This is a genomic window from Micromonospora sp. NPDC049529, from assembly GCF_055586685.1.
In genome coordinates this window covers 55,944-104,749 of record NZ_JBVJHT010000028.1, presented here as the reverse complement: position 1 = coordinate 104,749, position 48,806 = coordinate 55,944, and the positions used below count along the sequence as shown (strand labels likewise).

Below are 48,806 nucleotides of genomic sequence, written 5' to 3'. Positions count from 1 at the left end.
TCCTCCCCCCCCCCCCCCCCCCCCCCCCCCCCCCCCCCCCCCCCCCCCCCCCCCCCCCCCCCCCCCCCCCCTCCCCCCCCCCCCCCCCGCGACGTGCGCCGCGGGTACGGGCGGTACCGCGCGACCGGGAATGAGTGCGACCGGGAATGAGTGCGGTACGGGCGGGCGGTACCGCGCCGCCGGAGGTGAGCGTACGCACGCCGACCGCGTACGTTCTCTCTCCGGCACTCGGCGGGGCGGTGCACTCGCCCCGGGGCGGCGACCGCCCGCCCGTGACCGGTGTGCGGCTCCGACCGGGCAGGATGAAGGACCCGGTTCACGGTCGTTTCCGCGCACCACAATGACCGTAAGCGTGCGCTGTGCGTTACGCGGCCACCCGTCCGGCTGTGGTACGGCGGCCAGCCGGTCGGTGTTGGCGGCCGCCTCGGTGGCCGGTAAGGCCCCGGACGGGTCGCGCGGGGGGAAAGCCGCCCGTGCGCGGCGGGCGGGACACGACGGCCCCTTGCGGGCCGTTCGCTATGGTCATCGGCATGCCTGACAGTTACCAGGACCCCAGTGGCAACACCGAGGCGTTCCGTGCCTTCGCGCACCCGTCCGCCGAACCACCACCGCCCGCCGCCGCCAAACCGTCGGCGAACCTCCCGTTGATCGTCGGCGCCGTCATCGCCGCAGCGGTCGTCATCGCCCTCCTCGCCTGGCTCGCCCTCTCCTGACCTAGTTGATCATGAAGTTGGCGCGACGACACGTCGGTGCCGGGCGCGCCAACTTCATGATCAACCGGAGGGTTGGCGGGTGAGCAGGGTGGCGGTTTGGTGGGCGATCTCGAATTCCTCGTTGGTGGCTATGACGGCTACGGCCACGGGGGAATCGGGGGACGAGATCAGGCGGTCGGTGGGGGTGTCGGTGTTGTTGCGGGTCGGATCGACGGTGATACCGAGGCCGGACAGGTCGGTCAGGGCGGTGGCGCGAACGGGTGCGGCGTGCTCACCGACACCGGCGGTGAAGGTGACCGCGTCGAGCCGGCCGAGCAGGGCGAAATACCCGCCCACGTAGAACCTGATCCGCTGGCAGTAGACCTGGAACGCCAGCTCAGCGGCCGGGTCACCGGCGGCCCGGCGACGCAACACCTCGCGCATGTCGTTCGCGCCGGTCAGCCCGAGCAGCCCACCTCGGTGGTTGAGCAGGTCGTCGATCTCGTCCACCGACATCCCGGCCACCCGCCGGAGCTGGAAGACGACCGTCGGATCCAGGTCACCACTGCGGGTCCCCATCACCAGGCCCGCCAGCGGCGACATCCCCATCGAGGTGGCGACGCTCCGGCCACCGGCGACCGCACACGCGCTCGCCCCGTTGCCCAGATGCAGCGTGATCGTGTTGACCTGCTCGTACGGCCGCCCGAGCAGCGCCGCCGTACGCCGGGAGACGTACGCGTGCGAGGTGCCGTGGAAGCCGTAACGGCGGATGCCGTACCGATGCGCGGTCTGCGTGTCGATGGCGTACACGGCGGCGGCCTCGGGCATGGTGCGATGGAACGCGGTGTCGAAGACCGCGACCTGCGGTACGCCGGGCAGCAGTTGCCGGGTCACCGCGATCCCGGTCAGGTTCGCCGGATTGTGCAGCGGGGCGAGCGGCACCAGATCGGTGATCGCCCCGAACACCTCGTCGTCGACCAGGGTCGGCTCGGCGAACCGCTGCCCACCGTGCACCACCCGGTGCCCGACCCCGGTCAGTCCGGTCAGGTCGATCCGGTCCAGCACCCCCCGGATCGCACTCTCGTGGTTCGCCGGCCCGCCGCCGGGCTCGCCGATCCGCTCGACCACACCCTGCGCGAGCACCGCCGGCCCGCCGTCGCCGCCGGCCACGGACGAGTCGACACCGCCGGCCACCGGTGTGTCGGTACCGACGTCGACACCGTCGTAGAGGCGGTACTTCAGCGACGACGAACCGCAGTTCAGCACCAGGATCCGGCTCATGACACCACCCCGTCCGGGCGGTCGGGCCGGTCGCGTAGCGGTCGGGAGAGGGTGGGCCGGTGGCCGTCCGACGCACCGGTCGCCGCAGCTTGGATCGCGGTGATCGCGACCGTGTTCACGATGTCCTTCACCGTCGCCCCCCGGGACAGGTCGTTGACCGGGCGGCGCAGCCCCTGCATCACCGGGCCGACCGCCACCGCCCCGGCCGAGCGCTGCACCGCCTTGTACGTGTTGTTACCGGTGTTCAGGTCGGGGAAGACGAAGACCGTGGCTCGGCCGGCGACCGTACTGCCGGGCAGTTTGGCCGCCGCGACGGCCGGGTCGATCGCGGCGTCGTACTGAATCGGTCCCTCGACCAGCAGGTCCGGCCGGCGGGCCCGGACCAGTTCGGTGGCAGCGGCCACCTTCTCCACGTCGGCACCGGCCCCGGACGCCCCGGTCGAGTACGACAGCATCGCCAGCCGGGGCTCGACACCGAACCGGGCGGCGGTGTCGGCCGAGGAGAGCGCGATGTCGGCGAGCTGGGCGGCGTCCGGATCCGGGTTGACCGCGCAGTCGCCGTAGACCAGTACCCGGTCACTGAGCAGCATGAAGAAGACGCTCGACGCCACCGACACGTCCGGCACGGTACGGATGATCTCGAAGGCGGGGCGGATGGTGGCGGCGGTGGTGTGGGTGGCACCGGAGACCATGCCGTCGGCGTGGCCGAGGTGCACCATCATGGTGCCGAAGTAGTTGGGACTGGCCACCACGTCCTGCGCCAGGTCCAGGGTGGCGCCCCGGTGGGCGCGCAGCCGGGCGTACTCGGCGGCGAACTCGTCCCGCCACGGGCTGGCGACCGGGTCGACCAGGTCCGCCTGCTCGATGTCAACACCCAGCTCGCGGGCCTTGCGGCGGATCTCGCCCGGATCACCGAGCAGGGTCAGGTCGGCCACCCGGCGGCGGAGCAGGATCTCGGTCGCCCGCAGGATCCGCTCGTCGGTCCCCTCCGGCAGCACCAACCGGCGGCGGGCGGCGCGGGCCCGGTCGATCAGGTCGTACTCGAACATCAGCGGGGTGACCCGCGCGGACCGGGCGACCCGCAGCCGCCGGGCCAACTCCGGGGTGTCGACTGCGGCCTCGAAGGCGCCGAGCGCGGCCTCGACCTTGCGTGGGTGGGCGGCGCTCGGCCGGCCCTCGATCCGACTGGAGGCGGCCACCGTGTGGTAACTGTCGCCGGGCACCGAGAGCACCGCCAGGCCGGTGCGCAGCCGTTCCACCAGCCGCATCACCCGAGGGTCGGGTTGCTCGCCGAGGGTGAGTACCAGCCCGGCGACCGAGACCTGACCGGCGACGTGTGCCGCGGCGGCGGCCACCAGCAGGTCCGCCCGGTCGCCCGGGGTGATCATCAGGGCGCCGTCGGTCAGGTGGTCGAGCAGGGTCGGCACGTGCGCCGCCCCGACCACGAAGTCGAGCACGTCCCGGTCGAGCGCGGCCCGGTCACCGGAGAGCAGGGTGGCGCCGAGCGCCGCCGCCACCTCGGCCACCGTCGGTGCCGACACGGCCGGCACCTCGGGAATCGCGTACGCCGGCACCGGCAGTTCCGGCAGTCTCATCGGCCCCGGCACCCGGTTGGCCACCACCGCCAGTACGGTCGTACCCAGGTCCTCAAGGTCGTGGTAGGCGCTGCGTGCCGCCGCCGCGATCGTCTCCGGCTCCTGGCCGAACCCGTCCACGACCGGAACCACCACGCTGCCGAACTCGGTCGCCAGCCGGGCGTTGAAGGCGAGTTCGCGGGAGAGCCCACCGGTGCCGGCCTCGACCGCGTCGTCGAAGTCGCTGCCGACCACGACCACCGCCGGACAGCCCCGCTCGACCGTCCGGTAGCGCTCCACGATCCGGGAGATCAGTTCTTCCCGTTGTCCGTCGGCGACCAGGGCGGACGCCTCGGCGTAGGTGGTGCCGTAGAGGTCGTCGGCCGGGGTGTCGATCCGGTACCGGTCGCGCAGCAGGGCCAGGATCGCGTCCTCGTCGGTGCCGCCGACCAGCGGCCGGAACACGCCGATCCGCTCGACCTGCCGGGAGAGGAGTTCGGCCAGCCCGAGTGCGATCGTCGACTTGCCGCCGCCGTGCCCCAGCCCGGCGATATAGACACTGCGTGCCACGCCCTCAACCTACAAGATCGGGCAGCCCGCCGGTCCGGTCCGGCGGACGTCGATCCGGCGACGGTTGGCCCTACTCGTCGTCCTCGTCGTCGAGGCGGGCCAGCCAGGTGGCGAAACGTTCGATCGGGGTTTCGAACTCGGGGTTGAGGTCGACGAAGTCACGCAGGCGCTCGCCGAGCCACTCCAGGGTGACGCTCTCGTCGCCCCGGCGCTCGACCAACTCCTCGATGCCCCGGTCGGTGAAGTACATGCTGGTCCCTTCAGACGCCGGGGCGGACCGAGGAGTGAACCTCGATCCGCCCCGGTCTCACGACAACTGCGGCGGTACGGCGATCAGGGGCGGGGCAGTGCCGCCTCGATCAGTGCGGTCTGCTCGACCTCGTGCATCTTGGCCGAACCCACGGCGGGGGCGGCGGCGGCCGGGCGGGAGATCCGCCGAAGCCGTACGCCCTCCAGGTGCTCCAGCAGGTTGAGCGCCACGAACGACCAGGCACCCTGGTTGGCCGGCTCCTCCTGGACCCAGGCGAAGTCCTCGGCGTTCGGGTATTCGGCCAGGGCCGCCTTGATCTCCTCCACCGGCAGCGGGTAGAGCTGCTCCATCCGGACGATCGCGGTGTCGGTGATCTTGCGCTCGTCACGGGCCTGGAGCAGGTCGTAGTAGATCTTGCCGGTGCAGAGCAGCACCCGCTTGACCGACTCCGGCTCGGCGATGGTCCGGTCGCCGAGCACCGGCTGGAAACTCCCGGTGGTGAAGTCCTCGACACTGGAGACACAGAGCTTGTGCCGCAGCAGCGACTTCGGCGTGAAGACCACCAGCGGCTTGCGCTTCTCCGACAGCGCCTGACGGCGCAGCAGGTGGAAGTGGTTCGCCGGGGTGGTCGGGATCGCCACCCGCATGTTGTCCTCGGCGCACATCTGCAGGAAGCGCTCCGGCCGCCCGGAGGTGTGGTCCGGTCCCTGACCCTCGTGGCCGTGCGGCAGCAGCAGCGTCACCGCCGACTGCTGGCCCCACTTCACCTCGCTGGAGGAGATGAACTCGTCCACCACCGACTGGGCGCCGTTGGCGAAGTCACCGAACTGCGCCTCCCAGAGCACCAGCGCCTCGGTGTTCTCCACCGAGTAGCCGTACTCGAAGCCCATCGCGGCGTACTCGCTGAGCAGCGAGTCGTGCACGAAGAACCGGGACCGGTCGTTGGTCAGCGCGGAGAGCGGCAGGTGCTCCCGGCCGGTCTTGGAGTCGACCACGACCGCGTGCCGCTGGACGAACGTGCCCCGGCGCGAGTCCTGGCCGGCGAGCCGGACGGTCACCCCGTCGTGCAGCAGCGAACCGAACGCGATGATCTCGCCGAAGCCCCAGTCGATGTTGCCGTCGGTGGCCATCTTCGCCCGCCGGTCGAGCAACTGCTGGATCCGCTTGTGCGGGGTGAAGCCCTCGGGCAGCGTGGTGTGCGCCGTACCGATGGCGTGCACCACGTCCGCGCTGATCGCGGTCGCTACCTGCGGCTCCGGCTCGGACTGGCGGCGCGGGCGGGCCGGCTGCCGGCCCGGCGTCGCGGCGTCACGGGTGGCCTTGAAGACCCGTTCGAGCTGGGCCTGGAAGTCGCGCAGCAACTCCTCGGCGTCCTCGACGGTGATGTCCCCGCGCCCGATCAGCTCCTCGGTGTAGAGCTTGCGGACCGACCGCTTCGAATCGATGATCTGGTACATCTGCGGATTGGACATCGAGGGGTCGTCGCCCTCGTTGTGGCCGCGCCGCCGGTAGCAGACCAGGTCGATCACGACGTCCTTGTTGAACGCCTGGCGGTACTCGAACGCCAGCCGGCCGACCCGGACCACGGCCTCCGGGTCGTCCCCGTTGACGTGGAAGATCGGCGCCTGGATCATCCGGGCGACGTCGGTGCTGTAGAGGCTGGAGCGGGAGTATTCCGGGGCGGTGGTGAAGCCGACCTGGTTGTTGACCACCACGTGCACGGTGCCACCGGTGCGGTAGCCGCGCAGCTGGGAGAGGTTGAGCGTCTCGGCCACCACGCCCTGACCGGCGAAGGCGGCGTCGCCGTGCACCGCCACCGGCAGCACGGTGTAGCCCTCCAGGCGCAGGTCGATCCGGTCCTGCTTGGCCCGGACGATGCCCTCCAGCACCGGGTCGACCGCCTCCAGGTGCGACGGATTGGCGGTCACCGACACCTTGATCGCGTGCTCGCCGTCCGGCGTACTGAACTTGCCGGCCTGGCCGAGGTGGTATTTCACGTCACCCGAGCCCTGGGTCGAGCGCGGGTCGAGGTGACCCTCGAACTCGGAGAAGATCTTCTCGTACGGCTTGCCGACTATGTTGGCGAGCACGTTCAGCCGACCCCGGTGGGCCATGCCGATCACGACCTCGTCCAGTGAGCCCTCGGCCGCCGCCTCCAGCACCTCGCCGAGCAGCGGGATCAGCGACTCGCCGCCCTCCAGCGAGAAGCGCTTCTGGCCGACGTACTTGGTCTGGAGGAAGGTCTCGAACGCCTCGGCCGCGTTGAGCCGGTTGAGGACGTGCTTCTGCTCGTCCGCCGACGGCTTTTCGTATTTGCGCTCGATCCGGTCCTGGATCCAGCGCCGCTCCTCCGGGTCCTGGATGTGCATGTACTCCACGCCGACGCGGCGGCAGTAGGAGTCGCGCAGCACCCCGAGAACCTCGCGGAGCTTCATCTTCTGCTTGCCGTTGAAGCCGCCGACCGGGAAGTAGCGGTCCAGGTCCCAGAGGGTCAGGCCGTGCTGGAGCACGTCCAGGTCCGGGTGCTTGCGGATCTTGAATTCGAGCGGGTCGGTGTCGGCCATCAGGTGACCGCGCACCCGGTACGCGTGGATGACCTCGATGACCCGGGCGGTCTTGTCGATCTGCCCCTCGGAGGTCACCGCGACGTCGCGCATCCAGCGCACCGGCTCGTACGGGATCCGCAGCGAGGTGAAGATCTCGTCGAAGAAGCCGCGCTCACCGAGGATCAGCTCGTGCATGATCTTCAGGAACTCGCCGGACTGGGCGCCCTGGATGATCCGGTGGTCGTACGTGCTGGTCAGCGTGATGATCTTGCTGACGGCGAGGTCGGCCAGGGTCTCCTCGGACATGCCCTGGTACGGCGCCGGGTACTCCATCGCGCCGACCCCGATGATCGTGCCCTGCCCGACCATCAACCGGGGCTGCGAGTGCACGGTGCCGATCCCGCCCGGGTTGGTCAGCGAGATCGTCGTGCCGCCGTAGTCCTCCATGGTCAGCTCGTTGCGCCGGGCACGCCGGACCACGTCCTCGTAGGCCTGCCAGAACTGACGGAAGTCCATCTGCTCGCACGCCTTGATCGACGGCACCACGAGGTTGCGGGAACCGTCGGGCTTGGCCAGGTCGATCGCGATGCCGAGGTTGACGTGCTCCGGCCGGACCATCACCGGCTTGCCGTCCACCTCGGTGTACGAGTTGTTCATCTCCGGGTGCTCGGCCAGCGCCCGGACCAGGGCCCACCCGATCAGGTGGGTGAAGCTGACCTTGCCACCCCGACCCCGCGCCAGGTGATTGTTGATCACGATTCGGTTGTCCACCAGCAGCTTGGCCGGGACCGCGCGGACGCTGGTCGCGGTCGGCACCGACAGCGACGCGTCCATGTTCTGCACGATCTTCGCCGCGACACCGCGCAACGCGGTGGTGGACCTGCCGGCGGCCGGCGGCTGGGCCGGCGCGGCCTTCGGCTTGGCCTGGGCGGCAGCGGCCGGAGCACCGGCCTTCGGCGCGCCGTCGGCCGACTGCGCCGCAGCCGGCTTCGGTGCGGCCGACTTCGGCTCGGCACCGGCCTTCGGCTCGGCACCGGCTGCGGTCGCCGGGCGGGCCGGTGGGGGCGGGCTGGCCGCTTCCTTCTTCACCCCCGGTGCCGGGTTCGCCGCTGCTACTGTTTTCGGGCCCGACCCGTTGCCGTCAGCCCCGGCCGAAGCCGTGTCGGTTGCCGGTCGGTAGTCGGCAAAGAAGTCGTGCCAGGCTGAATCGACGCTGGTGGGGTCGGCGAGGTAACGCTGGTACATCTCCTCGACGACCCACTCGTTCGGGCCGAAACCCGCCAGTGGGTTGTCCTGCGAAGTCTGCTGGGTCGACACGGCCAGTGATCGCCTCTTTCACGCGGGTTCTGCGGTTCACGCAAGGTTCTGGCCGCCGCCCTGGGCCGGGGTCAGAAATCAGTGTCCAGGCTACGCCGTACGCTATCGGCCGGCATGGCCGCATCCGGCCCGTGTCGCGATTCACAGCGTGAAAGTCTTGTTCACCTGGCGTTCAGCCCTCTGACGTCGCCCGGTCGGCGGAGGTCGGGCCGGTGCTGACCGCCGCGAGTCGGTCCGGCACCCGGACGACGCCCCGGGCCGTCCGGCCTGAACAGGGCCGTTCATCCGATCGACACCCACGCATCCGGTGCGCGACACGCCGACGGTAGCCAGTGACCTTACACATACCCCATGGCTGTTCTGCTTACCGCTCCCGCACCCACCGGGACCAGCGGTTACACCCTGCTGATCGCCGACGAGGCGGCCCAGGTGGCCGCCGCGCAGCGGCTGCGCCACGACGTCTTCGCCGAGGAACTCGGCGCCAACCTCCACTCGGACGTCCAGGGACTCGACACCGACGAGTTCGACGCGCACTGCGACCACCTGCTCGTCCGGGACGACAGCACCGGCGCGGTCGTCGGGACGTACCGGATGCTGCCGCCGGACCGGGCCGCCCGCGCCGGCCGGCGGTACGCCGAGGGCGAGTTTGACCTGTCCGCGTTCGCCCCGCTCCGCGACGAACTGGTGGAGATCGGGCGATCCTGCGTGCACCCGGACCACCGCACCGGCGCGGTGATCAACCTGATGTGGGCCGGCATCGCCCGCTACCTGCACCTGCGCGGGCTGCGCTGGCTGGGCGGCTGCGCCTCACTGCCACTGGACGACGGGGGCGCGAACGCGGTCGCGGTGTGGCAGCAGGTCGCCGCCCGGAACCTGGCCCCGCCACCGCTGCGGGTCCGCCCGCACCGGCCCTGGCTGGCCGAACCCGCAGCGGTGGCGGCGCTCGCCGCCCGCGCCGACCGGGCCGACAGCCCGCCGGCCGCCATGCCCGCCCTGCTCAAGGGCTACCTGCGGCTCGGCGCCTGGGTCTGCGGCGAGCCCGCGTACGACCCCGACTTCCGGGTCGCCGACCTCTACGTACTGCTCTCGATGGATCGGATGCACCCCCGCTACCGGCGGCACTTCCTCGGACTCGGAGAAGAAGGATGAACCAGCTCTGGCAGCCCCGTTCGGCCTGCGGGCCGCACTGCCTGCCCGGCCCCGACGAGACCCCCACGGTCTCCCGGCTGCGGCGGGCCGGCCGGATGACCGCCCTGTTCGGCGCGCTGCTGTTCGGGGCACTGCTGGTCCCGGCGCTGCCGGTGCTGCCCCCGGCCGGACGGCAGGCCGCCGGGCGCTGGTGGGCCCGGCTGGTGCTGGGCTCGCTGGGCGTGACCCTGCACGTACGGGGCCGGCTGCCCCGGCGGCGGGCGCTGCTCGCCGCGAACCACATCTCCTGGCTGGACATCATGGCCACGCTCGCCGTCTCGCCGGCCCAGATGCTGGCCAAGCAGGAGGTGCGCCAGTGGCCGCTGATCGGTTCGCTGGCCGCCTCGGGCGGCACCATCTTCGTCAACCGGACCCGGCCCCGGGCGCTGCCGCAGACGGTGGCCAAGGTGGCCGAGGCGCTGCGGGCGGACCGGGTGGTCGCGGTCTTCCCGGAGGGTACGACCTGGTGCGGCAAGCCCCGCGTGGCGGGCGACTGCCCGGCGGGGGGACGGTTCCGGCCGGCGATGTTCCAGGCGGCGATCGACGCCGGGGCGCCGGTGGTGCCGCTGACCATCGGCTACCGCACCGGTCCGGGGCGCGACGGTACGACCGCCGCCGCCTTCCTCGGCGAGGACAGCCTCTGGGTGTCGTTGCAGCGGGTCGTCGCCGTACGCGGGCTCTGTGTCACGGTCACCGCCGCACCGGCACTGCACCCGGAGCAGTCGGCCTCCCGCCGCCGCCTCGCCCAGGCAGCCGAATCCGCCGTCCGCTTCGCCGGCCCCCACACCCACATCCATCACCAACCGCCCGCTGCCCTCACCACCACCCCCACCCCGCTCACCAACCTCTCTCTAGCCGCATAACCCACCCCCTCCGCCCTCCTCCCACCCCCTCCACACGCCGCCCCCGCCCCTACGCCCCGCCCCTACGCCCGCCCCCGCTGCGCCCGCCCCCCCCGCCCCGCACCCCGCTGTTCGCCTCGCGTTCGCGATCTAGGGCAAACGGTGGTGGCTAGTGATCAACTAGCACGTGTTTGCCCTAGATCAACGAAGTCGGGGTGGGAGGAGGGGTGGGAGGAGGGGTGGGAGGAGGGGTGGGAGGAGGGATGGGAGGAGGGGAGGGGGGAGGGGAGGAGGGGAGGGGGGAGGGGAGGGGGTGGTGTGTCGCGATGTATCGCGTTAGGGTTGGGGGGTTGGGTGGTTGGGGCGTATGGGGTTGGGTGGGTGGGATGGGGAGTTGGACGGTGGAGGAGCCACAGCGGCTCACGCTCGACGAACCGGTCACCCGGTTGGAGGTCAGCCTGATCGGAGGGCGGCTCAACGTGGTCGCCGCCGACGGGCCCGCCCGGGTGGAGATCACCAGGGCCAGCTCCCGGCCGGTGATCACCGTGGAACACCGCGACGGCCGGCTCTCCGTACGGCAGGACTGGACCCGGAACTGGCACCGCCTCCTCTGGTGGTTCGGCCGGCGGTACCGGGTCGACGTGTCGATCGCGGTGCCGGCGCACGTCCTCGCCGACCTGCGGCTGGTCGACGGCTCCGTGATCGTGTCCGGTCTGCGGGAGAGCACCCGCGTCGACGTCACCTCCGGGCAGGTCACGCTGATGGGGCTGGCCGGGCGGACCAGCGCCAAGGTGGTTTCCGGCCCGGTCGAGGCGCTCGGGGTCGCCGGAGAACTGACCATGGAGACGGTCTCCGGGGAACTGGTGCTCGCGGACGGTTCCGCGACCCGGGTGCGGGCCACCACCATCTCCGGCGCGATCACCTGCGACCTCGACAATCCCCGGCGCAGTGAAATCCGGCTCAGCACCACCTCCGGCAGCGTCACCGTACGGGTGCGGGCGGACAGCGATCTGGCGGTGCACCTGCACACCACCTCCGGCCGGATCACGAGCGCGTTCCCGCAGCTCAACACGGGCGGGGCGAGCTGGTCGAAGGACAGTCACGGGGTGCTCGGCGCAGGTGAGGGCAAACTCTGGGCGAACTCCACCTCGGGCAGCATCGCCCTGCTGGCCCGGACGGTGGACGCGGACGACGAGTTCGCCGCGGACGACGGGCTGGCGGACGACGGGTTCGCCGACGACGACCGGCGGGGGGCGGCATGACCGGGGTGTTCAGCCACGGACGGCTCCGGCTCTACCTGCTCAAGCTGCTCGCCGACGGGCCGAAGCACGGCTACGAGCTGATCCGGCTGCTGGAGAACCGGTTCCTCGGCCACTACGCGCCCAGCGCCGGCACGATCTACCCCCGGTTGCAGCGGCTGGAGGTCGAGGGTCTGGTCACCCACACCGCGGCCGGCGGGCGCAAGGTGTACGAGATCACCGACGCCGGCCGGACCGAGCTGGGCCAGCGCGACGGTGAGCTGGCCGATCTCGAATCGGACATCCGTGCCTCGGTGGCGGATCTGTCCAGCCTGGCCGGGGAGATCCAGACCGAGGTACGCGGCTCGGTGCGGGACCTGAAGCGGGAGCTGCGCGCGGCCACCCGGGAGACCCGGTACGGCGGCTGGACGGTTCCGGCCGCCGCCCGCCCCGTCCCGCCGCCGCCCGACGCGGATCTCGGGGCGGAGTTCGACCGTCGGCTCACCGACTTCACCGCCGAGGTACGTGCGCTGGTGCACAACCGTGGGCTCACCGAAACTCAACTGCGTACGCTGATCCGGATCCTGGACGGTGCGCTCGACGGGCTGCGGCGGCTGTTGCGCTGAGGCGATCGGGACGTCTGCGGGGCCGTCGTTTCTCCCAGCGGACTCCGAGCTGTTCCCAGGCAGTTTTCAGGCTACCTCCAGCCCGCGCGCAGGGGGGCGGCGGATGATGTGGTCATGGCTGCGCAGACCGAGGCACGACTACTCGTCGTAGAAGACGACCCCAACATCCTGGAGTTGCTCTCCGCCAGCCTGCGTTTCGCCGGATTCGACGTGGCCACGGCGACGAGCGGCAGCGCCGCCGTCACCGCCGCCAAGGACCGCCGCCCCGACCTGGTCGTGCTCGACGTCATGCTGCCCGACCTGGACGGTTTCGAGGTCATCCGGCTGATGCGGGAGAGCGGTACGCGTACTCCGGTGGTGTTCCTGACCGCGCGGGACGCCACCGACGACAAGATCCGTGGGCTGACCCTCGGCGGGGACGACTACGTCACCAAGCCGTTCAGCCTGGAGGAGTTGACCGCCCGGATCCGGGCGGTGCTGCGGCGTACGGCGACCGGGGAGCAGGCGCCCTCCCGGCTCAGCTTCGCCGACCTGGAGCTGGACGAGGAGACGCACGAGGTGCACCGGGCCGGACAGCGGGTGCAGCTCTCGCCGACCGAGTTCAAGCTGCTGCGTTACCTGATGCTCAACGCGAACCGGGTGCTCTCCAAGGCGCAGATCCTCGACCACGTCTGGAACTACGACTTCCGTGGTGACGACAACATCGTCGAGTCGTACATCTCCTACCTGCGGCGCAAGGTCGACACCAGTCAGCCTCGGCTGATCCACACCCTGCGGGGCGTCGGCTACGTGCTGCGTAAGCCCGCGGCGTGACCAGTCCGGTCTCGTCGCTGAAGGGCCGGCTGCGGAGCACTCCGCTGCGGTTCAAGCTGGTCACCGCAGTGCTCGCCCTGGTTGCCGCCGCACTGCTCGTGATCAGTGTGATGACCACCTTCTTCCTGCGCAGCTACCTGGTCAGCCAGGTCGACGCGGAGTTGCGTACGTCGGTGCACAGCCTCCAGTCGCTCTCCGCCTCGCCGGGCGGCGGCACGATCTCGCTGCCGCTGGCCGACTACATCGTGGTGCTCACCACCAACGATCCCCAGCGGCCCGACCTGCGGTACGACACGGACCGGTTCAGCCCGGCGGACCTGCCGCCGTGGCCGTCGGACCCGGACGGCTTCGCGAAGTTGCAGGGTGATCCGTTCACGGTCAAGGCGCACGACGGCACGGTGCGCTGGCGGATGCTCTACACCCAGTTGCCCCGTGGCCAGATGGCCGCGGTGGGGCAGCACCTCACCGACGTCGACCAGGCGGTGAAGCAGCTCATCTGGATCGACCTGCTGGTCGGCGGCGCGGTGCTGATCCTGCTCGCCTCGTTGGGCGCGGCGATCGTCCGGACCAGCCTCCGACCGTTGATCAAGATTGAGCAGACGGCGGCGGCGATCGCCGACGGGGACCTGACCCGGCGGGTGCCGGACCCCGAGCCGGGGGCGGCGGAGCCAAAGACCGAACTGGGCCGGCTCTCCCGTGCGCTGAACGCGATGCTCACCCAGATCGAGGCGGCGTTCACCGCTCGGGCCGCGTCCGAGACCGCCGCCCGCAACGCCGAGTTGGGGGCACGGGACGCGGCGTTCGCCGCCCAGGCATCCGAGGCTCGGGCCCGCCGTTCCGAGGAGCGGATGCGGCAGTTCGTCGCCGACGCCTCGCACGAGCTGCGTACGCCGCTGACCACCATCCGGGGCTTCGCGGAGCTCTACCGGCAGGGCGCGGCCGGCTCGCCCGAGGAGACCGCCCGACTGGTCCGCCGGATCGAGGACGAGGCGGCCCGGATGGGGCTGCTGGTCGAGGACCTGCTGCTGCTCGCCCGGCTGGACCGGGAACGGCCGCTGGTGCTCGGGCCGGTGGAGTTGCCGGTGCTGGCGACCGAGGCGGTGCAGGCGGCGCACGCGATCGCGCCGGAGCGGAACATCACGCTGGAGACCATGCCCGGCGCCGGGGACCTGGTGGTCCTCGCCGACGACGCACGGCTGCGGCAGGTGCTCGGCAACCTGATGACCAACGCGCTGACGCACACGCCACCGGATGCCTCGGTGACCCTGCGGCTGCGTACCGAGGCCGGCAACCTGGCCGTGGTCGAGGTGGCCGACACCGGTCCGGGTCTCCCGGCGGAGCAGGCCGAACGTGTCTTCGAACGGTTCTACCGGGCCGACGCGGCCCGTACCCGCCGGGCGGGCGGCGCCGCCGGTACGGGTCTCGGGCTGGCCATCGTGGCCGCGCTGGTGACGGCACACAACGGCAGCGTGGAGGTGCTCGGGACGCCGGGTGGCGGTGCCACCTTCCGGGTCAGGTTGCCGCTCGCCCCGACCGCGGCCGACTCGGCCGAGAACGAGTAGCGGCCGTGTACCGGGTCGGGTCGCGCGATTCACAGCGAATGTCCAGTGCGATTCCAGGTGCGTCGCAGAGCTACCGGGCAAGGTAGGTGCCATGAGCGAGTACGAGACCGACCCGCAGCGGCCTTCGGCCAACGCCGACGCCGACGCCACGCCGTCGTATCCCACCGCGGAGTTGTCGCCCGTCGAGCGCGGGCCGGCCGACTCCACCGCCGAGGCCACCCGCCCGGCCGACACCGAGCCGACCACCGTCGCCGGTGGGCAGCCCTACCCGGCCCAGTCCGGCACCCCCGAACAGCAGACCACCTCCTTCGCCGCCGCCGACGCGAGCGCGAACGCCGCACCGGCCACGGACGCGGGCACCGAGCCGACGACCGGTGGACCGGTCGGACCGACGACCGGGCAGCCGTACGGCAGCCCCTACGCCGGGCACGGTGCCGCCGTGCCGCAGCCGGCCGGGCCGTACGCCGGTTACCAGCGGCCGACCGACTCCTACGCCGGCCAGTACGGCGGCGCCCAGCCCGGTTCCGCGGTGCCGGCCTCCTACCCGCCGAGCCCCTGGCACCCGGCCGCCCAGAACCAGCCGACCTGGACGGGTAACCCCAGCTACCCGGGTCAGCACGCGCCCGGCGCCGCGATGCCGCCGCAGCCGCCGCACCTCGGCGGTAACCCGCCGCCGATCTGGGCCCAGGGCCCGAACGGGCCGGGGCACCCGCAGCGGCCGAGCCGGTTGGGCAGGTTCGCCGCGATCGGTGCCGCCGCGCTGGTGCTGATGGCCGGTTCCGGCATCGCCGGTGGGGCCGTGGCGCTGGCGCTGGACGGCGGATCGTCGGGCACCACCCGGACCTACACCGCCGCGCCGATCATCAACAGCGCGGACCTGCCGAAGATCGCCGCTTCGGTGGAGAACAGCGTCGTCTCGATCACCACCGGCACCGGTGAGGGCTCGGGTGTGGTGCTCAGCGCGGACGGCTACGTGCTGACGAACAACCACGTGGTGGCCGGTGCCACCGGGGGTAACGTCCGGGTGGTCTTCGCCAACGGCAAGAACGCCCAGGCGAAGGTCGTCGGCACCGACCCGAAGACCGACCTCGCGGTGGTCAAGGCGCAGGGGGTCAGCGACCTGAGCCCGGCGAAGTTCGGTGACAGCGACGCGATGCAGGTCGGCGACACGGTGCTCGCCCTGGGCAGCCCGCTGGGGTTGCAGGGTTCGGTGACCGCCGGCATCCTCAGCGCCAAGGACCGGACCATCCAGGCCGGTGGCGAGGAAGAGCAGCAGCCGCAGAACCCGTTCCAGCAGCCGCAGCAACAGCAACAGCAGCAGGGGGCCAGCTCGATCTCCGGGCTGCTCCAGACCGACGCCCCGATCAACCCCGGTAACTCCGGCGGCGCCCTGATCAACACCAAGGGCGAGGTGATCGGCATCAACACCGCCATCGCCACCGCCGGCAGCAACGGCAACATCGGCGTCGGCTTCGCGATCCCGAGCAACAAGGCCAAGGACGTGGCCGGCAAGCTCCAGCAGGGTCAGAAGATCAGCCACCCGTTCCTCGGGGTCGGTGTCACCGAGTCGGACAACGGCGCGATGGTCACCGGGGTGACCGAGGGCAGCCCGGCCGCGCAGGCCGGTCTGCAGCAGGGCGACGTGATCACCAAGTTCGGCGACAAGGTGATCAACGACTCCAACGATCTGGTCGGGGCCGTGCAGACGGGCAAGGTGGGCGACAGGGTGCAGTTGACCTTCACCCGAAATGGTGAGGAGAAAACGGCAACCGTGACGCTGGCCGAGACGTCATAGCAGGAGGACCCGTTCGTACCTGAGGGCGACTACTTCCGTAACCCGGAAGCGCGCCTCCTCCCCAAGCGGCGGGCGATGTGACCAAGGGGGTTGGTCACGTCGCCCGCCGCGCCCCTCTGTACGGGGTTCACCTCGCCGGGGTGACGGGCGCTCACCCCGATCGGCGCGATCCTGGGCGGGACGGGATGTCCACGGACTCCAGCCGGGGAGGAACGGCGATGACCACGGTGATCGCGACCCGCGACGACCCCACCATCCAGCGGGATCTGCTGGCGGAGCTGAAGTGGGAGGCGCAGGTGCAGCCCAACGAGGTCGGCGTGATCGTGCACGCGGGCGTGGTGACGCTGACCGGCTCGGTGGACAGCTACGCCCGGAAATGGGCCGCCGAGCGCACCGCACACCGGATTCGGGGCGTACGCGGGGTGGCCAACGAGATCGAGGTACGCCCCACGGAAACGGTCGGACGGACGGACACCGACCTCGCGAAGGCGGCCAGCCGGGCGCTGGACTGGGACTCCTTCGTGCCGGTGGAGCAGGTCGACGTGACCGTCGCGAACGGCTGGGTGGTGCTCCGGGGCGAGGTCGAGTGGGGCTACCAGCGGGAGGCGGCCGAACGGGACCTCGGGCGGCTGGCCGGGGTGCGGGGCGTGACCAACCTGATCTCCGTACGCGCCGGTGAGCGGGTCAGCCCGGAGGTGCGCAAACGAGACATCCGGCGCGCTCTGGCTCGGGTGATCGAGGACAACGCCGACCGGATCGTCGTCGACGTCGAGGCGGACACCGTCATCCTCGGCGGGACCGTCCGGTCTTGGATGGAACGCGAGGAAGCGCGCCGGGTGGCGTGGTCCGCGCCGGGAGTCCGGGAGGTCGACGACCGGCTGGGCATGGCGGTCTGACCGGTCGTCCCCGACGGCATCGGCGGCCATCCCCGGCCACCGCCGGTTATCCCCGGCCGAGCAGGGAAACCCGAACTATCCGGCGGGTCAGCCGGAGCGGTGGGGAGGGCTCGACGTCGTGAACCACATGCCGATCGACCGATTCGACCAGACCGCACCGTTGCGGATCGCCATGGTCGTACCGCCCTGGTACGAGCTGCCGCCCAGCGGGTACGGCGGGGTGGAACAGGTCTGCGCGGCACTGGTGGACGCGCTGGCCGCCCGTGGGCACGAGGTGACCCTCTTCGGTGCAGGTACGGGTTCCGGCACCGCCGCCCGATTCGTCGGGACGATGCCGGAGCTGCAACACGAGCGCCTCGGACAGTCGCTGCCCGAACTGGCGCACCTGGCCCGAGCCGACCAGATGATCAATCCGGACGTCTTCGACGTGGTGCACGACCACACCACCATCGGCCCGTTCGTCGCGCCCCGCCGTTCCGTACCGACGGTGGCGACCGTGCACAACCGGCCCACCGGGGAACTCGGCGACATCCTGGCCGACGTCGACCGCTCGGTCGGACTGGTGGCGATCTCGCACGCCCAGCGGCGGCTGCGGCCGTACCTGCCGTGGGCGGCGACGGTGCACAACGGGATGGCGCTCGACGACGTACCGCACAAGTCGCAGCCCGGCACCGGGCCGGTGCTCTGGCTCGCCCGGTTCAGCCCGGACAAGGGCCCCGACCTGGCCGTACGGGCCTGCCGGGCGGCCGGGCTGTCGCTGGTGCTGGCGGGTAAGTGCGACGAGCCGGAGGAGCAGCGTTACCTGGCCGACGTGATCGAGCCGTTGCAGGGCCCCGATCTGACCGTGCTGCGCAACCCGGACCGGAAGACCTGTTTCGAGTTGATGCTCGCGGCCCGTTGCCTGGTCATGCCGATCCGCTGGGAGGAGCCGTTCGGCATGGTGATGGTCGAGGCGATGTCCACCGGTACGCCGGTGGTGGCACTCGACCGCGGTGCCGTACCGGAACTGGTCCGGCCGGGTGAGACGGGCCTGGTCTGCGTCGACCCGGACGACCTGCCGCAGGCGTTGCGCGACGCGGGCGGGCTGGACCCGGCCGCGTGCGTGGCCCACGTGCGTAACGCGTTCTCGGCCGAGATGATGGCCGAGGGTTACGAGCGGGTCTACCGGCAGTGGGCCACCACCTCGCGGGACCGGGTCGCCGACACCGCCCTCGCACCCACCGGCGCCTGGTAACCGCCGACCGCCCTCGCCGCGCGGGACGTTCGCCGCAGCGGAACGCGCCGACGGCGGTCCGGGGTAGCGCGTTTGGCGTACCGGCCCGGACGATGGGGGCAGGAGGTGGTCTTCGTGGTCACCATCACCATCGATCGGTTGACGAAGGTTTTCGACGGCGGGGTCGTGGCGGTCGACGAGCTGAGCCTGGAGATCGGGTCCGGGGAGTTCGTGGCGTTGCTCGGGCCGACCGGTTGCGGCAAGTCGACGATCCTGCGGCTGGTCGCCGGCCTGGAGGAGCCGACCGCCGGCCGGGTCCTGTTCGACGGTGCGGAGCCGGACGAGCGGGCCGCACTCCAACGGCGGGTTGCCATGGTCTTCCAGGACCACTCCCTCTACCCGAACCTGACCGTGGCCCAGAACATCGGGTTCCCGTTGCGGCTCGGGGCGGAGCCGGTGGGGACGCTCGCCGCCCGGGTCGCCGAGGCCGCCGGGCAGCTCGGCATCACCGACCTGCTGCACCGCCGCCCCGGTCGTCTCTCCGGCGGGCAGCGTCAGCGGGTGGCGATGGCTCGGGCGATCGTCCGCCGGCCGCACGCCTTCCTGCTCGACGAGCCACTGTCCAACCTGGACTCCGGGGTCCGGGCCGACCTGCGTACGGAGATCGCCGGGTTGTCCCGCCGGCTGGGGGTGACCACCGTGTACGTCACCCACGACCAGGTCGAGGCGATGACGATGGCCGACCGGGTGGCGGTGCTGCGCCGGGGTCGGCTGCAACAGGTCGGCACGCCGGCCGAGGTGTACGGCGACCCGACCAGCCTGTTCGTCGCCGCCTTCCTCGGCACCCCGCGTCCCAGCCTGCTCCGGGGCGCGGTCTACGTCGAGCCCGCGCGGGTCCTGATCGACCTCGGCTCGCAACTGCTCGAACTGTCCCGCGACGATCCCCGGACCCGCGCGCTGGTCAACCGGCACACCGAGCGGGTGACCCTGGCGGTACGCGCGGACGCGCTCACCCCGGTCGTCGGCGACACCGACTCGGGGGCCGTGCTGCGGGGCGTCGTCCGGACGGTGGAACACCTCGGGCACGAGGCGTTGGTGCACGTCGACGTCGGCGGGGTTCCGACCTCGGTCGCCGAATCCCGGTTGGAGCATCCGGACACCGGGACGCACCTGGCCGACGTCCTCGCCGAGGAGCCGCCGACCGGGCACCCGTTCCGGCACACCCTGGCCCGGATGATCCCGCACCAGCGTACGGACGAACCGCCCGCGACCGCCCGGACCGAGTACGGCTTCTACCCGGTGTACGACCCGGCCTCCACCGACGGTCAGCCGCCCTCCGGCGACCTCGTGGTACGGGTGCCCGCCCCCGCCCCGCCCCGCCCCGGTGCCCCGATGACGCTCGCCGTCGACCCGGACCGGCTGCTCCTCTTCGACCGGGCCGGCGACCGGATCAGACTCGACCGACCCGCTGACCCCCTGACCCCCTGACAGCGGCCCGGTGACCGGTCAGTAGGCCGAGGCGCGTACCGCGAACACCGAGCGGCTGCCGGCGTACTCGGTCAGGGACCAGAGTTGATTGCGCGCCGGCCAGTAGGAGAGGTCCTCGGGGCCGATCGGCAGCGCGTCGGTGTGCATGACCACCGAGCCGCCGGGGCTGAACGTGGCGAGGTCGCCCTTGTTGGCGCTGCCGTCGCTGGTCGACAGGTAGAACTTCCCGTTGATCGCGGTCGCGCCCTGCATGCTGGTGACCGAGACGTCGTACGCCTCCGAACCGTGGGCGTAACCGTCGGCGCCGGTGGTCAGCATTCGAGTGGTGTAGTCGATCGGGAAGCGGACCAGGCGGGTGCCGGTGCCGGGGTTGGCGTACTCGCCGATGACGACGCTGTCCGGGGTACTGGTCCGGTCCAGCGCGACGAACGAGTGGGTCAGGTTGGCGTACCCGCCGGTGGTCGAGCGGGTGTACGTCAGCGCCTGCGGCAGCACGTACTTGTAGCCGTACGCCTGGTAGCTGCCGTCGGACTGGAGGCCGATCACGGCGTCGTCGCTCGTCGCGGTCTGCCAGAGGTGGCGCAGGTCGAAGACCCGGAAGCCGGCGCTGGTGGAGGCGACGTAGAGGTAGTGGCCGTACCAGAACATGCCGCCGGCGTGCAGGTTGACCGGGCGGAAGGAGGCTCTGCCGTCGCTGCGCGCGTACGGCTCGACCAGCAGCACGTGCCGGTAGGTCGGCGCGCTCGGCGTCGAGTAGTCCACGAAGGACACCCGTACGCCCCGGTCGATCCCGTCGGAGGCGTCGTCGTACCAGCTCACCAGGATCGCGGTGGCGCCCTCGTAGGTGCCGACCTCGTACGCGTCCGCGGTGGTGGTGATCGCCTGTGGGATCCAGTAGGTGACGTTGTTGTCGCCGCTGTTCCAACAGAACGAGGCGACCCGGTTGGCGGCGGCGGGGGAGCAGGCGGTCGCCGCCCGGTTTCCGTCGCCGACCACGGTCGGCACGCTGACGTTCGGCAGCGCGGCGTCCAGGTCGTCGATCAGGCTGTTGTACGAGCTGGCCTGGAGCCGGAAGTTGGCCGCGGTCAGGGTGACCGCCGCCGCGGCGACGGCGGTGCTGCCGGCGGTGGTGCCGATCGGCTCGCCCGCCGTGGCGGTGGCCGGTCCGGCGATGGCGGTGACCAGGGTGGCGGTCAGTGCCGTGATGAGTGTTGTCCGGGCTATCACCAAAATCCTCCTTGGACGGACGGAAGTGCCCCGTTTGGTACGGAACTCTGGCCGCGCCGGTCCCCGGTGTCAACGGAGCTCGACCCTCTTCGTCCGCTGTTTACCGGGCGGTGACCATGCGTCGGTGGGCGTCGATCCCGGACATCGACGCTCGCCGGGGCTTTACAGAAACAGTTAACAGTCCTAATAATTGGCCAACTGTCGATGGCCGCGCGAGCCATGACCGGTCGGGAGGACTGGATGAGACGCTCCAGATCGTTGTTTGTCGGTGTGGTGGCCGCGTTGGCGGCCGGGGTGGGCGCGGTCTCGGTGGCGATGCCGGCGTTCGCCGCCGGTCCGACGGCGACCTTCGTGAAGGTCTCCGACTGGGGTTCGGGTTGGGAGGGGAAGTACACCGTCACCAACGGCGGGACGACCACCCTCACCTCCTGGACGGTGGTCTTCGACCTGCCGGCGGGGAGCACCGTCGGGACCTTCTGGGACGCCTCGATGACCTCGTCGGGCCAGCGGTTCACGTTCACCAACCGGTCCTGGAACGGGACCCTGGCGCCGGGCGCGTCGACGTCGTTCGGGTTCAACGGCACCGGCCCGGGCAGCCCGACCAACTGCACCCTCAACGGCGCCGCGTGCGGAGGCGGGACCACCCCGACCACCCCGCCGACGACCCGGCCGCCGACCACCCCGCCGGCCACCACGGCTCCGCCGACGACCCGTCCGCCGACGACCCCGCCGCCCACCACCCGGCCGCCGACCACCCCGCCGCCGCCGAGCACCCCGCCGCCCACCACCGGCCCGCCGCCGAACACCGGGCTGCCGAAGCACGCGCTCATCGGCTACCTGCACAGCAGCTTCGCCAACGGCTCCGGCTACCTGCGGATGGCCGACGTGCCGGCCGAGTGGGACATCATCAACCTCGCCTTCGGCGAACCGACCTCGGTCACCTCCGGCGACATCCGGTTCCAGCTCTGCCCGGTCGCCGAGTGCCCCGGCGTCGAGACCGAGGCGCAGTTCATCGCCGCCATCCGGGCCAAGCAGCAGCAGGGCAAGAAGGTGCTGATCTCGATCGGCGGCCAGAACGGGCAGGTGCAGCTGACCACCACCGCCGCCCGGGACCGGTTCGTCAGCTCGGTCGCCGCCATCATCGACCGGTACGGCCTCAACGGGCTCGACATCGACTTCGAGGGACACTCGCTGTCGCTCAACACCGGTGACACCGACTTCAAGAACCCGACCACCCCGGTGATCGTGAACCTGATCTCGGCGATCCGTACGCTCAAGGCCCGCTACGGTGCCGGCTTCGTCCTCACGATGGCGCCGGAGACGTTCTTCGTGCAGCTCGGTTACCAGTACTACGGCTCCGGGCCGTGGGGCGGGCAGGATCCGCGGGCCGGGTCGTACCTGCCGGTCATCCACGCGCTGCGCGACGACATCACGGTGCTGCACGTGCAGGACTACAACTCGGGCCCGATCATGGGGCTGGACAACCAGTACCACACCATGGGCGGGGCGGACTTCCACGTCGCCATGACCGACATGCTGCTCGCCGGCTTCCCGGTCGCGGGCAACACCGCCAACGTCTTCCCGGCCCTGCGCGAGGACCAGGTCGCCTTCGGCACGCCCGCCGGCAGCAGCGCCGGCAACGGGTACGTCGCACCGGCCGGGGTCCAGCAGGCGGTCAACTGCCTGGTCCGGGGCACCAACTGCGGTGGCTACACCCCGCGCAGCGGCACCAACCCGAACTTCCGTGGCCTGATGACCTGGTCGATCAACTGGGACCGGTTCTACAACTGGGAGTTCAAGAACAGCCACGAGCCGTTCCTGAACGCCCTGCCCTGACCGCGCACCCGTCGGGGAGGCGGGAAGGGGTCCTGCTCGTCCGTCACCGGACCGGCAGGGCCCCTTTCCGACGGTCGGTCCCCGGTCGTCGGACGGGTCGGCTCAGCTGGCGGTGAGCTGGGCCAGGACCGCGTCGAGCTGGTCGGCGTACGGGCCGCTGATGCCGCCCTCGTGCCGGCGGGTGGCGACGGCCTGGCGCAGCAGGTCGACCGGTCCGGCCAGGTCGACCGGCCCGGTGACCATCGACCGCCGCAGATTGTGCAGCTGGTTGCGCAGGTCGAGGCCGATGTCGGCGCGGATCGCACCGGTCGCCAGGCCCTCGCCGACGAGCTGGTCCAGCCGGGCCATCGCCTCGCTGACCGACGGCGAACCGGGCAGGCCCGCAGCGGTGGTGGCCGGACCGGCCGGACCGGTCAGCGCGGTCGCGGCCGGTGGCGGTGCGGCGGCGGACGGCCGGGCCTCGGAACTGGTCGGCGTCGGAGCGCTCGGCAGGCCGACCGGCCGGGGCGGGCGCGGCTCGCTGAGGAAAGCACCGACGAGTACGGCCAGCCCGAGCGCGGCGACCGCGCCGAAGGCGAGACCGATCGTCCCGATCCGGGTCCGCCCGCCGTTGCGTCCGGGGTGCCCCACCGGCGTCCCGGTCCCGCCGGCGGAGGGTCGGGGCGTGACCGTGGGCTCCGCCGCCGGGAACGGGTCGGCGTGGTCGGGACGCGGCGGCAGCACCCGTACGCCGGTGGTTGCCCTGTCCCACGCGCCCCCGATCGGGATGAGCGGCGGCAGGGTGACCATCGCCGGCCGCGCGGCCGAGCTGCCCAGCGTCTCGCCGGCCAGAAGCTGGTCCCGGAGCAGCTGGCCGACCTGGTACGCGGTCGGCCGGTCGGCCGGGGCGCGGGCCAGGCAGCGCAGGCAGGCGTCGGCCACCCTCGGCGGCAGGTCGGGTACGCCGGACAGCTGCGGCACCGGGTTGCCGCTGCCCAGCGCCTCGGTCAGGTCGTCCCAGGTCTCGGCCGGGTAGGGGACCCGGCCGGTGAGCGTCTCGTAGAGCAGCACCCCCAGCGAGTACGTGTCCGTCGCGGGTTGCGCCGGGGTGCCGTCGAGCCGTTCCGGCGCCACGTACGCGGGCGTGCCGAACGTCTCGCCGTCCTCGTCCTCGTCCGGCGCCCCGATGTGGGTGGCGATGCCGAAGTCGAGCACCTTCGCCCCGACCGAGGTCATCATGATGTTGGACGGGGTGATGTCCCGGTGGACGATCCCGAGTTCGTGCGCCGCGGCCAGCGCCTCGGCCACCTGGGCGCAGATCTCCACCGCCTCGGCCCACGGCAGCGGCCCGTCCAGCAGCCGGGTTTCCAACTCCTCGCCGGTGAGCAGCTCCATCACCACGAACGCGGTGACCGTACCGTCCGGGGCGATCTCCTCGCCGTAGTCGTGCACCGCCGTGACGTGCGGGTGGACGAGCTGGGCGGCGGCGCGTGCCTCCTCGCGTACCATGTCGCGGAACTTGGCGTCGGCGGCCAGGGACGCGGCGAGCACCTTGATCGCGATCACCCGGTCCAGTACCTCGTCGCGGGCACGCCAGATGACGGACATGCCGCCGGCGCCGATCTGGTCGATGAGACGGTACCTGCGGGCGAGCAGGCCGCCCGCGTGGAGCGCAGCCATCGTTCGCAGCACCTGCCTGGGGAGGGGGTCGTATCAGGTTGCGCGAATGTAACCATTCTGTCAACGATCAATGGCCCGACCCGGCATTTGCCGCCAACCCCTGGTCGACCCCCTATCCGTGGGCCGCCCGGCGGGTCATTTCGCGGTGCCGGTCTGCCAGACCGTCCGGTTGTTCGTCGAGATCACCACGTTGCCGTCGGCCCGCAGGACGAGGGTCGCCCCGTTGTTGCCCGACGTCCGCGAGGACCAGACCGTCGAGCCGGTCCGGGAGTAGAGGACCAGGTTCCCGTCGGCCTGGAAGACCAGGTGTTCGCCGCCCCGGCCACCGGTGTTCGCCTTCCACACCGCCCGTCCCTGGTCCCGGAGCACGACGTCGCCGTCGTCGGCGAGGGTGAGCTGCAACCGGTTCGAGGTCCACGACTGGCCCCGTCGCAGAACGCTGGTGGCCCGTACCACCCGCTCCTGCCACACGGGTGTCGGTGGCGGCGCGGCGGGCGTCGGCGTGGGCGACGCGTCGTTCGTGCTGTTGGTGGTGTTCGAGGCGGGCGCGGTCGGGCTGGTGCCCGGCGTCCGGCCGGCGCTCGGGGTCGGACCGACCGACGAGGGGGCCCGCCGGGTCGGGGTGGCGGGCCGGGGCGTCAGCCGGGTGTCCCGCTCGTAGTACGCGGTGTAGTCCGACACCATCTCGGCGAACGTACGCAGGCTCGGGGCGTCCGGGACCCCGCCGGCCTTGCGTACGGCCTCGGTTCCCCATTGGAACGCGGCCAGCGCGACCGGATAGGGCTCCCCGTCGAGTGGCTCGAACTCCTCGACCAGGGCGCACATGGCCCGGCCGAGCGCGGGTACGGCCGCGTTCGGGTCGGTCGCCGCGGCGGTGGCCGACGGTGCGTACGCCCGCCACAGCTCGGGCCGGAACTGCGCGACGCCCTCCGCGCCGTCCTCGCCGAGCACCTCCGGGTCGAAGCCGGAGGCGGCCATCAGCTGCGCCGCGACCCGGGCCGCCGGTACCGCCGGGCACACCCTCCCGGCGGCCACCACCAGCGGGACGTAGCCGTCCGGCAGTGGCTTCGGCGCGGTGCCGGGGCTCGGGGCCACGCCGAGCGGTGCCGCCGCGATACCCCGGTTGCCGTCGTCACCGTCGGCCGGCCGGGCGTCCACCACCGGTACGCTGCCGAGCCCGGTCCGGACCACGACCCCGACCAGCACCAGGATGCCGACCAGTCCGGCCAGTGTGCCGATGGCGACCCAGCGCAGTGGACCCGGAGCACGGAAGATCGTGCGCCGGAGCCGGGCGAGGGCATCAGAACCGGGCGGTAGGGGCACTTCCAGGTCTCCTCGGCCACCGTGTTCGGGGCTACCCCGAAGGGGCGTTTCGCGATCGGTCCCGCCGATCGACTGGTCCGGCCGGTGCGGTCCGGCCGACGCGTCGGTCGAGCCGGTCGCGGCGGTCAGTATGGGCGGCTCATGTTACCGAAGCGCGGGTGGCCACAAGAAATTCAGTTACCGAACAAGGAAGTGCCTCGGAATGTGCTACCCGTGCCATGTGTCCGCCGCCGCCGGGAAAGCGTCGCGGGGACGGCCGAAACACCGCCGGCCCGCAGTGCTGTCACGTTAGATTTGGCCTGCTCGGGGGCATCGCCCAGTCGGGGAAAGGGCAGCGACGTGGCTGAGGATCTGTACGGTCGGTGCGCGCTGGTCACCGGCGGTTCCGGTGGGATCGGTGGGGCGATCTCGCTCAGCCTGGCCGCCGCCGGTGCCGACGTCGTCCTGACCTACTCCGGCCACCAGGCCCCGGCCGAGGGGGTCGCCGACCAGATCCGGGCCCTGGGCCAGCGGGCCCTCGTCCTCGCCGCCGACCTGCGGATGCCGGAGGCGGCGGCGGCCACGGTCGACGCCGCCCGTGCCGAGTTCGGCACCGTCGACGTGCTGGTGGCGAACGCCGGAGTCGGCCGGCAACTCTCCTGGGACCAGGTCGAGCTGGACGTCTGGGACGAGACGATGGCGGTCAACCTGCGCGCACCCTGGTTGATGGCCCGCGCCGTGCTGCCCGAGATGATCTCCCGCCGGTACGGCCGGATCCTCTTCCTGTCGTCGATCGCGGCCCTCAACGGCGGTGTCATCGGGCCGCACTACGCGGCCAGCAAGGCCGGCCTGCACGGGCTGATGCACCACCTCGCCGCCCGGGTGGCCGGCAACGGGGTGACCGTCAACACGATCGCCCCGGCGCTGATCGCCGGCACCGGCTTCACCGCCGTCAACCCGGACAATCCGCCGATGCCGGTGCCGGTCGGGCGACTGGGCTCCGCCGACGACGTCGCCGCGATGGTGCTGGCGATGGTGACCAACTCCTACCTCACCAACAAGGTGATCACCCTCGACGGCGGCATCTACCCCGACTGACCGTGCCCGTTCGCCCCGATCGGCGGCGGGTCGGCAGCCGACCGGGGCACAACCACGGGCCGCGCCGAGAGCGACCGTGCCCATCCGTGCCACGATGAAAGGCATGGTCAAAGGTCCGGTCGCGTTCGTGCTCGGCGGCGGAGGCGTACTCGGCGCGGTCGAGGTCGGCATGCTCCGGGCGCTGTTCCGCGCCGGCATCCGCCCCGACCTCGTCATCGGTACGTCGATCGGTGCGGTGAACGGTGCCCTGGTCGCCGCCGACCCGAGCGAGGCGGTGACCGACCGGCTGGTGCGGCTCTGGGCCTCCCCGGAGGCGAGCGAGGTGTACGGCGACTCGGTCGCCCGGCAGCTGCGCCGGTTCGCCGCGCGTACGCACCTGCACTCGCCCCGGCCGCTGCGCCGGCTGCTGGAGGCGGAGCTGGGGGAGCAGACCACCTTCGCCGACCTGAAGGTGCCGTTCCGGTGCTGCGCGGCGAGCATCGAGCGGGCCGCCGAACACTGGTTCTCCAGCGGGCCGCTGGTCGACGCGGTGCTCGCCTCCGCCTCGGTGCCCGGTCTGCTGCCGCCGGCCCAGATCGACGGGGAGCACTTCGTCGACGGCGGGATCGTCAACTCGATCCCGATCGGCGAGGCGGTGGAGAGCGGCGCCAAGCAGATCTTCGTCCTCCAGGTGGGCCGGATCGAACGGCCCCTGGCACCGCCGCGACGGCCCTGGGAGATCGCCCAGGTCGCGTTCGAGATCGCCCGCCGGCACCGGTTCGCCCGCGAGATGGCGGCGCTGCCGGACGACGTGGACGTGCACGTGCTGCCGACCGGCGGGTCGCAGCCGCGCGACGACACCCCATGGGCGTACCGGGACATGGCGGCGGTCGGGCGACGGATCAGTCGGGCGTACACGGCCTCCCGGCGTTACCTGCACTCACACGTCGAAGGCGTCTGATGCGGTTGCCGCCCCGGTGGCTGCGGCGGGTGCTGTTCGGTCCGACCGTGGTGCTGCTCGCCTTCGTGCTGGTCAGCGCGATGCCGGTCTGGTTGCTGCTGGCCGCGGCGGCCTCACCGCTGGTGCCGGGCTACCTGCGGCCGCTGCGCGTGATCTGGATGGCGACCATCTACCTGGCCTGGGACGCCAGCGCGCTGATCGCGCTCTTCGGCCTCTGGATCGCCTCCGGGTTCGGCTGGAAGGGGCGCTCACCCCGGTTCCAGCGGGCGCACTACGTACTGACCGGCTGGTTTCTCGACTTCCTCTTCTGGCAGGCCCAGTGGGCGCTGCGGTTGACCATCGAGGTGGTCGGCGCCGACCCGAACACCGCACTGCCCGGCCGTCCGCAGGTGGTGCTCTGTCGGCACGCCGGGCCCGGTGACTCGTTCATCCTGATCCACGCGTTGGTCAACTGGTTCGACCGGGAGCCGAGGATCGTGCTGAAGGAGACCCTTCAGTGGGATCCGGCGGTCGACGTACTGCTCAACCGGCTGCCGAACCGGTTCATCGCGCCGGGCCGGGCGCAGGACCCGGCGGTCGGGGTCGACCCCCGGCAGCCGGGGCGGACCCTCACCGAGCAGATCGGGCACCTGGCCGTCGGTCTGGACAGCAACGACGCGTTGGTGATCTTCCCGGAGGGCGGCAACTTCACCCCGCGCCGCCGGATCCGGGCCATCGCGCGGCTGCGGGCCCGTGGGTTGGAGAAGATGGCCGTACGGGCGGAGGGGATGCGGCACGTGCTGGCGCCGCAGCCGGGCGGCGTACTGGCCGCGCTGGACGCGGCGCCGGACGCGGGGGTGATCTTCGTCGCGCACACCGGACTGGACCGGATGCTCACGGTGGCGGATGTCTGGCGCGAACTGCCGATGGATAAGAAGATTGTTATGCGTTTCTGGTCGGTGCCGCCGGAAGAAATACCAGCAGGGCGCCAGGAGCGGATCGACTGGCTCTACGACTGGTGGAAACGAATCGACGAATGGGTCGATATCCACCGCACCAGCGCGTAGGGTGCGCGGCGTGGACCAGCTCTGCATCGTGACGACCGTGGTCGATTCCCGGTCGGTCGCGGATCTGCTCGCCGCCGCCGCGGTGGCCGGCCGGCTCGCGGCCTGCGCCCAGGTTGGCGGCCCGATGGACAGCACCTACTGGTGGCAGTCCCGAATGGAGACCACCCGGGAATGGTCGGTGCAGTTCAAGACCGCACCGGACCGGGTGGAGGCGCTGGTCGACCACCTGCGCAGCGCGCACCCGTACGAGGTGCCCGAGGTTCTGGTGCACTGGGTGGAGGGGGGAAACCCGGACTACACGGCCTGGGTGCACGAACAGACCCGGACCTGATGCCCGGCTCACCGGCCTGAGTAGAAGAACCGACTGCCGGACCGCCGATGAGTACGCGGACTCTGGGCCGGACCCGACCTCCGCGACCACCATGCCAGGGTGAGCACTTCGCCGAGCCCGTATCCCTGCCCCGCCTGCGGGGCCGGGGCCAATCTCAGCACCGGATGCCCGCGCTGCGGCCGGGCGCCGGACCCGATCGCCGCCGAGGTGGTCCGGCTCGACGGTGAGATCGTCGCGCTGACCGGCCGGGTCGAGCAGGCCCGGCAGGCGTACACGACGCTGGCCGGGGCGCTCGACGAGCGGCGGCGACGCCGCGCCGACCTCGCCGCGCAGGTCCGGACAGCGGTGTACGCCAACCGCCCGCCCGTCGCCGCACCGGTTCCGCCGGGCGCCCCGGCCACCGCCGCCCGACCCGTCGCACCGGTACGCCCGGAGGCGTCCACCCGGGCCGTACAGAATCTGCTCTTCGTCCTCGGTGGACTGCTGCTCTGCGCCGCCGCGGTCGTCTTCATGGTCGTCACCTGGGCGGTCGTCGGGGTGGCCGGCCGGGCGGCGATCCTGGCCGGGATCACCGGCCTGGTGCTGGCCCTGCCGCCGCTGGCGAAGCGGCGCGGGCTCACCGCCACCGCCGAGACGTTCTCGGTGGTGGGACTGCTGCTGGTGGCGCTCGACGGGTACGCCGCCTGGTCGGTGGACCTGTTCGGCGTCACCACCTGGTCGGGGGCCTCCTACGCGGCACTGGTCTGCGCGGTCGGCGCCGCCGTGGCAGCCGGATACCTGCGGCTCACCCGACTCGAAGCACCCTGGTTCACCGCGCTGGTGCTGGGCCAGCCGGTGCTGCCGCTGCTCGCGGCACCGTGGCGGCTCGACGCGGCCGGCTGGACGCTCGTCTTCGCCACGCTGGCCGCGCTCGACCTCGCCGTGGTCCACGCCACCCGTACCCGGTCGGCGGCCGGTGGACCGCAGCCGGTCGGAACCACGGGTGAACCGGATCCGCTCGGCGTGCGTGTCGCCGGTGGGGAATCTGGCGGGGCGGCGCCCGGAGGGGTGGCGCTGGCCCGCCAGGTGCTCGGCTGGATGGCGTACACCGTCGCGCTGGCCGGCGCGGGGCTATGCGGCCTGACCGCGCTGTTGCTGGCCGACGGGCCCGGCACGCCGTTGCTGGCCGGCGGCCCGCTGCTGGTCGCGGTGGCGGTCCTGGTCGCCGGTGCGGTGCTCGCGCGCAGTGCCGGCTTCCAGGCCGCCGCCGGGCTGGTGGTCGTGGTCAGTCTCGCGGCGACGGCCCTGCGGCCGGTCGCCGAGTGGGACACGCCGGTGCTGCTGGTCGCCGCCGGTGTGGTCGTCGCCGGGCTGGCCGGGGCGGTCACGCTGATCGGGCCGAGGCTGCCGGCCGACGTACGCGGCGGCCCCCGGGTCGGCGACCTGCTGCTCGCCGGCGGGCTGGCCCTGCTGCTCGGGGCGATGGTGACGGCGATCGCGTACGAGGCGGCGACCCGCTCGCTGCCGGTCTGGCACGGCACCGGCACCGGTCCGGTGAGCACTCTCGACTGGCAGGTGTCGGTCACCGTGCTGCTGGTGTCGCTGGCGGGCGCGGTGCTGCTGCCCCGGCCGGCCCGGGAGCCGATCGGGGTGCTCGGGGCCGGGATGGCGGTGCTCGCGGTCCCGGCGGCGGTGGCGCTGCCCTGGTGGGCGCTCGCCGCCCTGGAACTGGCCGTGGCGACGGTCCTGCTGGTCGCCGCCGTACGGCTTCCGGTGCCGGGAGCATTGACCCTGCTGGTCCGGGCCGGTACGGGAACCGTGCTGGTCGGGCACGCGTTCCTGCTCGGCCTCGCCCGGCCGGTGAGCGCGGCCGCCGTACTCGGCGCGATCGTGGTCGTCGGGCTGGGAGTCGCCGTACTCTCCGCCACGCTGGCCGACGACCGGCCGGTGGGGGTACGGCGGGCGGTCGGCGGGACCGCGCTCGGCGTGGCGTTGCTCGCCGTACCGGCGGCCGTGACCGTGGCGCTGTTCGCCGCCGGGGTGGAGCCGTGGTGGCAGGCGCGGGCCGCGCTCGCCAGCGTCGTACCGCTGCTCGCGGTGGTGGCTCTGCTGCGTCGCCGCCGCCCCGAGCACCTGCCGTACGCCGACACCGCGCTCGCCGGTACCGCCCTGGTGACCGGGGTGTCGCCGCTGTTCGGTCGGACCGGGGAACCGGTCGGGCTCTACACGGCGGTCGGACTGCTGCTCCTGGTCGGTGCGCTGTACCTCACCGGTCGACTCGCCACCCGGCCGGCGTCGGCGACCCTGTTCGCCGTACCGGTGCTGGCGTTCGCGGCCCTCGTGGCGGTCGCACCCGCGATCGGGGCGGTGCTGCTCGGCCCGTACGGCTGGCTGGGGCGGATCTGGTCCGGGGTGCCCGCCGGGACGGGGCTGGCCCCGACCGGGTGGCCGGTCGACGGGCCGTCCGGGGCGGCGCTGGTGGTGCTGGCGGTGGCCGCGACCCTGGCCGGTTGGGGCGGGCGCCGGACGATCACCGGGGCGGCGCTGGCCGGGGTGGCACCGGGCGCCGTGGCGGCGCTGGTCGTCCTCGCCGGGGCGGGAGTCCGCTGGCCGGTGGTGCCGGCGGTGGCCCTGCTCGGCGGTCTTACCGCACTGCTCGCCGCCACCGTTCCGAGCGGGCCGGCGGCAGAGCCCGACAGTGCCGGAGCACCGAGCGGGCCGGCGGCAGCGCCGGACAGTGCCGGAGCACCGAGCGGGTCCGCGGCAGAGCCGGACAGTGCCGGAGCACCGCGCCGGTCGGCACGAGCAGGCCGCCGAGCGGGCGTACTTCCCGCTGCCCGGGCGGCGGGGCTCGGCGGTGCCGGTGGCCGGCTGGTGCTCGTACCGCTGGGTCTGGTGCTGGCCTGGGCGGGCCTGGCCGGCGCGCTGCCGACCGAGGCCACCACCCTGGTCGCGTTGGGTCTGGTCGTGCTGACCGCAGCGGCGATCGGCGCCGGGGCGACCGACCGGGTGCCGGTGGCACGGGTCGCCGGCTGGCTGGTCGCGATCGGCGCCGGGCTGGCCTTCGCGGTCGCCGCCACCCGCGCCGCCGACCTGCCGCTGCGGCTGGCCGCGTTCGCGGTGCTCGCGGTGGCGGTGCTCGCGCTCGGCGGCGGTGCGGTGCTGCGCGGGCGGCGGCCGGTGGAGGCGGTCGCGGTCGAGGCGGCCGGGCAGGCCGCGGCGGTGGTCGCGCTGCTGCTCACCACCGGCGCACCCCGGTACGCGGCGGCGGTCGCCACCCTCTGGGGCGTGGCGGTGGGCGTGCGCGCCCTGCGCCCCGGTGAACCGCCCCGGCGCCGGTCGGTGCTCGCCTCGGTCGCCGTCGGTTGTGAACTGCTCGCGGTCTGGCTGCTGCTCGGCTCGGCGCAGGTCGCGGTGCTGGAGGCGTACACCCTGCCGGCGGCCCTCGCCGCGCTGGTCGTCGGCGCGCTCGCGCTGCGTGCCCGGCCGTCGCTGAGCAGTTGGGTGACCCACGGTCCGGGGCTGGCGGCGGCGCTGCTGCCGAGCCTCGCCTCGGTCCTGGTCGTCGGGGACCAGCCGTGGCGGCGACTGCTGCTCGGTGTCGGCGCGCTCGTGGTGGTGCTCGCCGGAGCGCACTGGCGGCGACAGGCACCGGCGGTGCTCGGCGGCGCCACCCTCGCCCTCGCCGCCGTGTACGAGGTGATCGGCGCCTGGGACCGGTTGCCCCGGTGGATCTTCCTGGCGCTCGGCGGTCTCGCCCTGATCGGCCTGGCCGTCACCTACGAGCGGCGGCGCCGTGACCTGGCCCGGTGGCGTGCCGCCGTCGGCCGGATGAGCTGACCGGTCCAGGGTAGGGCTGGCACTACCTTCCATTAGGGGGCTTCCAGGGTTACTCAGCGCAAGCTTGGCCGCGACACTTGAGTCAAGCGCGTCTCGCCCGGCGCGTCATGAAATCCCAGCGTTTCAAGGAGAAGTGATGACGGTCGGCGCGATTGCGGAGCCTGCTCTCCGCCGAGGCAGTGACTACGCGCAGCTATCTAGGCGGATCAGTCAGGCAGGTCTGCTGGACCGCCGGCCGGGCTGGTACGCAGCCAAGATCGCAATCACCGTCGGTCTCTTCGTCGCCGGTTGGGTGGCGGTCGTCCTCGTCGGTGACTCCTGGTGGCAACTGCTCGTGGCGGTCGGACTCGCGATCGCCACCACCCAGGTCGCCTTCCTCGGCCACGACGCCGGACACCGGCAGATGTTCCGCAGCCGCCGGGCCAGCGAGGTCGCCGGACTGCTCACCGCGAACCTGGCCACCGGACTCAGCTACGGCTGGTGGATCGACAAGCACAACCGGCACCACGCCAACCCCAACCACGAGGACCACGACCCCGACGTCGGCGCCGGCGCCCTGGTCTGGACCGACGAGCAGGCGCGGGAAACCCGTGGGTTCGGCCGCTGGCTGGCCCGGCGCCAGGCGTACCTCTTCTTCCCGATGCTGACCCTGGAGGGGCTGAACCTGCACTACGCCAGCTTCCAGGGGCTGTTCCGCTCCCCGATGCGGTACCGGGCCATCGAGGCGGTGCTGCTGGTCGCGCACCTCGCCGGCTACCTCGGCATCCTGTTCACCGTCCTGTCCCCGGTCAAGGCGCTGGTCTTCATCGCCGTGCACCAGGGGCTGTGGGGGGTCTACATGGGCTGCTCGTTCGCGCCCAACCACAAGGGCATGCCGGTGCTGACCGCCGAGGACGACCTGGACTTCCTCCGCAAGCAGGTGCTCACCTCGCGCAACGTACGAGGCAGCCGGGTGGTCGACTTCGCGCTCGGCGGACTCAACTACCAGATCGAGCACCACCTCTTCCCGAGCATGCCCCGGTCGAACCTGCGCAAGGCGCAGCCGATCGTCCGGGCTTACTGCGCGGAGCAGGGCATCCCGTACGAGGAGACCGGGCTCGTCGACTCGTACGCACAGGCGCTGCGGCACCTGCACAGCGTGGGCGCCGAACTGCGCGCCGAGCGGTAACGACCGCAGAACCCCTTGATCGGCACCGCTGACCCGGTGCACCTGGCGGGTGGGCCGGCCACGGTTGCTCTCCCCGGTGCATCAGGTCGGCGGTAAGGTCTGCCCATGGCAGAGGTGCTGGACGCCGAGGCGGTGCGCGGCGAGCTGGAGCAGTTGGACGGCTGGTCGGGGCACCCGGCGGTGATCACCCGTACCGTCGAACTGGGTAGCTTCCCCGAGGCGATCGGTGTGGTGGATCGGGTGGCGGTGGTGGCCGAGGAACTCGACCACCACCCCGACATCGACATCAGGTGGCGCACCGTGACCTTCCGGTGTGCCACCCACTCCGTCGGTGGGGTGACCCGTCGCGACATCCAGCTCGCGCAGCGTATCGACCAGATCCTCGGGGGAACGGCGTGAGATTCGAGATCAGCAAGGTCCTCGACGCGATCGAGGGGCGGGTCTGCACCGACCCGTCGCTCGCTCGGGCCGTACTCGACCTGGCCGAGGTGGTGCGCTACACCGACTTCGACGGCGGCCGTCCGGCCAGCATGCTCCGGCTCGGCGTCGTCATCGACGCGCTCAGCCGGCAACTGGAGGAGGACAGCGTCCCGGTCTACCCGGTGGTGCACCGAGCCCTGCTCTCCGACGCCGACCTGACCTCGAACGAGCGGATGGTGGTCCGCCGCTGGGCCGACGACGGGCTGGTCGAGGTGCTGCCCAACCCGGTCGAGCGGATGCTGGAACTGGGCGACCTGCTCGGCCTGCCGGTGCTCAGCCGGATGCGTTTCGACGGCATGATCGGCCGCTACCCCTGGTTGGGCTCCCAGCCCGGCCGCCTGCTCGCCCCGGTGACCGGCGCGAACGGCCCGACCCTGGTGCCGCAGGCCGGCGGTGGCGCGGCCTGGACCTCGCCCGGCCCGTCGCCGACCGGGGCGAAGCTGCTCTCCCGGCTCTGGCGTTGCCCCGAGCCCGGCTGCGCCCTGTTCGGCGCCGGTGGCGGCGGGGGCGGCGGTTCCTTCGCCGACCTGGCCCGCTCCGACCGGGAACGCGGTGGACAGCCGCCGCCGACCCTGCGGTCCGGCTCCCCGGGCTGCCCCCGGCACGAGGTACGGCTCACCGACGTCGGCCCCCGTCCGGGCGCCGAGGTGCTGTCGGTCCGGGTCGGTGGCCAGGTCCGCCGACGGTTCGTGGTCTCCGCCGACCGGCCGGTGATGGTCGGCCGGGCGCCGGAGGAGTCCGGCGGGATCATGCTCGGCCAGTGGCTGAGCGAGGAGGCGCGGCGCTGGATCAGCCGCAACCACGTCCGCTTCGAACTGCGCGGCAACGACCTGGTCGCCTTCGACGTGAGCACCAACGGCTCGGGTATCCGGCCGGGCGGCTCGATGGACGAGGAGGAGCGGATCGCGCTCACCCAGCAGGCCAACCGGGTGCTGCGTACCGGCGACATCGTCGAGCTCTACCCCGGCGTCCAGATTGGCCGGTCCAGCAACTGGACCTCCGGCGGCGTGATAAACCCCACCTCCGTCATGGCCGAGGCCCCCACAATGGCCATGCGCGTCATAGAACGCCCCTGACCCCCACCCCGCCCCCACCCCGCGCCGCCGCCCCCTGCGCCCCCTGCGCCCCTGGCGCCCGCACTTGTAGAGAATGAGTGGTTATCCGAGGCCGGATAACCACTCATTCTCTACAAGAGGCGCCGACCTCCGAAGGGAAGGGGAAGAGGCGTCGGTCAGGTCAGGATGGCGCGGAGTTGGGTTACCGCGAAGTCGAGTTCCTCGGGTTCCACGACCAGGGGCGGGGCCAGGCGGATGGTGGAGCCGTGGGTGTCCTTGGCCAGGACGCCGCGCTCGGCCAACCGCTCGCACGCCTGCCGGCCGGTCATCAGGGACGGGTCGATGTCGACGCCCGCCCAGAGCCCGCGACCGCGTACGGCGACCAGGCCCTCGCCGATCAGTCCACCCAGGGCGGTGTGCAGCCGGGCGCCGAGTTCGGCCGAGCGGCGCTGGAACTCGCCGGTGGCGAGCAGGCGTACGACCTCGGTCGCCACCGCGCAGGCCAGCGGGTTCCCGCCGAAGGTGGAGCCGTGCTCACCCGGTCGCAGTACGCCGAGCACCGACCGGTCCGCCGCGACCGCCGAGACCGGCACGATGCCGCCGCCCAGCGCCTTGCCGAGCAGGTACATGTCCGGCCGTACCCCCTCGTGGTCGAGGGCGAACGTCGTGCCGGTACGGCCCAGCCCGGACTGGATCTCGTCGGCGAGGAAGAGCACGTTCTGCTCGGTGCAGAGCTGCCGTACGCCGGGCAGGTAGCCGGCCGGCGGCACGACCACACCCTGTTCGCCCTGGATCGGTTCGAGCAGTACGGCGACGGTGTTCTCGTCGATCGCCTCGGCCAGCGCGGTCAGGTCCCCGTACGGCACGATCGTGAAGCCGGGGGTGTACGGCCCGAAGTCGTTGCGGGCGTCGGGGTCGGTGGAGAAACTGATGATGGTGGTGGTCCGGCCGTGGAAGTTGCCGGCGGCGACCACGATGGTGGCCTTGCCCGCCGGCACGCCCTTGACCTGGTAGCCCCACTTGCGGGCGACCTTGATCGCGGTCTCCACCGCCTCGGCGCCGGTGTTCATCGGCAGGACGAGTTCGGTGCCGCAGAGGTCGGCCAGTTCGTGGCAGAAGGTGGCGAACTGGTCGTGGACGAAGGCGCGACTGGTGAGGGTGAGCCGGTCGAGCTGTTCGTGGGCGGTGGCGATCAGCCTGGGGTGGCGGTGGCCGAAGTTGAGCGCGGAGTAGCCGGCCAGGCAGTCGAGGTAGCGCTTGCCGTCGATGTCGGTCACCCAGGCCCCCTCGGCCGAGGAGATCACCACCGGCAGCGGGTGGTAGTTGTGCGCGGTCCAGCGTTCCGCGTCACGTACCGCGTCGGGGGTCAGCAGCATGTCGTCCACGATCACTTGCTTGCCTCTCGTTCCCGCAGCACCAGCGTGCAGCACTTCGGCCCGCCGCCTGCCTTGAGCAGCTCGGACAAATCAACACCAATTGTGTTATATCCGCGCTCGCGCAGCTTAGTCGCCAGCCCGGTGGCCTGGGTCGGAAGCACCACATTCCGGCCGTCGCTGACCGCGTTCAGGCCGAACACCTCGGCGTCGGCGAGGTCGGCCAGGATCGCGTCCGGGAAGAGCTGACGCAGTACGGCCCGGCTCCCGGGCGAGAAGGCCTCCGGCAGGTACGCCACCGTCCGCTCGTCGAGCACACAGAGCGCGGTGTCCAGGTGGTAGAAGCGCGGGTCGACCAGTTGCAGCGTCACCACCGGCCGACCGAAGACCTCCTGCAACTGGGCGTGCGCGGCGTGCGTCGTACGGAACCCGGTGCCGGCCAGCAGCATCCCGCCGACGAGCAGGATGTCGCCCTCGCCCTCGTTGACGAACTTCGCCTCGTGCACCGGATACCCGGCCCGCTCGAACCACGACCGGTACGCGGGCGCCTCGTCGGCGCGCTGCGGGTCGCGGAACTGTACGGCGAGCACCTCGCCGTCCACCACGGTCGCGCCGTTTGCGGCGAAGACCATGTCGGGCAGGCCGGGCACCGGCTCGATCTCATCGACCGTGTGGCCGAGGTCGAGGAAGGTGCGGCGCAGCGTCTCCCACTGCTGAATGGCCAGCGCCGGGTCGACCGGAGCGCTCGGGTCCATCCAGGGGTTGATCGTGTACTCGACGGCAAAATACGTGGGCCGGCACATCAGATAGTGGCGGCGGCTGGCATCCAGCGTCATGCCCTGCTCCCCATGGTCGGGCGCGCCCGGCCAAGGTCGGCTCACGGGCTGGCGCGATACCCAACGCTATGCGGCGGGACCCGACACAAACCACTGGTGGAACTTGCGTCGTACCGTTGATCGTTGCGTCTGGGGCAGGTACGGCCGACGATTCGTTGCGTCCTGTGACCGGCGTCGCCCGACCGGCGGCCCCGGACCGCATCACCGGTCGGTGGGGTCGCCGGCCGAGGATGGCCGGACATGGCTGCGGGGGCGGCGTAGGCCGCCCCCGTCACCGATTGAGCCCTGGCGGTGAACCACCGCCGGTGAGCCAGGCCGGAGCGGTGAACCACCGCTCCGGCGTCATATGTGCCCTCTAGAACCGGTCCACAAACTGTGCGTCAAGCCACTCTCGGAAGCGCAGCACCCAGTCACCATCGGTGGTCGGCCAGGTGAACTGGCCGGTCATCGCGAGGATGCCGACGATCACCGCGCCGAGGCCGAGCCCCAGGCCGAGCAGCGCGTCGGACTTGCCGGCCACGTGCCGCCGGGCGGTGGCCGAGATGCCGGCGACGCCGAGCAGGGCGCCGATCGCGCCGATCGCGATGCCGTACCCGGCGAGGGTGCCGGTGAGGACGAAGAGCGCGGCGGCGACGCCGAGAATCAGACTGAGGGTGGCGAGCAGGCTGGCACGCGGTCGCGGCCCGGCGGGCACCACCACCGCTGGTTCACGGTCCGACCGCTCGGTGCCGGGCGTCGCCCCGTCACCGGTCCGGTCGTCGATCCCGTCACCATTCCGGTCGGCGTCGGTGCGTACCGCTCGGTTGTCCCGCGCCGGGCGGCCGTCGGTCCGGGTGGGATCGCCGAGCGGGCGCCCGTCGATTGTGGTGTCGTCGCCGCGCGGGCGGTCGACGAGCGGCGCGGTCGCCGCCGCCGGTCCGGCCGACGAGCTGCGGTACGTCGCCCGCTCGCTCGGCCCGGCCAGGTCACCGGTACGGTTCGCCGCCGCCCGTTCTCTCCGCGGCAGCACGCTGTCAGCCTGTGCGACCGCACGGTCGGTACGCGGCGGCACGGTATCCGTCGTCCGGGCCGCCGGGGTGGCGTCGCGTTCGTCGATCCGGCCGTCGCCATTGTTGTCCCGCAGCGGCTCGGTCACCGGTTCGGGCGACCTCTCCGCGCGCCGCGAGAGCGAGGGAATTCTGACCACAACACACCTCCTGGTCATAGCGCGGCTACCTCCGCCAGTCGGCCGGCCGCCCACGCGCCTACACCCATCGCCATACCCCGATCCCCCACCCCCCAACCCAACCCCAACCCCCCCACCCCAACCCGTTGATCATGAAGTTGGCGCACCGTTCGCTCGCGATTTCCGTCGCTAACTTCATGATCAACGCGTTGGGGTGGGGAGGGGTGGGGTGGGAGAGGGGAGGGGGAGGGGGAGGGGTGGCGGGGGTTGGGGAGAGTGTGCGGGGGTTGCGGGGGGAGGAGGGGCGTGGGCAGGTCACGTTCGTGGAGCTGTTCTTCGACCTGATCTACGTACTCGCGGTCACGCAGCTGACCCATCTGCTCCTCACCCATCTCAACGCGCTCGGGGTGGTGCAGACCCTGCTCCTGCTGCTGGCGCTCTGGTGGGCCTGGGTGGACACCTCCTGGGTCACCAACTGGTTCGACCCGAACCAGCTCGGCGTACGGCTGATGCTGGTCGCCCTGATGCTGCTCAGCCTGATCGTGTCGGCGTCGCTGCCCGAGGCGTACGGGGAACGGGGGATCTGGGTCGCCGGTGCGTACGCGACGATCCAGGTGGGGCGCACCCTCTTTGTCGTACTCGTGTTGAGCCGGCGGGGCGTGGACGAGTCGGTGGAGCAGCGGCGTCAGCGGCTCGGGCTGCGGTTGAACTTCCAGCGTGTGCTGGGGTGGAAGTCGGTCTCCAGCGCGCTCTGGGTGGTGGGCGCTCTCTCGTCCGGCTCGACCCGGCTGGCGCTCTGGGCCGTCGCCGTGGTGATCGAATACTGGGCCGCCATCGTCGGCTTCTACCTGCCCCGGGTCGGGAGATCCACCCCGGCCGACTGGCCGATCAGCGGCCGGCACCTGGCCGAACGCGGCCAACTGTTCATCCTGATCGCGCTCGGCGAGTCCATCCTGATCACCGGTTCGGTCTTCGGGGAGCGGCCGGCCGAGGCGTTCCACCTGTTCGCCTTCGTCGTGTCGTTCCTCGGCAGCGTGGCGCTCTGGTGGCTCTACTTCGACCGGAGCGCCGAGGCGGCCAGCGCGGTGATCGACCGGGCCGAGGACCCGGGGCGGATCGGCCGCTCCGCCTACACCTACTTCCAGTTGCCGATGGTCGCCGGCATCATCGTCGCGGCGGTCGGCGACGAGCTGGTGATCGCCCACCCGAACGGTCACTCGGGGGCGACGACGATCGTCACGGTGCTGGGTGGACCGGCCCTCTTCCTGGCCGGGCACGCCCTGTTCAAACACTCGGTCTTCGGTGGCGTTTCGACGCCCCGGCTGGTCGCGATCGGTGTGCTGGCGGCCCTGGTCCCGGTGGGGCTGGTCGTGTCGCCGCTGGCCCTGTCCCTGCTCTCCACCCTGGTCGTGGCGGGAGTCGGAGTGTGGGACGCGACCCTGCTCGCCCACCGCGCGCCCGCCGGCAGGTGAGCGCCGGGTTCGCCGGCCCGTACCGCTCGGCGCGGTCGTGCTCGGTGGACCGGTACGAAGACGATCCTTCGCCGAGCGTTCACCCCGGAATGCGGAAACGTCGGCAACAATTCGCCGATTCGGTGAGCGTTGTCACGCCCGTGAAGGTGCCGGATGCCGATGGTGGCATACCGTGATCGAGCCTTATCGAATTGTGATTCGGCCCACCTTTCCTGGATAGTGGATCTTGGTCAGGAAATGACCGGAATGCCGTACGAAATCACCGCCGGAAACCCTCGTTTCGCCAGCGAGCAGCCAGTGACAACCCGCCGTTCGGTGGAGCTCGGAAAGCCATTCCGGAGCGTCCCTATGCTGGGCAAGGGGTACGGGTGGGTCCGACGCGTCGCGCGGACTCCGTGAGTTCCAGAAGCACAACTCCGTGAGTTCCAGAAGCACATCGGTAAACACCCGGTGCCGCCGGGGGGAAGGCAACAACGATGACCGATTTCGTCACACGGACCTGGGGTGGCATGACCATCCCGGCCGCCGGCACCTATCTACTCGATCAGGCGCACAAGCGGATCGGTTTCCTGGCCCGGCACATGATGGTGAGTCCCGTACGAGGTGAGTTCAGCGAGGCGACCGCGCAGATCTTCGTCGGGGAGGATCCGTTGACCTCCGCGGTCAGCGCAACCATCCGGGCGGCGAGCATCACCACCGGGAGCGTCGACCGGGACACCCATCTGAGCAGTCCCGATTTCCTCGACGTCGAGCGGTATCCCACGCTCGAATACCGGAGTACGGGCATCAAGTGGCAGGGCGAGGAGGAGGACCCGATCTTCTACTGGGCCCGGCTGCGCAACCACCGGCTGGGTCAGCGGGGCAGAACGCAGAACGTACCTCGGCCGGCTGCCGCCGCGCCCGGACGGTTCACCCTCAACGGGGAGTTGACGGTGAAGGGGATCACCCGGGCGGTCGACCTTCAGGTCGAGTTCGGTGGCGCCCGTCGTGACCCGTACGGGCAGGACATCTTCGGGTTCAGCGCGACGACGGAGATCGACCGCGAGGACTACGGTCTGGTCTGGAACGTGGCGCTCGAAAGCGGCGGAGTTCTCGTCGGCAAGACCGTACGGATCGAGATCGCCGGCGAGGCCATCCGACAGTGACTCAGCCGGTGGCGGTGGGCCACTCGTCGGCGAGGACGGACCAGTACTGCTGGTCGTTGCGGCGCCCGTCACCGGCCGGAACGTACTGCCGGAGCACGCCGTCCAGGCTCATCCCCAGTCTCCGCGCCACGCTCACACTGCGGACGTTGTCCGGCAGGGTGCGCCACTCGGCGCGGGCCAGCCCGCGTACCCGGAAGGCCCAGTCGATCATCAGGCGGACCGCCTGCGTGATCAGCCCCTGTCCCTCCGCCGCCGGTTCGAGCCAGCAGCCGATCTCGCACACGCCCGTGGCGGCGTCGAAACCGACGAACATGGTGCCGCCGACGAGGGTGCCGTCGAGCCAGATGCCGTAGATCCGTTGCCGGTCGGCGGCCCGGCCGTCGGCGTACCGCTGGAGCACCGCCCGCGCGCCGTCGAGGTCGGTCGCGACGAATCGCGCGCCGACCCAGGGGGCGATGTGCGTACGGGCCCGGTCCAGGTGGGTCAGGAACTCCTCGGCGTGCCACGGTTCGAGTGCACGCAGCTCGGCGTTGTCGCGCAGCGGGATGGCAAGCATCGATTCCTCGTCAGTTGTCGGCGTCAGTGTCGGCGTCGGCGTTCCGTCGTCGGCGTTGCGTACCCTGTCGGAACCGGCGGGGTCGCGTTCGGGGCTGGCTGGCGCCGGTCAATTGCCTTCTGCCGGGCCTGTGGCGGCTGTCGGGTCGGGTGTGGCTGTCCGGCCCGGCGCCCCGGCGGCCCGGAGCAGACGGAGCTGACCGATCTCGGCGGAGTTCTTCGTCAGCTCGACATTGAGCCAGGCGAGCATGTGGGCCACGGTGTGCTCGGGGTCGTCCCGCCACGGGAACGGCGCGGTGCGGTCCAGGTCGGCGTCGGTGAGCCGGTCGAGTACGGCCACCCACCCGGTACGCAGCTCACGCAGCCAGTCGACGGTGGGGCCACCGGCGCCGGGCCAGCCGATCTCGGTACGGTCCGGCGGCGTCCGGCCTGCGGCGGCTGCGGTCGCCACCGTCCACCACCAGCCGACGTGCCAGGTCAGCCAGCCGATTGTCGGAACCGGGATCGGGTCGGGCTCGGTGTCCGCCCAGTCCGGCACCCAGCCGCCGTCGGCGGTCGGCCGGACGGTCCAGCAGAGCGCGGCCGGCTCCCAGAGGAAGTCCGCCGGCTCCAACCGTTCCAGGTGGTATTCGAAGAGCGACCAGGTCAGGTCGAACTGCCAGCGCGAGAGATCACGACGGGTTACCGGCACCGGGCGATCTTCGCATCGGCGTACGCGACGGTCCACCGGATTGCGGGCCGGACGGGATGTCGTACCGGCGTGACAGCCTGGTCGCCGAGGACGGGTTCGGAGAGCATCAGTGGGTTGCGCGGCGACGTGGAGTTTCGGGTGACATGGGATGACGTGCTCGACTACTGCCTGGCCAAGCCGGGTGCGTGGCGGGACGAGCCGTGGGAGACCGACGTGGTGGCGAAGGTCGGCTCCAAGATCTTCGCCTTCCTCGGCGGGGAGTCGGGGTCGACGGTCGGGGTGAAGTGCGGCCCGAGCCGGGAGGTCGCCGACGAGTGGTTGCTGCGCTACCCGCGCGACGCCACCGTCATGCCGTACATCGGGCGCTACGGCTGGAACAGCCTGCGGATCGGCGCCACGATCCCCGGTGACGAGCTGTTCGAGGCGATCGACGCCTCCTACGAGACGGTGGTCGCCAAGCTGCCCCGCAGCGAGCGCCCGAGCACCGTCTGACCAGCGGGTCGACACCGAACGCCGCCCTGTGCGCCGCTGACCTGTGAAAACGCTACGAAGATCCAATCCAGTGGTGCTGAGTGCCGGCCACGGCGCGGCGCGGGCACCGCTCCCTGACCGGTTCCGAAGATCTTTCTAACGACCCGGGCGTTTCACTCCCTGGCACGCGTCACGCACGTCAGGGAAGGGACCAGGGAAAATGTTCGATTACCACGGCCGGACGGGGTACGAGCCGATCAGCGATGTCGATCGCAAGGAGTTCCACGAGAACGGGTTCCTGCTGCTGCGCCGGGTGCTGACCGACGACCACCGGGCGGCGCTGGAGCAGGCGGTCGACCGGATCCACGAGCGGGCCGCCAGCGCCGGCAACACCGGCCGGGACGGCACCCTGCACCTGCTCGGGTTCCTGGAGCGGGACGAACTCTTCGGCGAACTGCTCACCCACCCGGTCACGTTCCCGTACGTCTGGGGTCTGCTCGGTTGGAACATCTACACCCACCACAACCACCTGGACGTGACCCCGCCGGAGCGGGCGGCCGAGCCGGAGCGGCCGTACTGGGGCTGGCACCAGGACGGATACCGGCAGAACTCCGACCCGCAGACCCTGGAGGTGGACCAGCCCCGGCCGATGTTCTCGCTCAAGGTCGCGTACGTGCTCTCCGACCTGTCCCGGACCGGTCGTGGCGCGACCAAGGTCATTCCGGGTAGCCACATCAGGAACTCCCTGGCCCGCCCGGACGACGTCTCGGTGCACCACCCGGACCCGGCGGGCACGGTCGAGATCACCGCGAACCCCGGTGACGCGTTCGTCTTCGACCGCCGGCTCTGGCACTCCCGGTCGAGCAACCGCTCCGACATCACCCGCAAGATGCTGTTCGTCGGTTACACGTACCGGTGGATCCGCCCGCTCGACGACCCGCACCTCGACCACGACGGACCGTGGTGGGCGGCCCGTACGCCGGTGCAGCGGCAGTTGCTGGGCGAGAGCCCGCACACCGCCAACAACTGGGGTGTCAACTGGGACGGCTACGTCGACGACGAGATTCCGCTGCGCCGGGAACTCAGGCGGCGGCGCCGGCTCGATCGGGACATCCCCTGGCTCCGCTGACCGTGGCCGGCGGTGTGCCGGGGTCGACGGTGTGCCGGGGTCGGCGGTGCGGGCGGCTGGTGCCGGGCGGGTGGGGGTCTACCGGGGCTTGGCGGCCTCCCAGGCCAGGGCGCTCTCCCGGCGTTCGTGCTCGCCGAGCCGGGCCCGGAGCCAGACCCGGTCGTCACCGGTGATCGCCACCTGTCCCTCGGCGAGGTCGGCGCAGTTGGCGAGTTCCGGGTAGCCGATCACGAGGTCACCGAGGAAGGCCAGGCAGAGGTCGTCGGCGTCGTAGCCTCGCTCGTCCAGCACGTCGTAGGCGCCGTCGTCCAGGCTGATCCGGGCCACCGGCCGTAGATCCTCCAGCACCGCCGTGGTGGTCAACGCCCAGGAGTCCGGGCCGACCGGGAACGGGAAATCCGGCTCCAACTCGCCGACCAGCCGCCACGCGCCGGGCGGGTGCTCGGAGACGGGCAACCAGGCGAACGCCTGCCGGTTCCGGCTGCTCGCCGAGGCCCGTTCGTCCCACGGCCAGCGTCCGTCCCGGTCCGGCCAGACCAACTGCCGTACGGGCACCGCGACGCCAGCGTAGAAGCGGTGCGCGGTGCCGAACAGCGCGTCGCGCCACGAGTCGTCGACCGGCCGCAACTGGGTGGCGAAGCCCGCCAGCACCCCCTCGAACGGCACTCCCGGCTCCGGCCAGCCCCGGTCCCGCCCCAGCGCCACGCAGGCGTTGAGCCAGTGCTGCATGCTCTCGCCGTCGAGGCCGAACATCACGATCTCCGGCTGGCGGAAGGTGTGCCACAGCCCGACGGTGTACGCGAACTCGACCGCACCGCCGCCGATCCGCAGCGCCGACCAGCCGTGTTCCCGGATCGTGTCGACGACCCCGCCGTCCCGGCCGCCCGGATCGTCGGCGCAGATCAGGCAGGGACACCGGGATTCGCGCACCGGTCGACTCTACCGACGCCGGGGACCGCGCCGCCCCGGCCCGGTCGGTTCGCCGGTCGTCAGTTGTCGCCCCGGTCCGGTGGCCCCAGCGCCCGGAACCGGCGGAGCAGTTCCTGCGCGGGCTTGCTGTCGGGGTCGAACGTGAACATGTCGGTATCCGCGATGCCCGGGGTGAGCAGCAGCCCGTTGTGGCACTGGAAGCAGAACGCGACCTCGGCCAGCACGGTCCGCCCCCGGCGCAGGCGGATCGCGTACGCGGGCAGGAAGCAGCGCATGCGTTCCGCCTCGGGCAGCGCCGCCACGAGCCCGAGTACCTCGTGCACCCGCTCGTCGTCCCAGGTGCCGATGACGTCGCCGGGAACCTCGTCCCATCCACCCCAGTGCTCGTCGCGGTCGAGGGCGACCGCGATGACGTCGATCTCGCGTACGTTCTGTGCGCCTTCGATCACCGGCATGTTCGCATCCTGCCCGATCCGGTCGGCAGAGGGCTACGTCGGATTGGGTCGTACGGGCACCGGAGCACCGCCGAGCAGCCGTTATCGCGCAGTACGCAATGATGCTTATGTTGTTGAGCGCTCCCAACTGGAGGTCACCGGTGTCCCCTCGTTCCCCGCGGGTGAACGTCCAGATGCGTCACCGGTCCCAGGAGCGGATCATCGGGGCGGCGTTGGAGGTCTTCGCCGCACACGGGTACGAGGGCGCGACCATCTCGCAGATCACCGACCGGGCGGCGGTTTCCCGGGGACTGATCTCCTACTATTTCGCCTCGAAACGCGACCTGCTGGAGGCGGTGCTCGGTCGTTGGCTGGACACCATGCTGGGGATGCTGGACGACCAGGGGCCGGAGGTGCCGGCCGACCGGTTGCTCGCCACGGTGATCGACCGGGCGGTCTTCGGGGCCAGGGCCAACCTGGAGACCCAGCGGTTGATGCTCTGCCTGATGCTCCAGCCCGGCACCCGCGAGGTGTTCGCGCGGGTGGAGCGGTCGCGGGAGGTGGCCGTACGGGCGTTCGAGGACCGGGTACGGGCGATCTTCGCGGCTCGCGGGGCGGCCGACCCGGCGGTCGAGGAGGTGCTGCTGCGCAGCCTGCTCGAAGGCGCCATCTACAAGCTCGCCGTGTACGAGGACACCTATCCGCTGGTCGAGGTCCGTAACCGGCTGTACGGGATCTACCAACTCGGTGAGCCCGGCCCGCTGCCGTTGCCCCCGGACACCTTCGCCACCGCCGAGCGGCTGCGTACACCCGTCTGAGCAGTGGACTTGCCAACGCGTTGTTGACTAGCTGATGATCAGGCTCGTAGGGTCGAGTCGACATTGGACTGGACGGACGTACAGTCAAAGTGCCATTGGCCCCAGTGTCCCCTCGCGCCTCCGCCATGGCCGGGGGGACACTGGTCCGGCCGGTGACACTGGTCCGGCCGGTACGGGCCGCCGGCCCGGACGGGTAGCGGCACCGGGAGCGGCGCCCCACCGCAGGCTAGGCTTTCCGGTCATGCCCGAGGGACACACCATCCACCGGCTCGCGGCGCGGCACCGGGCGCTCTTCGCGGGTGACAAGGTGCTCGTCGACAGCCCGCAGGGCCGGTTCGCCGAGGGCGCCGCCCAACTCTCCGGCACCGTCCTTTCCGACACCGAGGCGTACGGCAAGCACCTGCTGCACCACTACGCCAACGACGTCAGCCTGCACGTGCACCTCGGGCTCTACGGCAGGTTCGCCGACGGGGACGGGGAGCCGCCGGCTCCGGTGGGGCAGATCCGGGTGCGGCTGACCACCGACCGGCACTGGCTGGAACTGCGCGGGCCGACCGCCTGCGAACTGCTCACCCCGCCTGAGGTCGACGCGCTGCGGCACCGGCTCGGCGCCGACCCGCTGCGGGCCGACGCCGACCCGGACCCGGCGTACGCCCGGATCGGGCGCAGCCCGACGCCGCTGGCCGCGCTGCTGCTGGACCAGACGATCGTGGCGGGCACCGGGCTGATCTTCGTGACCGAGGCGCTCTTCCGGGCCGGGACACATCCGCGTACGCCCGGCCGGCGGTTGACCCGTACCGGCTGGGCGGCGCTCTGGACCGACCTCGGCGCGCTGATGCGTCCCGCCGTGGAGACCGGTCGGATCGACACCGTGCACGACCGGCACCTGCCCGAGGCGATGGGGCGCCCGCCCCGGGTCGACCGGCACGGTGGCGAGGTGTACGTCTACCGTCGCGCCGGCCAGCCCTGCCACGTCTGCGGTACGCCGATCCACCAGGACGAACTGGTCGGTCGCAACCTGTACTGGTGCCCGACCTGCCAGCCCGGCTAGCCGTTCGGCTGTCTGATCACGCCCGGTTTTGTATGTTCGGAGGTGGTACGAACAGAGCCGGGATGTCAGCGCCCCTTCTCCGGTCCGGCGGGCCTAGGAGGCGTACGTCGTGACGTCGAGTCCGCTACCCCGGATCCTGCGCAAGGGCACCGAGCCCAAGTACCCCACGTTCCTGGAACTCTTCTTCGACCTGGTCTACATCTTCATCCTCTCCCGGATCGCGGGAGCCCTGGCCGCGGACCCCACCCCGGCGACCGCGGCCCGGATGGGGGTGGTCCTGCTCGCCGTCTGGTGGGTCTGGGTGCTGACCGCGTGGCTCACCGACCTGTTCAACCCCGAGTTGCCGATCATCCAGGCCACGGTGCTCCTGGTCATGTTCGGCACCCTGACGATGGCGGTCACGGTGCCGCGCGCGTTCGGCGACCAGGGATGGATCTTCGTCGCCGGCTACTTCGGCATCCACCTCGTCCGTGACTCGGTGCTGATCCCCGGCACCCGGGTGAACCCGTACATCCAGGCCAGGAGCATCCGGGTCTTCTTCTGGTTCGGCGTCACCGGCCCGCTCTGGGTGGCCGGCGCGCTCGTCGACGGTACGGCCCGGCTGGTGCTCTGGGCCGTCGCGGTGGCGCTGGATCTCGGCTCGGCCCGGATCGGCTGGCCGACGCCGAGACTCGGGCGTACGGAACTGGCCAGCCAGATCTTCACCGGCACCCACCTCACCGAGCGGCACCGGGAGATCTTCATCATCGCGCTCGGTGAACTGATCCTGAGCATCGGCATCCGCCTCTCCTCCAGCGGGTACGAGGCCGGCCCGGTGGCAGCCTGCGCGGTGGCGTTCGCCAGTGCGGTGCTGCTGTTCCAGATGTACTTCCACCGGGTGCGAC

The 48,806-nt window shown here is 71.7% G+C and carries 39 protein-coding genes and 2 pseudogenes (1 of these 41 only partly in view); 27 read left to right on the top strand and 14 right to left on the bottom strand.

Features of this window, described 5'->3' with window-relative positions; translation table 11 throughout:
- Positions 1–530 precede the first annotated feature (530 nt).
- Positions 531–713: a hypothetical protein gene (locus tag ACZ6QQ_RS33955; protein ID WP_465881889.1), complete on the top strand. Its 183-nt coding sequence runs from the start codon at positions 531–533 to the stop codon at positions 711–713.
- A 60-nt stretch (positions 714–773) separates the two neighbouring features.
- Here the strand turns inward: ACZ6QQ_RS33955 and ACZ6QQ_RS33950 are convergent, their stop codons facing one another.
- From ACZ6QQ_RS33950 to ACZ6QQ_RS33935, 4 genes and pseudogenes are all read right to left on the bottom strand, one after another.
- The gene (locus tag ACZ6QQ_RS33950; RefSeq protein ID WP_465881888.1) at positions 774–1,973 is read right to left on the bottom strand and encodes an acetate/propionate family kinase; all 1,200 of its coding nucleotides are present in this window, start codon (positions 1,971–1,973) and stop codon (positions 774–776) included.
- 74 nt (positions 1,974–2,047) lie between these two features.
- A pseudogene (pta, locus tag ACZ6QQ_RS33945) lies at positions 2,048–4,117 on the bottom strand (phosphate acetyltransferase); the annotation flags it as partial.
- 70 nt (positions 4,118–4,187) lie between these two features.
- On the bottom strand, positions 4,188–4,367 hold the full coding sequence (locus ACZ6QQ_RS33940; protein WP_121156858.1) for a DUF6104 family protein: 180 nt from the start codon (positions 4,365–4,367) through the stop codon (positions 4,188–4,190).
- A gap of 83 nt (positions 4,368–4,450) precedes the next feature.
- The gene (locus ACZ6QQ_RS33935; RefSeq protein ID WP_465881886.1) at positions 4,451–8,230 is read right to left on the bottom strand and encodes a multifunctional oxoglutarate decarboxylase/oxoglutarate dehydrogenase thiamine pyrophosphate-binding subunit/dihydrolipoyllysine-residue succinyltransferase subunit; all 3,780 of its coding nucleotides are present in this window, start codon (positions 8,228–8,230) and stop codon (positions 4,451–4,453) included.
- Between the two features lie 351 nt (positions 8,231–8,581).
- Between ACZ6QQ_RS33935 and ACZ6QQ_RS33930 the strand changes: the two genes are divergently transcribed.
- The 10 genes and pseudogenes from ACZ6QQ_RS33930 (at position 8,582) to ACZ6QQ_RS33885 (ending at position 19,891) form a co-directional block, all read left to right on the top strand.
- The gene (locus tag ACZ6QQ_RS33930) at positions 8,582–9,379 is read left to right on the top strand and encodes a GNAT family N-acetyltransferase (RefSeq protein ID WP_465881885.1); all 798 of its coding nucleotides are present in this window, start codon (positions 8,582–8,584) and stop codon (positions 9,377–9,379) included.
- On the top strand, positions 9,376–10,281 hold the full coding sequence (locus ACZ6QQ_RS33925) for a lysophospholipid acyltransferase family protein (protein WP_465881884.1): 906 nt from the start codon (positions 9,376–9,378) through the stop codon (positions 10,279–10,281). Before ACZ6QQ_RS33930 ends, ACZ6QQ_RS33925 begins: the two co-directional genes overlap by 4 nt.
- 380 nt (positions 10,282–10,661) lie before the next feature.
- Positions 10,662–11,522: a DUF4097 family beta strand repeat-containing protein gene (locus ACZ6QQ_RS33920; protein WP_465881883.1), complete on the top strand. Its 861-nt coding sequence runs from the start codon at positions 10,662–10,664 to the stop codon at positions 11,520–11,522.
- Positions 11,519–12,124: a PadR family transcriptional regulator gene (locus tag ACZ6QQ_RS33915; protein WP_465881881.1), complete on the top strand. Its 606-nt coding sequence runs from the start codon at positions 11,519–11,521 to the stop codon at positions 12,122–12,124. The genes ACZ6QQ_RS33920 and ACZ6QQ_RS33915 overlap by 4 nt, the downstream gene beginning before the upstream one ends.
- Before the next feature lie 114 nt (positions 12,125–12,238).
- Positions 12,239–12,937: a response regulator transcription factor gene (locus ACZ6QQ_RS33910; protein WP_326562744.1), complete on the top strand. Its 699-nt coding sequence runs from the start codon at positions 12,239–12,241 to the stop codon at positions 12,935–12,937.
- Positions 12,934–14,499 (top strand): sensor histidine kinase, encoded by a 1,566-nt coding sequence (locus tag ACZ6QQ_RS33905; protein ID WP_465881879.1) that lies wholly within the window; start codon positions 12,934–12,936, stop codon positions 14,497–14,499. Before ACZ6QQ_RS33910 ends, ACZ6QQ_RS33905 begins: the two co-directional genes overlap by 4 nt.
- 91 nt (positions 14,500–14,590) lie before the next feature.
- A complete protein-coding gene (locus ACZ6QQ_RS33900; protein WP_465881877.1) occupies positions 14,591–16,294 on the top strand; it encodes a S1C family serine protease in 1,704 nt (567 codons plus the stop codon).
- 218 nt (positions 16,295–16,512) lie between these two features.
- Entirely contained in the window at positions 16,513–17,190 is a 678-nt protein-coding gene (locus ACZ6QQ_RS33895; RefSeq protein WP_465881876.1) for a BON domain-containing protein, read from the top strand.
- Positions 17,191–17,317: 127 nt separating this feature from the next.
- Positions 17,318–18,414, top strand: a pseudogene (locus tag ACZ6QQ_RS33890) (glycosyltransferase family 4 protein); the annotation flags it as partial.
- A 124-nt stretch (positions 18,415–18,538) separates the two neighbouring features.
- Positions 18,539–19,891 carry an ABC transporter ATP-binding protein gene (locus tag ACZ6QQ_RS33885; RefSeq protein WP_465881875.1) on the top strand — a complete coding sequence of 451 codons (1,353 nt, stop codon included), beginning with the start codon at positions 18,539–18,541 and terminating at the stop codon, positions 19,889–19,891.
- Positions 19,892–19,909: 18 nt separating this feature from the next.
- On the opposite strand, the gene ACZ6QQ_RS33880 is transcribed toward ACZ6QQ_RS33885, so the two are convergent.
- Entirely contained in the window at positions 19,910–21,118 is a 1,209-nt protein-coding gene (locus ACZ6QQ_RS33880; protein WP_465881873.1) for a hypothetical protein, read from the bottom strand.
- 240 nt (positions 21,119–21,358) lie between these two features.
- On the opposite strand from ACZ6QQ_RS33880, the gene ACZ6QQ_RS33875 reads away from it, so the two are divergent.
- Positions 21,359–22,954, top strand: coding sequence for a chitinase (locus tag ACZ6QQ_RS33875; RefSeq protein ID WP_465881871.1), 1,596 nt, complete (start codon positions 21,359–21,361; stop codon positions 22,952–22,954).
- A 102-nt stretch (positions 22,955–23,056) separates the two neighbouring features.
- Here ACZ6QQ_RS33875 and ACZ6QQ_RS33870 read toward each other — a convergent pair whose 3' ends face one another.
- Together ACZ6QQ_RS33870 and ACZ6QQ_RS33865 are read right to left on the bottom strand one after the other, a co-directional pair.
- Positions 23,057–24,613, bottom strand: a complete 1,557-nt coding sequence (locus ACZ6QQ_RS33870) for a serine/threonine-protein kinase (RefSeq protein WP_465881869.1) — start codon at positions 24,611–24,613, stop codon at positions 23,057–23,059.
- Between the two features lie 135 nt (positions 24,614–24,748).
- Complete coding sequence (locus ACZ6QQ_RS33865; RefSeq protein ID WP_465881868.1) at positions 24,749–25,936, bottom strand: hypothetical protein; 1,188 nt, start codon at positions 25,934–25,936, stop codon at positions 24,749–24,751.
- Between the two features lie 339 nt (positions 25,937–26,275).
- On the opposite strand from ACZ6QQ_RS33865, the gene ACZ6QQ_RS33860 reads away from it, so the two are divergent.
- The 8 genes from ACZ6QQ_RS33860 (at position 26,276) to ACZ6QQ_RS33825 (ending at position 35,873) form a co-directional block, all read left to right on the top strand.
- A complete protein-coding gene (locus tag ACZ6QQ_RS33860) occupies positions 26,276–27,013 on the top strand; it encodes an SDR family NAD(P)-dependent oxidoreductase (protein WP_465881866.1) in 738 nt (245 codons plus the stop codon).
- Positions 27,014–27,116: 103 nt separating this feature from the next.
- Entirely contained in the window at positions 27,117–27,953 is an 837-nt protein-coding gene (locus ACZ6QQ_RS33855; protein ID WP_465881864.1) for a patatin-like phospholipase family protein, read from the top strand.
- On the top strand, positions 27,953–28,999 hold the full coding sequence (locus ACZ6QQ_RS33850) for a 1-acyl-sn-glycerol-3-phosphate acyltransferase (RefSeq protein WP_465881862.1): 1,047 nt from the start codon (positions 27,953–27,955) through the stop codon (positions 28,997–28,999). Before ACZ6QQ_RS33855 ends, ACZ6QQ_RS33850 begins: the two co-directional genes overlap by 1 nt.
- Before the next feature lie 10 nt (positions 29,000–29,009).
- A complete protein-coding gene (gene cutA, locus ACZ6QQ_RS33845) occupies positions 29,010–29,330 on the top strand; it encodes a divalent-cation tolerance protein CutA (RefSeq protein ID WP_465881861.1) in 321 nt (106 codons plus the stop codon).
- Positions 29,331–29,429: 99 nt separating this feature from the next.
- A complete protein-coding gene (locus tag ACZ6QQ_RS33840; RefSeq protein ID WP_465881860.1) occupies positions 29,430–33,149 on the top strand; it encodes an SCO7613 C-terminal domain-containing membrane protein in 3,720 nt (1,239 codons plus the stop codon).
- Between the two features lie 136 nt (positions 33,150–33,285).
- Positions 33,286–34,317: a fatty acid desaturase family protein gene (locus tag ACZ6QQ_RS33835; protein WP_465881858.1), complete on the top strand. Its 1,032-nt coding sequence runs from the start codon at positions 33,286–33,288 to the stop codon at positions 34,315–34,317.
- A 105-nt stretch (positions 34,318–34,422) separates the two neighbouring features.
- Positions 34,423–34,716, top strand: a complete 294-nt coding sequence (locus ACZ6QQ_RS33830; protein WP_465881856.1) for a 4a-hydroxytetrahydrobiopterin dehydratase — start codon at positions 34,423–34,425, stop codon at positions 34,714–34,716.
- The gene (locus ACZ6QQ_RS33825) at positions 34,713–35,873 is read left to right on the top strand and encodes an FHA domain-containing protein (RefSeq protein WP_465881854.1); all 1,161 of its coding nucleotides are present in this window, start codon (positions 34,713–34,715) and stop codon (positions 35,871–35,873) included. Before ACZ6QQ_RS33830 ends, ACZ6QQ_RS33825 begins: the two co-directional genes overlap by 4 nt.
- A gap of 155 nt (positions 35,874–36,028) precedes the next feature.
- On the opposite strand, the gene rocD is transcribed toward ACZ6QQ_RS33825, so the two are convergent.
- The 3 genes from rocD to ACZ6QQ_RS33810 all read right to left on the bottom strand — a co-directional run bounded on the left by rocD (position 36,029) and on the right by ACZ6QQ_RS33810 (position 39,196).
- Entirely contained in the window at positions 36,029–37,228 is a 1,200-nt protein-coding gene (gene rocD, locus ACZ6QQ_RS33820; protein WP_465881897.1) for an ornithine--oxo-acid transaminase, read from the bottom strand.
- Between the two features lie 11 nt (positions 37,229–37,239).
- Positions 37,240–38,061, bottom strand: coding sequence for a dimethylargininase (gene ddaH / locus ACZ6QQ_RS33815; protein ID WP_465881852.1), 822 nt, complete (start codon positions 38,059–38,061; stop codon positions 37,240–37,242).
- Positions 38,062–38,416: 355 nt separating this feature from the next.
- A complete protein-coding gene (locus ACZ6QQ_RS33810; protein WP_465881850.1) occupies positions 38,417–39,196 on the bottom strand; it encodes a thrombospondin in 780 nt (259 codons plus the stop codon).
- A 287-nt stretch (positions 39,197–39,483) separates the two neighbouring features.
- Between ACZ6QQ_RS33810 and ACZ6QQ_RS33805 the strand changes: the two genes are divergently transcribed.
- Both ACZ6QQ_RS33805 and ACZ6QQ_RS33800 read left to right on the top strand, forming a co-directional pair.
- Positions 39,484–40,698, top strand: coding sequence for a low temperature requirement protein A (locus ACZ6QQ_RS33805; RefSeq protein WP_465881849.1), 1,215 nt, complete (start codon positions 39,484–39,486; stop codon positions 40,696–40,698).
- A 476-nt stretch (positions 40,699–41,174) separates the two neighbouring features.
- On the top strand, positions 41,175–41,843 hold the full coding sequence (locus tag ACZ6QQ_RS33800; protein WP_465881847.1) for a YceI family protein: 669 nt from the start codon (positions 41,175–41,177) through the stop codon (positions 41,841–41,843).
- Position 41,844: 1 nt separating this feature from the next.
- Here ACZ6QQ_RS33800 and ACZ6QQ_RS33795 read toward each other — a convergent pair whose 3' ends face one another.
- Both ACZ6QQ_RS33795 and ACZ6QQ_RS33790 read right to left on the bottom strand, forming a co-directional pair.
- Positions 41,845–42,399, bottom strand: a complete 555-nt coding sequence (locus ACZ6QQ_RS33795) for a GNAT family N-acetyltransferase (protein WP_465881846.1) — start codon at positions 42,397–42,399, stop codon at positions 41,845–41,847.
- A 108-nt stretch (positions 42,400–42,507) separates the two neighbouring features.
- Positions 42,508–43,089 (bottom strand): DinB family protein, encoded by a 582-nt coding sequence (locus tag ACZ6QQ_RS33790; protein ID WP_465881844.1) that lies wholly within the window; start codon positions 43,087–43,089, stop codon positions 42,508–42,510.
- Positions 43,090–43,227: 138 nt separating this feature from the next.
- On the opposite strand from ACZ6QQ_RS33790, the gene ACZ6QQ_RS33785 reads away from it, so the two are divergent.
- Both ACZ6QQ_RS33785 and ACZ6QQ_RS33780 read left to right on the top strand, forming a co-directional pair.
- Entirely contained in the window at positions 43,228–43,581 is a 354-nt protein-coding gene (locus ACZ6QQ_RS33785) for an MmcQ/YjbR family DNA-binding protein (protein WP_465881843.1), read from the top strand.
- 199 nt (positions 43,582–43,780) lie between these two features.
- A complete protein-coding gene (locus tag ACZ6QQ_RS33780; RefSeq protein ID WP_465881842.1) occupies positions 43,781–44,689 on the top strand; it encodes a phytanoyl-CoA dioxygenase family protein in 909 nt (302 codons plus the stop codon).
- Positions 44,690–44,767: 78 nt separating this feature from the next.
- Here ACZ6QQ_RS33780 and ACZ6QQ_RS33775 read toward each other — a convergent pair whose 3' ends face one another.
- Together ACZ6QQ_RS33775 and ACZ6QQ_RS33770 are read right to left on the bottom strand one after the other, a co-directional pair.
- Complete coding sequence (locus ACZ6QQ_RS33775; protein ID WP_465881840.1) at positions 44,768–45,619, bottom strand: DUF4262 domain-containing protein; 852 nt, start codon at positions 45,617–45,619, stop codon at positions 44,768–44,770.
- 59 nt (positions 45,620–45,678) lie between these two features.
- Positions 45,679–46,074: a hypothetical protein gene (locus tag ACZ6QQ_RS33770; RefSeq protein WP_465881838.1), complete on the bottom strand. Its 396-nt coding sequence runs from the start codon at positions 46,072–46,074 to the stop codon at positions 45,679–45,681.
- A 173-nt stretch (positions 46,075–46,247) separates the two neighbouring features.
- Here ACZ6QQ_RS33770 and ACZ6QQ_RS33765 point away from each other — a divergent pair, with 173 nt between their 5' ends.
- From ACZ6QQ_RS33765 to ACZ6QQ_RS33755, 3 genes are all read left to right on the top strand, one after another.
- Positions 46,248–46,871: a TetR/AcrR family transcriptional regulator gene (locus tag ACZ6QQ_RS33765; protein WP_465881836.1), complete on the top strand. Its 624-nt coding sequence runs from the start codon at positions 46,248–46,250 to the stop codon at positions 46,869–46,871.
- A gap of 241 nt (positions 46,872–47,112) precedes the next feature.
- Positions 47,113–47,922, top strand: a complete 810-nt coding sequence (locus tag ACZ6QQ_RS33760; RefSeq protein ID WP_465881835.1) for an Fpg/Nei family DNA glycosylase — start codon at positions 47,113–47,115, stop codon at positions 47,920–47,922.
- Positions 47,923–48,031: 109 nt separating this feature from the next.
- Positions 48,032–48,806 carry the 5' portion of a low temperature requirement protein A gene (locus ACZ6QQ_RS33755; RefSeq protein ID WP_465881833.1) on the top strand. The gene runs 425 nt beyond the window's last position, so 775 of the gene's 1,200 nt are visible here — the first part of the coding sequence; the start codon lies at positions 48,032–48,034; its stop codon lies off the right edge, out of view.

Excerpts from the sequence above, each read along its gene's own strand:
- ACZ6QQ_RS33910 (WP_326562744.1), top strand. The coding sequence starts at position 12,239 with ATGGCTGCGCAGACCGAGGCACGACTACTCGTCGTAGAAGACGACCCC.
- ACZ6QQ_RS33930 (WP_465881885.1), top strand. The coding sequence starts at position 8,582 with ATGGCTGTTCTGCTTACCGCTCCCGCACCCACCGGGACCAGCGGTTAC.
- ACZ6QQ_RS33950 (WP_465881888.1), bottom strand. The coding sequence starts at position 1,973 with ATGAGCCGGATCCTGGTGCTGAACTGCGGTTCGTCGTCGCTGAAGTAC.
- ACZ6QQ_RS33875 (WP_465881871.1), top strand. The coding sequence starts at position 21,359 with ATGAGACGCTCCAGATCGTTGTTTGTCGGTGTGGTGGCCGCGTTGGCG.
- ACZ6QQ_RS33765 (WP_465881836.1), top strand. The coding sequence starts at position 46,248 with ATGCGTCACCGGTCCCAGGAGCGGATCATCGGGGCGGCGTTGGAGGTC.
- ddaH (WP_465881852.1), bottom strand. The coding sequence starts at position 38,061 with ATGACGCTGGATGCCAGCCGCCGCCACTATCTGATGTGCCGGCCCACG.
- ACZ6QQ_RS33760 (WP_465881835.1), top strand. The coding sequence starts at position 47,113 with ATGCCCGAGGGACACACCATCCACCGGCTCGCGGCGCGGCACCGGGCG.
- ACZ6QQ_RS33955 (WP_465881889.1), top strand. The coding sequence starts at position 531 with ATGCCTGACAGTTACCAGGACCCCAGTGGCAACACCGAGGCGTTCCGT.
- ACZ6QQ_RS33900 (WP_465881877.1), top strand. The coding sequence starts at position 14,591 with ATGAGCGAGTACGAGACCGACCCGCAGCGGCCTTCGGCCAACGCCGAC.
- rocD (WP_465881897.1), bottom strand. The coding sequence starts at position 37,228 with ATGCTGCTGACCCCCGACGCGGTACGTGACGCGGAACGCTGGACCGCG.
- ACZ6QQ_RS33855 (WP_465881864.1), top strand. The coding sequence starts at position 27,117 with ATGGTCAAAGGTCCGGTCGCGTTCGTGCTCGGCGGCGGAGGCGTACTC.
- ACZ6QQ_RS33835 (WP_465881858.1), top strand. The coding sequence starts at position 33,286 with ATGACGGTCGGCGCGATTGCGGAGCCTGCTCTCCGCCGAGGCAGTGAC.
- ACZ6QQ_RS33800 (WP_465881847.1), top strand. The coding sequence starts at position 41,175 with ATGACCGATTTCGTCACACGGACCTGGGGTGGCATGACCATCCCGGCC.
- ACZ6QQ_RS33940 (WP_121156858.1), bottom strand. The coding sequence starts at position 4,367 with ATGTACTTCACCGACCGGGGCATCGAGGAGTTGGTCGAGCGCCGGGGC.
- ACZ6QQ_RS33780 (WP_465881842.1), top strand. The coding sequence starts at position 43,781 with ATGTTCGATTACCACGGCCGGACGGGGTACGAGCCGATCAGCGATGTC.
- ACZ6QQ_RS33850 (WP_465881862.1), top strand. The coding sequence starts at position 27,953 with ATGCGGTTGCCGCCCCGGTGGCTGCGGCGGGTGCTGTTCGGTCCGACC.
- ACZ6QQ_RS33795 (WP_465881846.1), bottom strand. The coding sequence starts at position 42,399 with ATGCTTGCCATCCCGCTGCGCGACAACGCCGAGCTGCGTGCACTCGAA.
- ACZ6QQ_RS33770 (WP_465881838.1), bottom strand. The coding sequence starts at position 46,074 with ATGCCGGTGATCGAAGGCGCACAGAACGTACGCGAGATCGACGTCATC.
- ACZ6QQ_RS33915 (WP_465881881.1), top strand. The coding sequence starts at position 11,519 with ATGACCGGGGTGTTCAGCCACGGACGGCTCCGGCTCTACCTGCTCAAG.
- ACZ6QQ_RS33830 (WP_465881856.1), top strand. The coding sequence starts at position 34,423 with ATGGCAGAGGTGCTGGACGCCGAGGCGGTGCGCGGCGAGCTGGAGCAG.
- ACZ6QQ_RS33895 (WP_465881876.1), top strand. The coding sequence starts at position 16,513 with ATGACCACGGTGATCGCGACCCGCGACGACCCCACCATCCAGCGGGAT.
- ACZ6QQ_RS33870 (WP_465881869.1), bottom strand. The coding sequence starts at position 24,613 with ATGGCTGCGCTCCACGCGGGCGGCCTGCTCGCCCGCAGGTACCGTCTC.
- ACZ6QQ_RS33925 (WP_465881884.1), top strand. The coding sequence starts at position 9,376 with ATGAACCAGCTCTGGCAGCCCCGTTCGGCCTGCGGGCCGCACTGCCTG.